The 54,335-nt window shown below is 66.6% G+C and carries 57 protein-coding genes (1 of these 57 running past the window's edge); 22 read left to right on the forward strand and 35 right to left on the reverse strand.

All coding sequences use genetic code 11. From position 1 onward, the window contains the following. Positions 1 to 126, reverse strand: a 126-nt coding sequence (locus LZA78_RS14345; RefSeq protein WP_233677706.1) for an FAD-dependent oxidoreductase, incomplete at its 3' end; no start/stop codon positions are given. A gap of 229 nt (positions 127 to 355) precedes the next feature. Between LZA78_RS14345 and greA the strand changes: the two genes are divergently transcribed. Both greA and LZA78_RS14355 read left to right on the forward strand, forming a co-directional pair. Beyond that, positions 356 to 826, forward strand: coding sequence for a transcription elongation factor GreA (gene greA / locus LZA78_RS14350; RefSeq protein WP_233677610.1), 471 nt, complete (start codon positions 356 to 358; stop codon positions 824 to 826). A gap of 27 nt (positions 827 to 853) precedes the next feature. Further along, positions 854 to 1,891 carry a hypothetical protein gene (locus LZA78_RS14355; RefSeq protein ID WP_233677611.1) on the forward strand — a complete coding sequence of 346 codons (1,038 nt, stop codon included), beginning with the start codon at positions 854 to 856 and terminating at the stop codon, positions 1,889 to 1,891. 3 nt (positions 1,892 to 1,894) lie between these two features. Here LZA78_RS14355 and LZA78_RS14360 read toward each other — a convergent pair whose 3' ends face one another. Continuing rightward, the gene (locus tag LZA78_RS14360; RefSeq protein ID WP_233677612.1) at positions 1,895 to 2,479 is read right to left on the reverse strand and encodes a GNAT family N-acetyltransferase; all 585 of its coding nucleotides are present in this window, start codon (positions 2,477 to 2,479) and stop codon (positions 1,895 to 1,897) included. After that, on the reverse strand, positions 2,476 to 3,051 hold the full coding sequence (mobA, locus tag LZA78_RS14365) for a molybdenum cofactor guanylyltransferase MobA (RefSeq protein WP_233677707.1): 576 nt from the start codon (positions 3,049 to 3,051) through the stop codon (positions 2,476 to 2,478). Before mobA ends, LZA78_RS14360 begins: the two co-directional genes overlap by 4 nt. Before the next feature lie 112 nt (positions 3,052 to 3,163). Here mobA and LZA78_RS14370 point away from each other — a divergent pair, with 112 nt between their 5' ends. Together LZA78_RS14370 and LZA78_RS14375 are read left to right on the forward strand one after the other, a co-directional pair. Then, a complete protein-coding gene (locus LZA78_RS14370) occupies positions 3,164 to 3,880 on the forward strand; it encodes an AzlC family ABC transporter permease (RefSeq protein ID WP_233677613.1) in 717 nt (238 codons plus the stop codon). After that, positions 3,880 to 4,209 (forward strand): AzlD domain-containing protein, encoded by a 330-nt coding sequence (locus tag LZA78_RS14375; RefSeq protein ID WP_233677614.1) that lies wholly within the window; start codon positions 3,880 to 3,882, stop codon positions 4,207 to 4,209. The genes LZA78_RS14370 and LZA78_RS14375 overlap by 1 nt, the downstream gene beginning before the upstream one ends. Positions 4,210 to 4,212: 3 nt before the next feature. Here the strand turns inward: LZA78_RS14375 and LZA78_RS14380 are convergent, their stop codons facing one another. From LZA78_RS14380 to LZA78_RS14400, 5 genes are read right to left on the reverse strand one after another with little or no spacing between them, the layout of a single operon-like run. Continuing rightward, entirely contained in the window at positions 4,213 to 4,845 is a 633-nt protein-coding gene (locus LZA78_RS14380) for a hypothetical protein (RefSeq protein ID WP_233677615.1), read from the reverse strand. Positions 4,846 to 4,882: 37 nt separating this feature from the next. Beyond that, positions 4,883 to 5,017 (reverse strand): aa3-type cytochrome c oxidase subunit IV, encoded by a 135-nt coding sequence (locus tag LZA78_RS14385; RefSeq protein WP_233677616.1) that lies wholly within the window; start codon positions 5,015 to 5,017, stop codon positions 4,883 to 4,885. 55 nt (positions 5,018 to 5,072) lie between these two features. Beyond that, the gene (locus tag LZA78_RS14390; RefSeq protein ID WP_233677617.1) at positions 5,073 to 5,561 is read right to left on the reverse strand and encodes a DUF6173 family protein; all 489 of its coding nucleotides are present in this window, start codon (positions 5,559 to 5,561) and stop codon (positions 5,073 to 5,075) included. Next, entirely contained in the window at positions 5,558 to 6,604 is a 1,047-nt protein-coding gene (locus LZA78_RS14395) for an MBL fold metallo-hydrolase (RefSeq protein WP_233677618.1), read from the reverse strand. The genes LZA78_RS14390 and LZA78_RS14395 overlap by 4 nt, the downstream gene beginning before the upstream one ends. Then, positions 6,601 to 8,292, reverse strand: a complete 1,692-nt coding sequence (locus LZA78_RS14400; protein ID WP_233677619.1) for an acyl-CoA dehydrogenase family protein — start codon at positions 8,290 to 8,292, stop codon at positions 6,601 to 6,603. The genes LZA78_RS14395 and LZA78_RS14400 overlap by 4 nt, the downstream gene beginning before the upstream one ends. 123 nt (positions 8,293 to 8,415) lie before the next feature. Here LZA78_RS14400 and LZA78_RS14405 point away from each other — a divergent pair, with 123 nt between their 5' ends. Then, entirely contained in the window at positions 8,416 to 9,378 is a 963-nt protein-coding gene (locus LZA78_RS14405) for an L-threonylcarbamoyladenylate synthase (protein WP_233677620.1), read from the forward strand. Here LZA78_RS14405 and LZA78_RS14410 read toward each other — a convergent pair whose 3' ends face one another. Further along, a complete protein-coding gene (locus LZA78_RS14410; protein ID WP_233677621.1) occupies positions 9,379 to 9,939 on the reverse strand; it encodes a YqgE/AlgH family protein in 561 nt (186 codons plus the stop codon). Positions 9,940 to 10,085: 146 nt separating this feature from the next. Here LZA78_RS14410 and LZA78_RS14415 point away from each other — a divergent pair, with 146 nt between their 5' ends. After that, positions 10,086 to 10,874, forward strand: a complete 789-nt coding sequence (locus tag LZA78_RS14415; protein ID WP_233677622.1) for a protein-disulfide reductase DsbD domain-containing protein — start codon at positions 10,086 to 10,088, stop codon at positions 10,872 to 10,874. A gap of 3 nt (positions 10,875 to 10,877) precedes the next feature. On the opposite strand, the gene LZA78_RS14420 is transcribed toward LZA78_RS14415, so the two are convergent. From LZA78_RS14420 to LZA78_RS14430, 3 genes are all read right to left on the reverse strand, one after another. Then, a complete protein-coding gene (locus tag LZA78_RS14420; protein ID WP_233677623.1) occupies positions 10,878 to 14,309 on the reverse strand; it encodes an efflux RND transporter permease subunit in 3,432 nt (1,143 codons plus the stop codon). 3 nt (positions 14,310 to 14,312) lie between these two features. Beyond that, positions 14,313 to 15,770 (reverse strand): efflux RND transporter periplasmic adaptor subunit, encoded by a 1,458-nt coding sequence (locus tag LZA78_RS14425; RefSeq protein WP_233677624.1) that lies wholly within the window; start codon positions 15,768 to 15,770, stop codon positions 14,313 to 14,315. Between the two features lie 127 nt (positions 15,771 to 15,897). Beyond that, positions 15,898 to 16,710: a uracil-DNA glycosylase family protein gene (locus LZA78_RS14430; protein WP_233677625.1), complete on the reverse strand. Its 813-nt coding sequence runs from the start codon at positions 16,708 to 16,710 to the stop codon at positions 15,898 to 15,900. A gap of 110 nt (positions 16,711 to 16,820) precedes the next feature. On the opposite strand from LZA78_RS14430, the gene LZA78_RS14435 reads away from it, so the two are divergent. From LZA78_RS14435 to plsY, 4 genes are read left to right on the forward strand one after another with little or no spacing between them, the layout of a single operon-like run. Next, positions 16,821 to 17,786: an aspartate carbamoyltransferase catalytic subunit gene (locus LZA78_RS14435; RefSeq protein WP_233677626.1), complete on the forward strand. Its 966-nt coding sequence runs from the start codon at positions 16,821 to 16,823 to the stop codon at positions 17,784 to 17,786. Then, positions 17,779 to 18,264 carry a hypothetical protein gene (locus LZA78_RS14440; protein WP_233677627.1) on the forward strand — a complete coding sequence of 162 codons (486 nt, stop codon included), beginning with the start codon at positions 17,779 to 17,781 and terminating at the stop codon, positions 18,262 to 18,264. Before LZA78_RS14435 ends, LZA78_RS14440 begins: the two co-directional genes overlap by 8 nt. 14 nt (positions 18,265 to 18,278) lie before the next feature. After that, the gene (gene pyrC / locus LZA78_RS14445; protein ID WP_233677628.1) at positions 18,279 to 19,556 is read left to right on the forward strand and encodes a dihydroorotase; all 1,278 of its coding nucleotides are present in this window, start codon (positions 18,279 to 18,281) and stop codon (positions 19,554 to 19,556) included. Between the two features lie 19 nt (positions 19,557 to 19,575). Continuing rightward, positions 19,576 to 20,184, forward strand: coding sequence for a glycerol-3-phosphate 1-O-acyltransferase PlsY (plsY, locus tag LZA78_RS14450; RefSeq protein ID WP_233677629.1), 609 nt, complete (start codon positions 19,576 to 19,578; stop codon positions 20,182 to 20,184). Here the strand turns inward: plsY and LZA78_RS14455 are convergent, their stop codons facing one another. The 9 genes from LZA78_RS14455 to LZA78_RS14495 form a co-directional block, all read right to left on the reverse strand. After that, entirely contained in the window at positions 20,185 to 20,628 is a 444-nt protein-coding gene (locus LZA78_RS14455; protein ID WP_233677630.1) for a molybdenum cofactor biosynthesis protein MoaE, read from the reverse strand. A 1-nt stretch (position 20,629) separates the two neighbouring features. Then, positions 20,630 to 20,878: a molybdopterin converting factor subunit 1 gene (moaD, locus tag LZA78_RS14460; protein ID WP_233677631.1), complete on the reverse strand. Its 249-nt coding sequence runs from the start codon at positions 20,876 to 20,878 to the stop codon at positions 20,630 to 20,632. Then, a complete protein-coding gene (gene pgsA / locus LZA78_RS14465; protein ID WP_233677632.1) occupies positions 20,871 to 21,500 on the reverse strand; it encodes a CDP-diacylglycerol--glycerol-3-phosphate 3-phosphatidyltransferase in 630 nt (209 codons plus the stop codon). Before pgsA ends, moaD begins: the two co-directional genes overlap by 8 nt. Positions 21,501 to 21,542: 42 nt before the next feature. Continuing rightward, the gene (locus tag LZA78_RS14470) at positions 21,543 to 22,601 is read right to left on the reverse strand and encodes a lysine-2,3-aminomutase-like protein (RefSeq protein ID WP_233677633.1); all 1,059 of its coding nucleotides are present in this window, start codon (positions 22,599 to 22,601) and stop codon (positions 21,543 to 21,545) included. A 33-nt stretch (positions 22,602 to 22,634) separates the two neighbouring features. After that, positions 22,635 to 24,530, reverse strand: coding sequence for an excinuclease ABC subunit UvrC (uvrC, locus tag LZA78_RS14475; RefSeq protein WP_233677634.1), 1,896 nt, complete (start codon positions 24,528 to 24,530; stop codon positions 22,635 to 22,637). A gap of 295 nt (positions 24,531 to 24,825) precedes the next feature. Then, a complete protein-coding gene (locus tag LZA78_RS14480) occupies positions 24,826 to 25,602 on the reverse strand; it encodes an SDR family oxidoreductase (protein ID WP_233677635.1) in 777 nt (258 codons plus the stop codon). A 7-nt stretch (positions 25,603 to 25,609) separates the two neighbouring features. Beyond that, positions 25,610 to 26,563, reverse strand: a complete 954-nt coding sequence (locus LZA78_RS14485) for a calcium/sodium antiporter (protein ID WP_233677636.1) — start codon at positions 26,561 to 26,563, stop codon at positions 25,610 to 25,612. Next, on the reverse strand, positions 26,564 to 26,725 hold the full coding sequence (locus LZA78_RS14490) for a hypothetical protein (RefSeq protein WP_233677710.1): 162 nt from the start codon (positions 26,723 to 26,725) through the stop codon (positions 26,564 to 26,566). 18 nt (positions 26,726 to 26,743) lie between these two features. Further along, a complete protein-coding gene (locus LZA78_RS14495) occupies positions 26,744 to 27,568 on the reverse strand; it encodes a S49 family peptidase (protein WP_233677637.1) in 825 nt (274 codons plus the stop codon). A gap of 110 nt (positions 27,569 to 27,678) precedes the next feature. Here LZA78_RS14495 and LZA78_RS14500 point away from each other — a divergent pair, with 110 nt between their 5' ends. The 6 genes from LZA78_RS14500 to LZA78_RS14525 all read left to right on the forward strand — a co-directional run bounded on the left by LZA78_RS14500 (position 27,679) and on the right by LZA78_RS14525 (position 34,499). Next, positions 27,679 to 28,548, forward strand: a complete 870-nt coding sequence (locus LZA78_RS14500; RefSeq protein ID WP_233677638.1) for a LysR family transcriptional regulator — start codon at positions 27,679 to 27,681, stop codon at positions 28,546 to 28,548. Positions 28,549 to 28,638: 90 nt separating this feature from the next. Continuing rightward, the gene (locus tag LZA78_RS14505; RefSeq protein WP_233677639.1) at positions 28,639 to 29,091 is read left to right on the forward strand and encodes a formate dehydrogenase subunit gamma; all 453 of its coding nucleotides are present in this window, start codon (positions 28,639 to 28,641) and stop codon (positions 29,089 to 29,091) included. Further along, complete coding sequence (locus tag LZA78_RS14510; RefSeq protein WP_233677640.1) at positions 29,088 to 30,614, forward strand: formate dehydrogenase beta subunit; 1,527 nt, start codon at positions 29,088 to 29,090, stop codon at positions 30,612 to 30,614. Before LZA78_RS14505 ends, LZA78_RS14510 begins: the two co-directional genes overlap by 4 nt. Further along, on the forward strand, positions 30,611 to 33,487 hold the full coding sequence (gene fdhF, locus LZA78_RS14515) for a formate dehydrogenase subunit alpha (protein ID WP_233677641.1): 2,877 nt from the start codon (positions 30,611 to 30,613) through the stop codon (positions 33,485 to 33,487). Before LZA78_RS14510 ends, fdhF begins: the two co-directional genes overlap by 4 nt. Continuing rightward, positions 33,484 to 34,284 (forward strand): formate dehydrogenase accessory sulfurtransferase FdhD, encoded by an 801-nt coding sequence (gene fdhD / locus LZA78_RS14520; protein WP_233677642.1) that lies wholly within the window; start codon positions 33,484 to 33,486, stop codon positions 34,282 to 34,284. The genes fdhF and fdhD overlap by 4 nt, the downstream gene beginning before the upstream one ends. Beyond that, the gene (locus tag LZA78_RS14525; RefSeq protein WP_233677643.1) at positions 34,281 to 34,499 is read left to right on the forward strand and encodes a formate dehydrogenase subunit delta; all 219 of its coding nucleotides are present in this window, start codon (positions 34,281 to 34,283) and stop codon (positions 34,497 to 34,499) included. The genes fdhD and LZA78_RS14525 overlap by 4 nt, the downstream gene beginning before the upstream one ends. Before the next feature lie 14 nt (positions 34,500 to 34,513). Here LZA78_RS14525 and LZA78_RS14530 read toward each other — a convergent pair whose 3' ends face one another. The 3 genes from LZA78_RS14530 to ubiA all read right to left on the reverse strand — a co-directional run bounded on the left by LZA78_RS14530 (position 34,514) and on the right by ubiA (position 37,935). Next, a complete protein-coding gene (locus LZA78_RS14530) occupies positions 34,514 to 34,837 on the reverse strand; it encodes a hypothetical protein (RefSeq protein ID WP_233677644.1) in 324 nt (107 codons plus the stop codon). Between the two features lie 13 nt (positions 34,838 to 34,850). After that, positions 34,851 to 36,899: an OmpA family protein gene (locus tag LZA78_RS14535; RefSeq protein WP_233677645.1), complete on the reverse strand. Its 2,049-nt coding sequence runs from the start codon at positions 36,897 to 36,899 to the stop codon at positions 34,851 to 34,853. Positions 36,900 to 36,966: 67 nt separating this feature from the next. Beyond that, the gene (ubiA, locus tag LZA78_RS14540; protein WP_233677646.1) at positions 36,967 to 37,935 is read right to left on the reverse strand and encodes a 4-hydroxybenzoate octaprenyltransferase; all 969 of its coding nucleotides are present in this window, start codon (positions 37,933 to 37,935) and stop codon (positions 36,967 to 36,969) included. Between the two features lie 11 nt (positions 37,936 to 37,946). Here ubiA and LZA78_RS14545 point away from each other — a divergent pair, with 11 nt between their 5' ends. The 3 genes from LZA78_RS14545 to LZA78_RS14555 all read left to right on the forward strand — a co-directional run bounded on the left by LZA78_RS14545 (position 37,947) and on the right by LZA78_RS14555 (position 40,608). After that, on the forward strand, positions 37,947 to 38,672 hold the full coding sequence (locus LZA78_RS14545; protein ID WP_233677647.1) for a 16S rRNA (uracil(1498)-N(3))-methyltransferase: 726 nt from the start codon (positions 37,947 to 37,949) through the stop codon (positions 38,670 to 38,672). Then, a complete protein-coding gene (locus tag LZA78_RS14550; RefSeq protein ID WP_233677648.1) occupies positions 38,669 to 39,172 on the forward strand; it encodes a hypothetical protein in 504 nt (167 codons plus the stop codon). The genes LZA78_RS14545 and LZA78_RS14550 overlap by 4 nt, the downstream gene beginning before the upstream one ends. A gap of 62 nt (positions 39,173 to 39,234) precedes the next feature. Continuing rightward, positions 39,235 to 40,608, forward strand: a complete 1,374-nt coding sequence (locus LZA78_RS14555; protein ID WP_233677649.1) for a glutamate--cysteine ligase — start codon at positions 39,235 to 39,237, stop codon at positions 40,606 to 40,608. Positions 40,609 to 40,611: 3 nt separating this feature from the next. On the opposite strand, the gene LZA78_RS14560 is transcribed toward LZA78_RS14555, so the two are convergent. Next, positions 40,612 to 41,073, reverse strand: a complete 462-nt coding sequence (locus LZA78_RS14560) for a DUF805 domain-containing protein (RefSeq protein ID WP_233677650.1) — start codon at positions 41,071 to 41,073, stop codon at positions 40,612 to 40,614. Between the two features lie 65 nt (positions 41,074 to 41,138). After that, positions 41,139 to 42,185: an NAD(P)/FAD-dependent oxidoreductase gene (locus tag LZA78_RS14565; RefSeq protein ID WP_233677651.1), complete on the reverse strand. Its 1,047-nt coding sequence runs from the start codon at positions 42,183 to 42,185 to the stop codon at positions 41,139 to 41,141. A gap of 55 nt (positions 42,186 to 42,240) precedes the next feature. On the opposite strand from LZA78_RS14565, the gene mnmC2 reads away from it, so the two are divergent. After that, positions 42,241 to 42,909, forward strand: a complete 669-nt coding sequence (gene mnmC2 / locus LZA78_RS14570; protein WP_233677652.1) for a tRNA (5-methylaminomethyl-2-thiouridine)(34)-methyltransferase MnmC2 — start codon at positions 42,241 to 42,243, stop codon at positions 42,907 to 42,909. Then, complete coding sequence (locus LZA78_RS14575; protein ID WP_233677653.1) at positions 42,906 to 43,784, forward strand: DMT family transporter; 879 nt, start codon at positions 42,906 to 42,908, stop codon at positions 43,782 to 43,784. The genes mnmC2 and LZA78_RS14575 overlap by 4 nt, the downstream gene beginning before the upstream one ends. Here LZA78_RS14575 and LZA78_RS14580 read toward each other — a convergent pair. Next, entirely contained in the window at positions 43,781 to 45,718 is a 1,938-nt protein-coding gene (locus tag LZA78_RS14580) for a lytic transglycosylase domain-containing protein (RefSeq protein ID WP_233677654.1), read from the reverse strand. The genes LZA78_RS14575 and LZA78_RS14580 overlap by 4 nt on opposite strands. A gap of 136 nt (positions 45,719 to 45,854) precedes the next feature. Between LZA78_RS14580 and dapA the strand changes: the two genes are divergently transcribed. Further along, complete coding sequence (gene dapA, locus LZA78_RS14585; RefSeq protein ID WP_233677655.1) at positions 45,855 to 46,727, forward strand: 4-hydroxy-tetrahydrodipicolinate synthase; 873 nt, start codon at positions 45,855 to 45,857, stop codon at positions 46,725 to 46,727. 160 nt (positions 46,728 to 46,887) lie between these two features. On the opposite strand, the gene LZA78_RS14590 is transcribed toward dapA, so the two are convergent. The 8 genes in view from LZA78_RS14590 to LZA78_RS14625 are tightly spaced (at most 52 nt apart) and all read right to left on the reverse strand, a layout consistent with a single transcriptional unit that may run on beyond the window. Continuing rightward, complete coding sequence (locus LZA78_RS14590) at positions 46,888 to 48,267, reverse strand: glutamine synthetase family protein (protein ID WP_233677656.1); 1,380 nt, start codon at positions 48,265 to 48,267, stop codon at positions 46,888 to 46,890. Positions 48,268 to 48,269: 2 nt separating this feature from the next. Further along, positions 48,270 to 49,640, reverse strand: a complete 1,371-nt coding sequence (locus LZA78_RS14595; RefSeq protein ID WP_233677657.1) for an aspartate aminotransferase family protein — start codon at positions 49,638 to 49,640, stop codon at positions 48,270 to 48,272. A 52-nt stretch (positions 49,641 to 49,692) separates the two neighbouring features. Beyond that, complete coding sequence (locus tag LZA78_RS14600) at positions 49,693 to 50,106, reverse strand: Na+/H+ antiporter subunit G (protein WP_233677658.1); 414 nt, start codon at positions 50,104 to 50,106, stop codon at positions 49,693 to 49,695. 7 nt (positions 50,107 to 50,113) lie between these two features. Continuing rightward, positions 50,114 to 50,383, reverse strand: a complete 270-nt coding sequence (locus tag LZA78_RS14605) for a K+/H+ antiporter subunit F (protein ID WP_233677659.1) — start codon at positions 50,381 to 50,383, stop codon at positions 50,114 to 50,116. After that, entirely contained in the window at positions 50,380 to 50,871 is a 492-nt protein-coding gene (locus tag LZA78_RS14610) for a Na+/H+ antiporter subunit E (RefSeq protein WP_233677660.1), read from the reverse strand. Before LZA78_RS14610 ends, LZA78_RS14605 begins: the two co-directional genes overlap by 4 nt. An 11-nt stretch (positions 50,872 to 50,882) precedes the next feature. After that, a complete protein-coding gene (locus LZA78_RS14615) occupies positions 50,883 to 52,496 on the reverse strand; it encodes a monovalent cation/H+ antiporter subunit D (RefSeq protein ID WP_233677708.1) in 1,614 nt (537 codons plus the stop codon). After that, entirely contained in the window at positions 52,496 to 52,843 is a 348-nt protein-coding gene (locus tag LZA78_RS14620; protein ID WP_233677661.1) for a Na+/H+ antiporter subunit C, read from the reverse strand. The genes LZA78_RS14615 and LZA78_RS14620 overlap by 1 nt, the downstream gene beginning before the upstream one ends. Beyond that, positions 52,843 to 54,335, reverse strand: the 3' portion of a protein-coding gene (locus LZA78_RS14625; RefSeq protein ID WP_233677662.1) for a monovalent cation/H+ antiporter subunit A. It continues 1,435 nt past the right edge of the window; the window shows 1,493 of its 2,928 coding nt (coding positions 1,436-2,928); the start codon falls outside the window, past its right edge; its stop codon occupies positions 52,843 to 52,845. Before LZA78_RS14625 ends, LZA78_RS14620 begins: the two co-directional genes overlap by 1 nt.

The following is a 54,335-nucleotide window of genomic DNA, read 5'->3' on the forward strand; positions in this document are numbered from 1 at the left end:
CTCCAGCACAACGACGTTCAGATCCGGGTCGATCTGCTTGAGACGGATCGCCGCAGACAGACCCGCAGGCCCGCCACCAACAATCACAACATCATATTCCATCGACTCGCGGACGATCTCAGTCATCAATGCGCTCCTTAAGGCTGGCCTTTCGCGTGCTCTCGGCCCCGTGAGTAGCTTACCTGAGGGAACGAAGCAATTGTGACGCAGCGACTTTGCGCAATATTCTTTCGCCTTTGCAGCATTCCAGAGCAGGGATTGGTGCGCCAAATTCGCAGCCGAACCCTTGACACCCGCCCCGCCGAGCGGATTTACACTCGGTGGGTGATAGAAAAAGGCCAGACCAAGGGCTTCCATGGAAAAGATACCGATGACGCGCGCCGGGTACGATGTGCTCGACGAAGAACTCAAGGGCCTGAAATCGGTGGAGCGACCCGCCGTGATCAAGGCGATTGCCGAAGCGCGCGCGCATGGCGACCTGTCGGAGAACGCCGAATATCATGCGGCGCGCGAAAAGCAGAGCTTCGTCGAGGGCCGCATCAAGGAGCTTGAGTCGATCCTCGGCCGCGCCGAGGTGATCGACACCGCGCGCCTGTCGGGCTCGGTCAAGTTCGGCGCCACGGTGACCCTGGTCGATGAGGACAGCGACGAAGAGCGCACCTACCAGATCGTCGGCGAGGCCGAGGCGGATCTTGAGCGCGGCCTGCTGAACATCAAATCTCCCCTTGCCCGCGCCCTGATCGGCAAGGACGAGGGCGACAGCGTCGAGGTCCGCACGCCGGGCGGCGACAAGTCCTACGAAATCCTCTCGGTCCGTTTCGTCTGACCGAGCCGAGCTGAAAGGTGCCCCGCAATGAGCGAGGCCAAACCCGATCCGAACCAGCCCGATGACGCCGCCCTGAGCGGCGTCCTCAGTCGTTTGCAGCCCGAGGCGCGCTTTGGCCGCTCGGAAGGGGTGGCGATTGCGCTCAGCCTGCTGTGGCTGACGCTGGTGGGCGGGTTCTGGGCGCTGATGCCCGCGCCCGAGGGCGGTATTACGGCCCTTTCCGCGATCATGTCGCTGGTCGCGGCGGTGCTACCCATCGTGATGATTTGGGTCGCGGCCGTCACCGCCCGCACAGCGCGCGAGATGCGCGCCGAGGCTCAGGCGCTGAAATCCTCGGTCGAGGCGATGCGCTCGGCCTGGATCAACCAGAGCCACGCGCGCTCGGGGCAGATCGTGGAGAAGAAACTCGACGAGATCGCTGCGGCGGCGCGTCAGGCGGAAACCGCGATCGTCACCTTCACCTCGCGCCGCGATTCTTTGTCGACACAACCCTCGGCAGACCGCAAGGCCGCGCTTTCGGCCCCGCGGCAGGCGGCACCCGGCGAGGATCAGCCCGCGCTGGCGCTTGGCACGCCCGCCGATGCCCTGGCCGAGCCGGTCTCGGTCGCCGATTTCATCCGGGCGCTGAATTTCCCCGACAATGCCGAGGACCGCGAGGGCTTTCGCGCGCTGCGCCGGGCGCTGGAAGACCGCACCATGGCCAAGCTGATCCGCGCGGCGCAGGACGTGCTGAACCTGCTGGCGCAGGACGGTATCTACATGGACGACCTGCGCCCCGACCGTGCCCGCCCCGAGCTGTGGCGCCGCTTCGCGCGGGGCGAGCGGGGGCGCGAGATGGCGGCGCTGGCGGGGGTGCGCGATCGCTCGTCGCTGGCGCTGACGGCGGGGCGGATGCGCAATGACACGATCTTTCGCGATGCCGCACACCATTTCCTGCGCCAGTTCGACCGCACCCTGACCGAGTTCGAGAAGAACGCCAGCGATCAGGAAGTCGCCGAGATGGCCGAGACCCGCACCACTCGCGCCTTCATGCTACTTGGCCGCGTCACCGGCACTTTCGACTGACGCCTAAAGCTTGCGCACCATCACGAAAGCGGTCTCGAAATCGAAGATTAGCGCCGTGAGGCGGCTGTGGCGGCGCGTGGCGACGGTGAAGCCCAGCCGCTCGTAAAGCGCGCGGGCGCGCAGGTTCTCACCCACGACATCAAGGCGCACCTCGCGGAAACCGCGCCGCTTGGCCTCGTCGCACAGCGCCTCGACCAGTGCCGCGCCGATCCCGCCGCCGCGCCATTTCGTGGTCACCGCCAGCCCATCGACGATCATCGCGCGGGCGTCCTCGTCCCGCGACAGGATCGCCAGGCACAGCCCGCGCCAGAGCGCGCCGAACCGGCCATAGACCGCACGCAGATCGCCCTTGTCGCCCCCCACGAAAGACCCCGAGCGCGTGCGGTAACCGATCACCCCGATCAGGTTGCCCTCGCCATCCAGCGCCGTCAGCACATGGTCATCCGAGATGACGCGCTCGATGAACTCCAGCGCCTTGGCGCGCGGCCCCATCACGCGGCCAAGCTTTGCCCCGAAGGCCTGCCAGTAAAGCACCGCGGCCTGCGGGCGCTGATCGGGGGCAAGGCCGAAATGGATCATCACGCTCATGCGCGCATCCTTGCCTCGGCCTCGGAGAGGTCGTCGGGGGTGTTGATATTGGCGAAGGGGTCGGGCAGCGCGTCAAAGGCGACCTCGGCCGCCCCGGCTAGCGCCACGCGCATCCGCCGCTCGCCCGAAGCGAACAGTTCTGCCAGTGCGGCGCGGTGCGACACGGGCCATAGCGCCGCTGTCGGATGCTGGCGCCCGTGCGACGCCGCCATGGCCGGTGCACCCGCCGCGACAAGCCGCGCGACAAGATCGGCAGGCAGAAACGGCGTGTCGCAGGAGGCGGTTGCCAACAGATCGGCGCCCTGAGCCTCGGCCCATTCCAGACCGGCCAGAATGCCCGCCAAAGGCCCCTCGCCCCTATGACCGGGGGCGTCGGGCAGCACCGGGCACGCAAGATCCGCGAAGCGCCCCGCATCGCCATTGGCCGAGATCGCAATGCCACCCACCTGCGGCGCCAGCCGCGCCGCGACATGGGCGATCAGAGGCCGCCCCGCCAGCGACAGCAGCGCCTTGTCAGCCCCCCCCATGCGGCGGCCCTGCCCACCGGCAAGGATCAGACCTGCGATCACCAGTGCCCCCCTGACGCAGCCCGCGCGATTGATCGGGTTACAATGCCGGACTTGGCTTTTCTCTTCCCTAGTGCCTATGACTGGCGCAAGGACGCCCCTCAGACAAGCCCCGAAGATGACTGATACACCCAGACTCGCCCCTGCCTACTGGCGCGGTTTCCGCCACGGATTGCCCTTCATTCTGGTGATCGTGCCCTTCGGCCTGCTCTTCGGCGTGGCCGGGACCGAGGCAGGCCTCGACCTGGCCGAGGTCATGGGCTTCTCGATCCTTGTCATCGCGGGCGCCTCGCAATTCACCGCCGTGCAACTGATGAGCGACCATGCTTCGGTGATCATGGTGCTGCTGACTTCGCTCGCGGTTAACCTGCGCATGGCGATGTATTCGGCTTCTCTCGCACCGCATCTGGGCGCGGCCCCGGGTTGGCAGAAGTCGCTGATTTCCTATTTCATGGTGGATCAGGTCTATGTCATGTCGATCCAGGATTACGAGGCACGGCCCAAGCAGTCACTTGGCCAAAAGATGGCCTATTACGCCGGCGTCTGCACGCCACTTTGCCCGCAATGGTATGTTTCGACCTGGGTCGGCGCGGTGATCGGCAAGGCCATTCCGCCCGAATTCGCGCTGGATTTCGCGGCGCCGATCACCTTCCTTGCCATGCTGTCCCCGGCGCTACGCAGCATCCCGCATGTGGCTGCGGCGGGCGTCTCGGTGGGCGTGGCGCTGGCGCTCGCCTGGATGCCCTCGGGGCTGGGGCTCTTGATCGCGGCGGGCGCCGCGATGGCCACCGGCGCGCAGGTCGAGCTGTGGCTGAACCGCAAGAGGGCCGCGTGATGGATTACTCGAAGGCCGAGATCTGGCTGATCATCGTGGTGCTGGGGATCGGCACCTTCTTCCTGCGCTATTCGTTCCTTGGCCTGATCGGCAACCGCGCGCTGCCGGAATGGGCGCTGCGCTACCTGCGTTACACGCCGGTCGCGGTTCTGCCGGGCCTTGTCGCGCCGCTTGTGCTCTGGCCAAGCGCGACGCAGGGCGAGATCGACCCGGCCCGCTTGATTGCGGCGGGTGCGACGGTTCTGATGGGGATCGTCACGCGCAACACCCTGGCCGCCATCCTCGGCGGGCTCGGGGCGCTTTACCTCTGCCTGTGGCTGATCGGCTGAACCTTAAAGGTTCGGGCGCCCCGGGATCGGCTGAAGCGCCTCTTTTTGCTGGATCATCAGCACACCCGAGTTGTTATCGGGATCGCCGTCGTGATGCAGCTTGTCGAGCGCCAGCGGGTATTTCGCGAAAGCGTTGGCCAGCTTGATCGGCGAGAAAGTGCGCGGCAGCCCTTCGAAGCCCTGCACACCCGTCAGCACGGCGCTGACCGAGTTCGAGCACATCATCTTGCCCACGGCGCCATAACCCTGCGCGCGCGCCGTCAGCGCCTCGGCCTGCTCCATGGTGATGAACAGCTTCTGCTCGCGCACGTCCCAAGTCTCGCGCGCGTGGTAGTCGATGTAAAATTTCCGCATCCGCTCGGTGATGCCATAGTGCACATCGTTCCGCTCGGGCACCCAAGGGTGATACCAGCTGCCTGCCGGGTCGAACATGATGCGTTGGTGGCCGTCGATCATCAGCGCGGAATGCCCGCCCGACCCCGAGGTCGCCCCGATAACCGTGTAAAGCGTGACGGAAGGCGGCTCTCCGGTCACGAAGGCCGCGCGGCGCACGTCCTCATCCGGGGCCCAGACGGAATCGCCGGCGCAAGCCGCAAGAAACAGCGGAAGCAACAGGCAGATGATCAGTCGGCGCATCTGCCTGACCTCCTCAACTCTTTCCGCGGCTGCTCAGTCAGCCGCCTGCAAGAGCGAGAAACACCAGAAATACAATGATCGCAACCGCACTATAGGTCGTGAACTTGATAAATCCGGTGAATGTCTTTTCTTGGGCACGGATATCCATCGTGCCCGGCTTGTGTTCAGCCATGGGTGTCTCCCTACGTTCTCCCTGTCGGGCACGCTAACCGAGCTTGCGGGCGCTGTCACGCCTGTTGATCGGCCTCGCCCGAGATGCTGCGTGCCAGGTGAAAACCGATGCGGCGCGGCTGCTCTTCTTCCTCGGCCTTAGGAATGGCCACGAGCATGACATTGAGCTGGCTGACATGCTGGATCAGTTGCGTGCGCGCGCCGCCTTCGTCACGGCCATAGAAGGTCAGGATATCGGGGGCGAAATAGCCGATCCCCTCGATCTGCAACACGCCCGCCTCACCGCCGGTCAGGCCAAGGGCGACCTCTTCGTCCGACTGCAACTGGCTTTCGAAGTTCTGGATATACAGGACCAACCGTTCGTAGGCCCATTGCGCGGGGCTTTTGTCCTCGAACGGCTCGGCCGCGATGCCGGGCGGCAGGGGTAGAGATTCGGGCGTGGGAGCGGCATCCGCGCTGGTATGCACGACCTTGGCGCAGGGCAGCGCACTTTCCTCATGCGCCTCGGCGGTGGTGCGGATTACGGGCGGATCGCGATGGGTCATGCAAGACTCCAGAGCCAGGTATCGTCCGGCCCAAGGGTGCGGCGGACCTGCCCGAGGTGCAAGAGGTGATTGAGATGCGCCATGGCCTCGACCAGCGCAAGGCCATATTCCGGTTCGCCAATGGGGCGCTTGAAGAGCGCCGGAAAACAGGCCGACGCCGGGCGCGGACCCTCGGCCAGAAGCGCGCGCAGACGGTTCAGCGCGCCCTCGTGGTTCTCGATCATCTGGCGCAGCCGCAGCGGCAGGCCGGTGAAGGGCAGCTTGTGGCCGGGCAGGACAAGGTGGCGCGCCTCGGCCAGCGGCTGGAAGCGGCGGCAGCTTTCCATCCAGTCGCCCACCGGATCGGCCATCGGCTCGGTCGCGTAAACGCCAAGATTGGCCGAGATTGAGGGCAAGAGTTGATCGCCGCCGATCACCAGATCGTCGTCAAGCGACCAGAGCGTGGCGTGATCGGGGGCATGCCCCTCGCCGATCCGCACGAGCCATTCGCGCCCGCCCGCGCGCAGCCGGTCGCCCTCTTTAATCCGATGGAAGCCAAGCGGCAGCGGATGGACGCAATCGGCGAAGTTGAAGGGGCGCTCGGCCGCGCGGCGCGCGTGCAGATCGGGGTCCATGCCCGCGCGCTTCCAGTAGGTCAGTGTCTCGGCCACCGGCACTGGTTGCGCATCAAGCGTCAGCATCCGCGCGAAAAGCCACGAGGTGCGGGTGGTCCATAGTTCCGCCTCGCGCGACTGCAGCCACCCCGCAAGGCCGATATGGTCGGGGTGGTAGTGCGTCACCAACACCCGCGTCACCGGCTTGCCCGCCATCGGGCCGTCGATCAGCTCCTGCAATGCCGCGCGGCATTTCGGCGTGTCGATCCCCGGATCGACCAGCGTCCAGCCATCGCCATCATCCAGCGCGAAACAGTTGACGTGATCGAGCGCCATCGGCAACGGCAAACGCGCCCAGAGAACTCCGGGCGCGACTTCGATGGCTTCGCCAAAGGCTGGCGGCTCGGCCCACGGATACCGCAGGCCGCCCCGCTCGGCTGCGCCGCTCATGCGCTCAGGTCTTCCACGCTCAGCGCGTAAAGCCCTTCGGCACCTTCCTTGGCCTCGGCCAGCGCGGCGGCGTATTGCGGCAGCAACCGGCGGATATAGACCGCCGCCAGCTTGGCGCGGCCCGAGCCCTCGCCCTCGGCCAGCGCCGCGCGCAGGTGGTAATGCGCGCCCAGAACACGGGCGAAGGCGCGCAGGTAGGGGACGGCACCGGCGAAACGATCCTGCGTGCCCTGACCCAGCATCCATTCGGTATGCTCGCGCAGCGATTCGGTTGCCTGCCACAGGTCCTCGGCCAGATCGGGCAGAGCCTCGCGCGCGGCGCGGGCCTCGTCCTCGATCTCTTGCAGCAGGCGGAAGGCGGCGCGGCCCTCGTCCATCATCTTGCGACCGACAAGGTCCATGGCCTGAATACCGTTGGTACCCTCGTAGATCGCGGTGACGCGGACATCGCGGTAGAATTGCGCGGCGCCGGTTTCCTCGATGAAGCCCATGCCGCCATGCACCTGCACGCCCTGCTCGGCCACCCACATGCCAACATCGGTGCCATAGGCCTTGGCGATCGGGGTCAAGAGGGCGGCTCGCGCCTCCCAATCGGCCTCGCCGGTGGCGCGGGACATGTCGAGCGCGACCGCACAGGCCATAGCGATGGTGCGGGCGGCGAAGACCTCGGCCTTCATCTCGGCCAGCATCCGGCGCACGTCGGCGTGCTGGATGATCGGGGCGAACTGCACCCGATCCTGCGCATATTCCAGCGCCTTCTGATAGGCGGCCTCGGCCACGCCGATGCCCTGCACGCCCACGTTCAGACGCGCGTTGTTCATCATGGTGAACATGGCGGCCATGCCCTTGCCGGGTTCGCCGACGATCCAGCCGGTCGCGCCCTCGAAGCTCATGACGCAGGTGGGCGAGCCGTGCAGGCCCATCTTGTGCTCAAGCGACACGACCTTGAGGCTGTTCGCGACGCCCGGGTTGCCGTTGGAATCGGGGATGTATTTCGGCACCATGAAAAGGCTGATGCCCTTGGTGCCGGGCGCCGCGTCGGGCAGACGCGCCAGAACCAGGTGGCACACGTTCGCCGTCACATCCGAATCGCCCCAGGAGATGAAGATCTTCTGCCCGGTCACCGCATAGGTGCCATCGCCCATCGGCTCGGCCTTCGAGCGCAGCGCCCCCACGTCCGAGCCGGCCTGCGGTTCGGTCAGGTTCATGGTGCCCGACCACTCGCCCGAGATCAGCTTGGGCAGGTAAAGTTCCTTGATCTCGTCCGAGGCGTGATGTTCGAGCGCCTCGATCTGGCCCTGCGTCAGCAGCGGGTTGAGTTGCAGCGCAAGGTTCGCGCCCGACATCATGTCGTTGACGGCGACCGTCATGGTCATCGGCAGTCCCATGCCGCCAAATTCCTGCGGCCCCGAGATCGCGACCCAGCCGCCCTCGGCAATCTGGCCATAAGCCTCCTTGAAACCGGGCGAAGACCGCACAACGCCGTTTTCCAGCCGGGCCGGGTGCAGATCGCCGTTGCGCAGCAGGGGGGCCATCACCTCGTCGCACAGGCGCCCGGCCTCGGTCAGGATCGCCTCGACCGTCTCGCCCGTCGCCTCGGCAAACATCTCGGTCTCGGCCACGGGGGCAAGCGGCACCACCTTGTCGAGGATGAACCGCAGTTCGGAAACGGGCGAACGGTAAGGCATTTGCTTCTCCCTTGCGCGCAGCTTGGCAAAGCGGACGGGCGCGCGTATGTCCTGAAATCACGAGGGCCAAGTTACCGCAAGGTCAGCCCCCTTCAACCACGAACGCAGCGTCACGAAGTCACGATGAACAAGATAACCCAACGTCTCGCACCCGATGCCGAGGGCCTCGCCCGCGCGGCGGCGCTTCTGGCGGCGGGCGAGCTGGTCGCCTTCCCGACCGAGACGGTCTACGGGCTTGGCGGCGATGCACGCTCAGGCGCGGCGGTGGCGGGGATTTATGCGGCCAAGGGGCGACCCCGGTTCAACCCGCTGATCGTGCATCTGCCCACGCTGGACGCCGCCGAGAAGATCGCCGTGTTCGATGATCGCGCGCGTGCGTTGGCGGCGCGGTTCTGGCCCGGTCCACTGACCATGGTTCTGCCGCTGCGCCCCGAGGCCGGGATTTCCGATCTGGTGACGGCGGGGCTTGAGACCGTGGCGATCCGCCTGCCTGCCCATCCGGTGGCCCGCGCCCTGCTTGAGGCTTTCGGCGGGCCGTTGGCCGCACCCTCGGCCAACCCCTCGGGCAAGGTCAGCCCGACGACCGCCGATCACGTGATCGAGGGGCTGAGCGGCCGCATCGCGGGCGTGGTCGATGGCGGGGCCTGTGCGGTGGGGCTGGAATCGACGATCCTGTCGCTTGATCCGCCGATGCTTCTGCGCCCCGGCGGCGTGCCGGTCGAGGCGCTGGAGGCAGCCCTTGGTCAACCGCTGCCGACGGGCGGCGACGCGGCCAAGCCCAATGCGCCGGGGCAACTCACATCTCATTACGCCCCGGGCGCGCCCGTGCGGCTGATGGCCGAGGCCCCGGACGCGGGCGAGGTCTGGATCGGCTTTGGCCCGGACTGCGCCAAGGCGGATATCAACCTTTCGCCCAAGGGCGATCTGGTCGAGGCGGCGGCGGGCCTGTTCGCGGCGCTGCGAGCGGCCGATGCGCTGGCGCAGGCGCGCAATGCGCGCTCTATCGCCGTCGCGCCGATCCCCGAGCGTGATCTTGGCCGCGCCATCAATGACAGGTTGCGCCGTGCGGCGGCACCGCGTCCCTGATCAGGCGTGCCCTGCGGCCGCCGAAAGCGTGCGCGGGTCGATCCCCATATTGGCCAGCGCGCGGGTCCATTTCGTCGCGTGATCGGGGCCAAGCGCGATATCGACGTCGCCCTCGGTGATCAACCAGCCATTATCGAGGATCTCGCTTTCAAGCTGCCCCGGCCCCCAGCCCGCATAGCCAAGCGCCAGCAGCGCCCGGTCCGGGCCGACGCCCGCGGCGATATCCTCAAGGATGTCGCGCGTGGCGCTCATCGACAAATCATCGCTGACCTTCATCGCCTCGCTTCGGCCCTGCCATTCGGGCGAATGCAGAACGAAGCCGCGCCCGGTCTCGACCGGGCCTCCGAACAGGATCGGCGCGCGCTCAGGCCGGTCCGAGGCGGTGACCGGAATACCCAGCTGTTCGAACAGGTCGCTCAGCGCGGGCTTGGGCAGCGGCTTGTTGACGATCAGCCCCATCGCGCCTTCGGGCGTATGGGCGCAGACCGTCACCACGGAGTGCTCAAACCGCGGATCGCCCATGCCGGGCATCGCGATCAGAAGTTTGCCGGTCAGATCCATCGCAACCTCCCGTGGTCGTGCTCTCTCTAAACCTGTGCCCGCGCGGCCCGCAGATCAAGCCCCCGCCCTGTTGCAGCCCTGCACCTCGCGAAAAGCTGTCGCGTTTGTGACTTTGCCTGCGGCGTAGGCGGAAGTATGCCCAATTCATGACCAGACTCGCTGCCCTGCCCCTGTGCCTGATGATCGCTGCGCCCGCCTTGGCGCAGGAAGCCCCCCTTCCGCCCGGAATGGAGGTGATCGAGGTGATCGACGGCTGGCAGACCCCCTCGGGCGAGCGGATCGCCGCACTACGCATCGCGCTCGATCAGGGGTGGAAGACCTACTGGCGCAGCCCCGGCGATGCCGGCATCCCGCCCAGCTTCAACTTCACCGATTCACGCAATGTCGCCGCAGTTGAGATGCACTGGCCCGCGCCCGAGGTGTTCGACCAGAACGGCCTGCGCTCGGTTGGGTATCACGATGAGCTGATCCTGCCGCTTGAGATCACCCCCGCCGACCCGTCGCAGCCCGTGGCGCTGTCGGCGGATCTTGAGCTTGGAATCTGCCACGACGTCTGCGTGCCGGTCTCGCTTGAGGTGTCGAAGGATCTGCAAGGCCCCGGCGCCCCCAATGAGACGATCCGCGCCGCGATGACCGCACAGCCCCGCCCGATCGAGGGCGGCGCACGCTGCACGGTCGAGCCGATCGCCGACGGCATGCGCGTGACCGCACGGATCGACCTGCCCGCCGATCAGGCGCGCGACGCCTTCCTTGAACTGCGCTCGACCCCGATGTGGGTGTCGGATGCGGTGGCGCAGCGCGACGGCGATACGCTGATCGCCATGGCCGAGTTCGTGCCCGAGAACGCCAAGCCCTTCGCGCTGGATCAAAACGATCTGCGCATCACGGTTCTGTCCGAACGCGGCGCGCTGGAAATCAACGGCTGCCCGAACTGAGCCCTAGCCCGCCCCGCGAATGCGTCCGCGCAGCAGGCGCGGCGCGATCAGCCCGGTTGCGATGACCACCGCCGCGCTCAGCCCAACAAAGGCCGCGAACGCCGCGGCCACGCCATCGCCCGAATAAAGCGCGCGCCCAAGCGTCAGCGCGAAACCCAATGCGACGGCGCCGCTCGCCCCCCACAGCACCCCGCGCAGCCGCGGCACGCGCGCGCCATGCCGCATGGCGCGGATCTGGCGCGAGACATCCAGCTGCACCGCGAGCGTTGCGGGCACGACGATCAGCACGATGACCATGCCAAAACCAAGCCCGTAAACCAGCGTGATCACGGTGGATTTCAGGAACAGTGCCTGGCTCGACTGCTCGTAAAGCAGCGGCGCGAGGCCAAGGACTGTCGTCAGCGTGGTCAGCATCACCGGGCGCAGCCGGTCAGCGACCGCATCGACGATGGCGGGCACAAGACCGCGCTTGACCGCGTATTCATCCACCGTCGAGATCAGCACGATCGCATCGTTGATGATGATCCCCGACATGCCGATCGCGCCCACCACGGCGAACATCGACATCGGCAGATCCCAGATGTAATGGCCCCAGATCGCACCTACGAGGCCGAAGGGGATGACCGACATCACCACCACGGGCCGCGTCCAGCTGGCAAAGATCCAGGCCAGCACGATGTAAATACCGATCAGGCACATCACGAGGCCGAGCACCGCATCGGCCATGAAATCGCGCTCTTCCTCGGCCGCGCCCGAGAGCTGCCAGACCACGCCACGCTCTTCGGCGATGCGGGGCAGGATTTCCTCTTCGAGCTGGCGGGTGATTTCATTGGCGCGCTCGGGGTTGTCTTCCGAGATATCGCCGGTCACGGCGACCAGTCGCAAGCCGTTCTCGCGCCGGATGGTCGAGAACCCGGTTTCCGAGCGGACCCGGACGATATCCGACAGCGGCACCCACCCGCCCGAGGGGGTGCGCATCTGCATCCGCTCGACGAAATCGGCGGCCAGTTCCTCGTCGGGCATCTCGACCCGGATCGTGGCCGAACGCACGCCATCGGGATAGCTTGCCGCCTCGGTACCGTTCAACCGCGCGCGCAATTCGCGCGAGAGCGCGTCGATATCGAAGCCAAGCGCCACACCCTGCGGCGTCAGGTCAAGGATCAGCTCTTCCTTGTCATAGGCCAGGTTGTCCTCAAGCGCGGACACCTCGGGAAAGGGCGTAAGCGCGGCTTTCAGATCCTCGGCGGCGGCCTTCAATTCGCGGCTTTCGGCCCCGGTGAATTGCACCGACAACCCGTCAGACGACGGCCCCATGCGGTAGCCGCGGAAGCTAAGCTCCTCAAGCAGCGTATGCCGCGCGGTCTCTTCCTGAAGCCGCGCGATGAAATCCGAACTGGAATAGGGCCGGTAGTCGCTGTCGATCAGCTCGACGGAAATCGAGCCCAGCAGATCCTCGTCCTTGCTGTCTGCCGAGGCCAGCGCCCGCCCCGAGGCGCCCCCGATTTGCGCCAGTGCATGCTCGACCGGGTTGGTGCCGAACTCGGCCTCGTATTCGCGACCAACCTTCTCGACCCCCGCCTGAAGGTTGCGCATCATCGCCAGCGTATCGTCGCGCGAGGCGCCCGAGAGCATCGCGAAAGACCCCGTCACCGTCGATTGCTCGGGCGGGTTGAAGAAGCGCCACTGCACCTTGCCCGAGATCAGGAACGATACCTGCCACGCCAGAAGCGCAACTGCCGCCGCGATCACCGGGTAGCGCGCCCCCAAGACGAACCGCGTCATCGGCCGCATCAGGCGCACCCGCACCCATTCCAGCCCCTTGTTCACCTGACGCGAGGGCCAGTCATACCACTTGCCCTCGGCCGTGTGGCTAAGCGCTTGGGCCATGTGATTGGGCAGGATCAGAAAGCATTCGATCAACGAGGCCGATAGCACCGCGATGACCGTGTAGGGGATATCAAGGATCATCGTCCCCATCTGCCCGCCGATGATGATCAGCCCGGCGAAGGCGATGATCGTGGTCAGCGTCGAGGCAAAGACCGGCGCGGCCATCCTTCGCGCGCCCTGCTCGGCGGCCAGAACCGGATGCTCGCCCAGTTCGCGGGCGCGGAAATCGGCGTGTTCGCCCACGACGATGGCGTCATCGACGACGATGCCCAAGGTCAGGATCAGCGCGAACAGCGAGATCATGTTGATCGTCATGCCCGAGACATACATGACCGCCAGCGCCGCCGCCATCGAGGTGGGAATGCCCATCGCCACCCAAAAGGCTGTGCGCGCGTTGAGGAACAAGAAGAGCAAGAGCAGCACGAGGCCAAGCCCCATCACGCCATTGCCCACCAGCAGTTCAAGCCGCTGCGTGATCGCCTCGGAGCGGGTGCGCATCAGATCAATCGAGGTGCCGGCGGGCAGCGTCGGCTCCATCGTCGCGATGACCTTTTCCACCTTGTGCTGCAAGGCGATGGCATCGCCCTGCGCCGAACGCGAGACATTGATCGTCATGGCGGGCTGGTCGCCCACGTAATAGGCCCGCGCACGGTTGGCGCCCTCGACCCGCACCAGCGCCACATCGCCCACGGTCAGCTGCGAGCCATCGGCGTTCGAGCGCAGCACGAGGCCCGCGATCTCGCGCGCGTCGCGGCGCTCTTCGCCGGTGCGCACGCGGGCCGCGCCCCCCGCCACGTCACCCGCCGGGCTGGTGGCGGCCTCGGCCGCGATCACCGCCACGATCTGCGACAGCGTGACATCGTATTTCATCATCGCCGTGGTCGGCACCTCGACGACAGTCTGCGGCGCGGCGATGCCCTGCACGGTGGTGCGCGTCACCCCCTCGGCATAGAGCCGCACGACCAGCTCATCGGCCAGCCGCCCGAGTTGCTCGGGCGAGAGCGGGCCGGTGATGGCGATATCGGTCACCGTGTCGCGCCAGACGCCGCGGGTGACCTCGGGTTCCTCGGCGGCCTCGGGCAGGTCGCTCGCGGCGGTGATCGCCTGCTCGACATCGTTGACGGCGCGCCCCATGTCCCAGCCGGGTTCGAATTCCAGCGTGATCCGGGCCGAGCCCTCGGTCGCGCGGCTTTCCGAGGCCTCGACCCCCTCGACCGCGATCAGCGAGGGTTCGAGCACCTGCACGATGGCGCGGTCCACATCCTCGGCGCCGGCGCCCTCCCATGTGACGCGCACGTCGATTTCCTCGACAACGGAGTCCGGGAAGAACTGCGCGCGCATCTTCGGCATGACCGCGACGCCAAGGCACAACAGCACCACAAGCACGATATTGGCCAGCGTCCGGTGCCGGGTAAACAGGCCGATGATCCCGCGCGGGGGCGGCAGCTCATCGCCCGGGCGCACGAAATTGCCCGAGGCTTCGGCGGCCGCAAGGGCGGCGGCATTCGCCTCGGCGCCCAGATCGGTTTGGGTCTCGGGCGCGCTCATGCCTTAGCCCCCGATCCGGGATTCGAGCCGCTCGACCACCTCAAGCGGCACGGCGTCCTGCTGCAACTGGGCAAGGATGCGGGTCTTGGCATCGGCGGGCATTCGGGTGTTGCCCTCGACAAAGGCGATCAGGCGGGCGCGCCGCTCGGGGTCGAGCGTGATGGTTTGCGGCAGTTGCACCTGCCCCTGATCGGGGCGCAGGGGCCGCAGCTTGAGGCCCAGACCCAGAAGCGGCGTACGCTCGGCCACGATCTCCTGCCCGCTCGAGAGCGTCGCGGCGCGGATGATGACGGCATCGCCCTGACGGCGCAGCACGGTAACTTCGGCCTCCGCCAGACGCTCATCCGGGCCCAGAACCAGTACGCGGCTGTTGGCATCGACCGCCGATGCGGGCACGAGGGCAACGTTCTCCAGAACCGGCTCGGAGAGGCTGACGGTCACGAAATCGCCCGCGCGCAGGCCCGCACCATCGGCGATCCGGGCAAAAAGCAGACGGCCCGCAAGCCCGGCCTCGACCTCGGCGCCGACGCGCACAAGGGTCGCCTGCGCTTCCAGCGGCACGCCTTGCAGGTCAAGCCGCACGCGCACCGGCGCGGGGATCAGCGCGCCGCTCGCATCGGTCAGCCGGGCGTATTGCGCGTTCGAGACGCGGAAGGCGACCTCAAGCGCCGCAGGGTCGATCAGCTCGGCCAGCTTTTCATTGTTCGACACAAGACCACCCTGCACGGCGGTCACGCTGGCCAGCTGGCCCGCGAATTCGGCGCGGATCTCGGTTTCGGCCAGCTTACGCTCGGCCTCGGCCAGCGCGATCTCGGCCCGGCGGAGGGTATTGCGGGCCTGATCAAGGCCCGCCTCGGCCCCCGACAGCGCCGAGCGCTTGTTCAGCACCGCCTGTTCCGCCGCGCTTACGGCCAGTTCGGCAACCTCGGTATCGACCGCCCGGCCAATGCCGCGCGCGTCGATGCTGCGCTGACGATCAAGCGCCGAGTGGCGCAGATCGGCCTGCCGCACGGCGGCCGCCAGATCGTCGCCCGCAATAACCAGCGTGCGCTCGGCCAGCGCCAGCGCGGCCTGCGCCTCGGCCAGCGAGGCGGCGGCGGAGTCGCGTGCGGCCAGCGTCTCGGCCGGATCAAGGCGAACCAGAAGCTCTCCGGCCGCGACCTGCGCGCCTTCCTCGAAATTCGGCGTAAGCTCGGCCACCGTGCCTGCGGCACTGGCGCGCAACTCCAGCCGGCGGGTCGAGCGGACCTCGCCATATGCGGTCAGTTCCGGGGTGAGGGTGGTGAAGTCGAGCGCGATGACATTGGCGGCGAAGACCCGTTCGCGCGCGGCACCGGGAAAGGCGCCTTTCTGGCCGCGGGCGTCGATGGCGGATTTCACCGTGAACCCCGCCGTGGCCAATAGCCCCAGCGTCAGCGCCAGAAGAAATAGCCCCATCAGGCTGCGCGTCAGAAACCGCATCGTCCCGTCCTTGCCGAGGCGGGGCCGTCCCCGCGCTGCGAATTATATATCTCTGTCCTGCTTTAGGGCGAGAATACCCACATTCCTACGCGGCGGAAGGCCGCGTCCGTCGCCAATCACGCGATTTTCAGAGCGCGTTGAGCCGCGCCCGCAGGCTGAGCAGGTCGGCCCAAGCCTCGCGCTTGGCGCTTGGCTGGCGCAGCAGGTAGGCCGGATGGGTCATCGGCAGGGCCGGGCGCCCGAAAGCCTCGGCCCAGGTGCCGCGCAGGCGCAAGATGCCGCGCTTGTCCAACGCGGCGGCGCAGGCCGCGTTGCCCATCAGCACGATCAGATCGGGATCGGCCAGTTCGACATGCCGCGCCAGAAACGGCAGCATCTGCGCGATCTCGGCAGGCTCGGGGTCGCGGTTGCCCGGCGGGCGCCAGGGCAGGACGTTGGCGATATAGACCCCGGCGAGCGCGTCGGGTGCGCTGCGCGAGAGGCCAATGGCGGCAAACATCCGGTCGAGCAACTGCCCCGCGCGACCCACGAAGGGCTTGCCCTGAATGTCCTCGTCGCGGCCCGGGGCCTCACCGATGATCATAACCCGTGCCGCCGGGTTGCCATCGGAAAAGACGGTGTTCTTCGCGCCCTTCTTCAACTCGCACAGATCGTAACCCGCAATCGCCTCGCGCAGATCGTCGAGCGCCTTGGCCCTTCCGGCGGCCTCGCGTGCGACCGCAACAGGGTCGGGGCCCTCATCCACCACGCGCAAAACGGGCTGCGACTGGGTGGGTTCGGGGGCTACGGGCGCGGGCTTGGGGCGCTCGATCGTGTCGGGCAGGGCATAGCAATCGACGGGCAGATCCAGAATCGCCTCATCCGCCCCTAGCTCGATCTGCCATTCAAGGGCAGCAAGCGCGGCATAGTAATCCAGTTCGGGGCGGCCCTGAGTCTCCATCCGCCCAAGCTATGCGCCGCACGCCAATAGGTAAAGCCGCGCCCTTCGCGCTGGACGCGCGCGCGCCCTTTTGCCATAAGCGACCCCGGACAACATCGGAGGCACGCGCCATGGCATTTCGCGCAAGGCACCTTCTTGGCATCGAGCATCTCAGCCAGGAGGACATCCGCACCGTCCTCGATCTGGCCGACCGCTATGTGGATCTGAACCGGCGCACGGTGAAACGCACCGACGTGCTCGAAGGCATGACGCAGATCAACATGTTCTTCGAGAACTCGACCCGCACGCAGTCGAGCTTTGAGCTGGCGGGCAAGCGCCTCGGCGCGGACGTGATGAACATGTCGATGCAGACCTCTTCGGTGAAGAAGGGCGAGACGCTGATCGACACGGCACTGACGCTGAACGCCATGCATCCTGACCTGCTGGTCGTGCGCCACCAGAACTCGGGCGCGGTGGATCTGCTGGCGCAGAAGGTGAACTGCGCGGTGATCAACGCGGGCGACGGCAAGCACGAGCACCCGACGCAGGCGCTGCTTGACGCGCTGACGATCAAGCGCGCCAAGGGCCGTATCCAGCGCCTGACGGTTGCGATCTGTGGCGACGTGGCGCATAGCCGCGTCGCGCGCTCTAACCTGATCCTCTTGGGCAAGATGGAGAACCGCGTGCGCCTTGTCGGCCCGCCCACCCTGATGCCCGCCGGGATTGGCGAGTTCGGCTGCGAGGTCTATGAAGACATGCGCGAGGGCCTGAAGGACGCCGATGTGGTGATGATGCTGCGCCTCCAGAAAGAGCGGATGGACGGCGGCTTCATCCCGTCCGAGCGCGAATATTTCCACCGCTACGGGCTCGATGCGGAAAAGCTGGCCTGTGCCAAGCCCGATGCCATCGTCATGCACCCCGGCCCGATGAACCGAGGCGTCGAGATCGACGGCACCATCGCCGACGACATCAACCGCTCGGTCATTCAGGAGCAGGTCGAGATGGGCGTGGCGGTGCGCATGGCGGTCATGGACCTGCTGGCGCAGAACCTGCGCGCCGATCGGGGCCGTGCGCTGACCGAGGAAACCTATGTCTGAGATCAAGCGCGACGAGGTTCTGAACTACCGCCCCGGCCCGGACAGCGAATTGCCGCTGGACGAGGGCGAGAAGGTCACCGCCATCTTCCTAGCCGACAACCGGCGCTATTGGGTTGACCATGTGCTGCTTGGCGTCATCGGCATCGTGCTGGTTTCGGCGATCCTGCTTTACATGGGCAAGGCCGACCAGATCGCCATTGCCGCCGTCGCCATCGCCATCGGCATGGCGGCCCGCGCGGCCTGGTTCCGCTCGGAAGCCTTCGCGCGGCGCTGGCAGCTGACCGACCGGCGGCTGATCGGCCCGCAGGGGCGGCAGGTGATGCTGCTGGAAATCAAGACCGTGCGCCGCCTGATGGGCGATGTGCAGATCGTGACCAACGCAGGCGCCAAGCACCTGATCCGCCATCTGGCAGACAGCGAACCCGTGCTGGCCGCCATCGAGGCCGCCCGCGCCAAACGCGCGAAAAAGGTGCGCTGAAGGAGATCGACTCAATGACCCTGTTTCTTGCAAACGCCCGCCTGATCGACCCCGAGGCTCTGACCGAGACCGAGGCGAACCTTGTCATCGACAACGGGATCATCGCCGCGATCGGCGCGATGTCGGCCCCGCAGGGCGCGACGGTGATCGACTGTGGCGGCAATTACCTTGCGCCGGGGATCGTCGATCTGGGCGTCAAGATCGGCGAGCCGGGCGAGCGCCACAAGGAAAGCTTCCGCACCGCGGGCCAGGCCGCCGCCGCCGGGGGCGTCACCACGATCATCGCGCGCCCCGACACCTCGCCCGCCATCGACACGCCCGAGACGCTGGAGTTTGTCACCCGCCGCGCAGCGCAAGCGCCGGTGCGCATTCACCACATGGCCGCGCTGACCAAGGGCCGCGAGGGCCGCGAGATGACCGAGATCGGCTTTCTCATGGATGCGGGCGCCGTGGCCTTCACCGATACCGACCATGTCACCACCGACACCAAGGTGCTCAGCCGCGCGCTGACCTATGCGCGCAGCCTTGGCGCGCTGGTCATCGGCCATCCGCAAGAGCCGGGCCTGACCAAGGGCGCCGCGGTCACCTCGGGCAAGTTCGCCAGCCTGCGCGGCCTGCCCGGCGTCACCCCGATGGCCGAGCGCATGGGGCTTGAGCGCGACATCGCCCTGATCGAGATGACGGGCGTGCGCTACCACGCCGACCAGATCACCACCGCCCGCGCCCTGCCCGCGCTGGCCCGCGCCAAGGCGGCGGGGCTGGATGTGACGGCGGGCGTGTCGATCCATCACCTGACGCTGAACGAATATGACGTCGGCGAGTATCGCACCTTCTTCAAGATGACGCCGCCGCTGCGCTCGGAAGAGGATCGGCTGGCGGTGGTGCAGGCCGTGGCCGACGGGCTGATCGACGTGATCTGCTCGATGCACACGCCTGCCGACGAGGAAAGCAAACGCCTGCCCTTCGAAGAGGCCGATTCCGGCGCGGTGGGGCTGGAGACTTTCCTGCCCGCGGCGATGCGGCTTTTCCATGCCGGGCATCTGAGCCTGCCGCAGCTCTTCCGCGCCATGTCGCTGAACCCCGCCAAGCGCCTTGGCCTGCCGCAGGGCCGCATGGCAGAGGGGGCGCCTGCCGACCTCGTGCTGTTCGATGCGGATACGCCTTTCGTGCTGGACCGCTTTACTCTGCACTCGAAATCGAAGAATACCCCCTTCGACGGCACCCGGATGGAAGGCAAAGTTCTTGCCACATTCGTCGGCGGGGTGCAGGTTTATAACAACGATAACGAATAAATCGAGGCGAGGGGCAGCAATGCCGGGAATTGAGAACGGGCCCGTGATGATCGGGCTGGTAGCCGTTTTGGGCTATCTGCTGGGGTCGGTGCCCTTCGGGCTGGTGATCACCCGGCTGTTCGGTCTGGGCGATCTACGCCAGATCGGCTCGGGCAATATCGGCGCGACCAACGTGCTGCGCACCGGCAACAAGCCGGCGGCGCTGGCGACACTGCTTCTTGATAGTGGCAAGGGCGCCATCGCCGTGCTGATCGCGCGCCACTTCCTGGGCGAGACCGCCGCGCAGGTTGCAGGCGGCGCGGCCTTTCTGGGGCACCTTTACCCGGTGTGGCTGGGGTTCAAGGGCGGCAAGGGCGTCGCGACCTTCTTTGGCACCATGCTGGCACTGGCCTGGCCCGTGGGCATTGCGGCCTGCCTTGTGTGGTTGGCAACCGCCTTCGTCAGCCGGATCTCGTCGCTCTCCGCGCTGGTCGCTGCGGCGGCGACGGTGCCGCTGGCCTATTTCCTTAACCATCGCGATCTGATGCTGCTGGCGGCGGGGCTTGCGGTGCTGATCTTCTGGCGTCACCGCGCGAATATCCAGCGCCTCGCCACCGGGTCCGAGCCGAAGATCGGCAAGAAGGGCTGATCACCAGCGTTTGAGGGCGTCCTCGTCGCTGTCCTTGGCGGCGACCCAATCGGTTTCGCCGTCCAGCCCGTGTTCCTTCTTCCAGAAGGGCGCGCGGGACTTGAGGTAATCCATCAGGAACTCGGCCGCGGCAAAGGCATCGCCCCGGTGCCGGGCGGCGGTGGCGACCATCATGATCTGCTCGCCGATGTCAAGCCGCCCGTGACGGTGAATGACCAGCGCATCGGCAAGATTCCAGCGCGCCATCGCCTCTTCGGTGATCTTGGTGACCGCGCGTTCGGTCATGCCGGGGTAATGCTCCAACTCCAGCGCCTGCATGCGGCCCGTGTCGTCGCGCACCACGCCGGTAAAGCTGACAATCGCGCCCACATCCGCGCGCCCGACCCCGAAGCCCGCCATCTCGGCGGCGAAATCGAACGGGGCCTCTTGCACCGAGACCTTCATCTCAGCCGCCCGTCATCGGCGGGAAGAAGGCTACCTCGCGCACACCCGAGAGCGCCGCATCGAATTCAGACAATTCCTGATCAAGCGCCACGCGCAGCGCCGAGGTATCGGCAAAGGCCGCCTCATAGCGCGGCTCGCGCGCGCGCAGTTCCGCGACCAGATCGGCCACCGTGGCGGCGTTGGTCTCGACGCTTTCGCGGGCCTTGCCGATGCGCTCGCGCACCCAGGCGAAATAGAGAACCTCAACCATGGTTATGCTCGCGCAGGTAAGGCAGAGATTTGCGGAAGTAATCCCAGCCGGTGATCGCGGTCAGAACCGCCGCAACCCAGATCAGGCCAAGGCCGACATGGGTCGCCAGATCGGCCATCGAGGCGCCGGTGGGCAGATCGCCCTCTCCCGCGCGGGGGGCGCGGCCTTCCTCGATGAACTTCAGCCCGGTGCCGAGGAACAGGACCGCAATCGCCACCATCTGCGTCGTGGTCTTCCACTTGGCCAGTTTGGTGACCTTCAGCTTGCCGGCATCCGCGCCCAGAAACTCACGCAGGCCCGACACGAAGACCTCGCGGAAGAGGATCACGGTCGCGGGCAGGATCAGCCAGGGGTTCATGCCCGAATAGCCCGTCAGCACCACCAGCGCGATCACCACCATCGCCTTGTCGGCAATCGGGTCTAGCATGGCGCCAAACTTGCTTTCCTGCTTCCACAAGCGGGCGAGGTAGCCGTCGAACCAGTCGGTCACCGCCGCGCTGATGAACAGCGCCAGTGCGAACCAATCCGCCCAGGGACGCGAGAAATAGAGAAACATCACCGCGACGCCGGGCGCGGCAACAAGGCGAAGAACCGTCAGGATATTGGGCAGCGTCCATTTCATCCGCGCACCCTAGCCGCGCCGGTGCGGAAGGAAAAGGGGGTGTTAACGCGGCGGGTCGGCGTAGTCATGCTGCTGCCCGCGCCAATCGGTCACGCGCCAGGTTCCGGGCGCGCTGCCCGGGGCGAAGTGATCGGCGCTCACCGGCACCTTGCCAAAGCCGCCGGGAATATCGAGCACATAGGTCGGCAGCGCCGTGCCGCTGATATGCCCGCGCAGGGCGCGCATCAGCGCGCGCCCCTCTTCAATCGTCGTGCGGAAATGCGAAGTTCCGGGCGCGAGATCGCAATGATGCAGGTAGTAGGGCTTGATCCGCAGGGCCAAGAGCGCGCGGAACAGATCGCTGAGCGCGCCGACCGAGTCGTTGACGCCGCGCAGCAGGACGGACTGCGAAAGCATCGGCACCCGGGCCTCGGCCAGACGTGCAATGGCCGCGCGGGCCTCGGGCGCAAGCTCCTGCGCGTGGTTGGTGTGGACGACCAGCCAGACGGTCGGACGCGCGCTGCGCAGCACCTCGCACAGGGCGGGCGTGATGCGTTCGGGGGCCACCACCGGCACACGGCTGTGAAAGCGGATAAGATCGACATGCGCTATGGCCGACAGCCGCGCCAGAACCTCGCCAAGGCGCCGCACGGAAAGCGTCAGCGGATCGCCCCCGGTCAGGATCACCTCGCGGATCGCGGGGGTCGCGGCGATGTAATCCAGCGCCTCGGCCAGCGCGTCCTCGGCCAGCGGACCGGTCTCGCCCACCGTCTCGCGGCGGAAGCAGAAACGGCAATAGACATCGCAGGTCTTGGTGATGTGCAAGATTACCCGGTCGGGGTAGCGATGCGTCAGCCCGCGCACCGGGGCATGGGCGTCATCGCCAATCGGGTCAACAAGTTCTTCTGGGCGAATGGTCAGCTCGGCGCGCGCGGGCACGAATTGCGCGGCGACGGGATCGGAGGGGGTATCGATGGCCGCCTGCATCGCGGGGGTCAGCCGGATGCGGAACGCCTCGGCCACGCGCGCGACATCTGGCAGGTCGGCCACGGGCACCAGCCCGGCCGCAGCCAGTTCCTCGGGGCGCGTCAGGGCGCGATGGGGGGGCGTCGCATCGTTCATGGGCTGGCGCGCTACGCCGCGGCGGGGCGTCCGTCAACCCCGATCGTTGAAGTAGTTCCAGATCGTCTCGGCCATGGCCTGCGAAATGCCCGGCGCCTCCATCAGGTCGGTCAGCCCCGCGCGGCTGACCGCCTTGGCCGAGCCGAAATGCGTCAAGAGCGCGCGCTTGCGCGTCGCGCCCACGCCGGGGATCTCGTCAAGCGGGTTGGCCATGGTGGCCTTGGCGCGCTTGGCACGATGCGCGCCAATGGCCCAACGGTGCGCCTCGTCGCGCAGGCGCTGGATGTAATAGAGAACCGGATCCTGCCGGGGCAGCGCGAAGGGGCGCTTGCCGGTGCGGTGGAACTCTTCCTTGCCGTGGTCGCGGTCGATGCCCTTTGCGACGCCGACCATCGCGATATCGGCCACGCCCATCGCGGTCATGACCTCCTGCACCGCCGAGACCTGCCCCGCCCCGCCGTCGATCAGCAGAAGGTCCGGCCAGGCGTCGCCCTTGCGCTCGGGGTCTTCCTTGAGCAACCGGGCGAAGCGGCGCGTCAGCACTTCTTTCATCATGGCAAAGTCGTCGCCGGGGGTCAGTTCATCGCCCTTGATGTTCCACTTGCGATACTGGCTTTTTAGGAACCCGTCCGGCCCCGCTACGATCATGCCGCCCACCGCATGGGCACCCTGGATATGCGAGTTGTCGTAGACCTCGATCCGCTCCGGCGCCTTGGGCAGGCCGAAGGCCCGCGCCACACCGGAAAGCAGGCGCGCCTGCGCCGCCGATTCCGACATCCGCCGCCCGAGGCTTTCGCGGGCGTTGCGCAGGGCATTCTCGACCAGTTCTGCTTTCTCGCCGCGCTTGGGCAGGGCGATCTCGACCCGGCGGCCCGCGCGGTCCGAAAGCAGATCGACCATCAGATCCTCATCCTCGATCGGATGCGACAGCAGGATCAGGCGTGGCGGTTCCTTCTGGTCGTAAAACTGGGCAAGGAAAGCCTCGAGCACCTCTGCCTCTTCCGCGCCCGAGCCGGTGCGGGGATAGAAGTCATGGTTGCCCCAGCTTTGATGCGCGCGGATGAAGAAGACCTGCACGCAGGCCTGCCCGCCCTCCATATGCAGCGCAACCACATCGGCCTCTGCCACGCCGCGCGGGTTGATGCCCTGGCTTTGCTGCACATTGGTCAGCGCCTGAATCCGGTCGCGCAGGGCGGCGGCGCGCTCGAACTCCAGCGCCTCGGAGGCGGCCATCATCTCGCCCGCCAGCTCCTGCTGAATGGTGGTGGACTTGCCCTCAAGGAACCGCTCGGCATCGGCCACGGTGCGGGCGTAATCGCCTTCCGAGATCTTGTCCACGCAGGGCCCCGAACAGCGCTTGATCTGGAATTGCAGGCAGGGCCGGGTGCGGCTGGAAAACACCGCGTCCGAGCAGTTGCGCAGCTGGAAGACGCGCTCAAGGTGGTTCAGCGTCCGGTTCACCGCGCTCGCGGAGGCGAAAGGCCCGAAATAGGCGCCCTTGACCGTGCGCGCGCCGCGATGCTTGCGGATCATCGGAAAGGCGTGGCTCTTGTCGATGACGATATAGGGAAAACTCTTGTCGTCGCGCAGCAGCACGTTGTAGCGCGGCTTGAGCTGCTTGATCAGGTTTTGCTCAAGCAGCAGCGCCTCGGTCTCGGTCCGCGTGGTCAGGAACATCATATAGGCGGTTTCCGAGATCATCCGCGCGATCCGCGCCGAATGTCCCGAGGGCCGCGCATAGTTCGACACCCGCGCCTTGAGATTGCGCGCCTTGCCGACGTAGAGCACCTCCTGCGCCGCGTTCAGCATCCGGTAGACGCCGGGCGAGCCATCGAGCCGGGTGACGTAATCGGCAATCAGCGCATGGCCCTTCAGCCGCGCGGGCGGCCGATCCGTGCTGTCTTCGGGGGGCGTCTGGGATTGCGTCATTGCCGGGGTCGATTCTCCGCTGTGGCTGCAATCTTACGCAGCATCTTTCAAGAGGGAAGCTTTCCACGGTTTCTGTGGATAACTCTGTTGGGAAGTTTTGGAGATCACGGAATCTTCCTTATTTCACGAGCGACTCCACGAACTGCCTAAAAATTGGGCAAATATATAACTTATTGATATATCGATGAAAAATTTTCAACTTCAAGCAAGTGACTGAAACCATTGGCAGATTCGTAACAGCTTTGTTACATCGCGCCCGGAGGTGGACAAGTTGCCGCAGCGTTCGCTGATCAGGTCACTCAACGCCCAGAACATCGGGGGTTTTCCAGCCCAGATGTTGCCCGCCGTCGACGCACAAAAGCTGCCCCGTCACGCCATGCGCATCGAGGAAATATCCCAGCGCCGCACAGATATCGCCGGGGTCGGCGCCGCGTTCCAGAATGGTGGCCGCGCGCTGGCGGGTGAAGTGGCTCTCGGACTGGCGCGCGCCCTGCATCGTGGGCCCCGGCCCTATCGCGTTCACGCGTATATCGGGCGCCAGCGCCTGCGCGGCGGTCTGGGTCAACGCCCAAAGCCCGGCTTTCGAGAGGCTGTAAGTCATAAACTCGGGCGTGGGCTTGCGCACCCGCTGGTCGATCATGTTGACTACCAATGCCTCGGCGCGCGGCTCGGCCCCGCCACGGTTGGCCTTGGGGGCCTGCGCGGCGAAAGCCTGGATCAGCACGAAAGGCGCGCGCAGGTTGGATTCGAAATGCCGGTCCCAGCCCTGACGCGTGGCGGTGCGGATATTGTCATACTCGAAGATCGAGGCGTTGTTGATCAGCAGATCGAGCGGCCCGCCAAGAGCCTCCGCGGCCGCGCCCACCAATCCGGCGGTCGGTGCCTCATCCAGAAGGTCGGCCTGCACGGCAACCGCGTTCACACCAAGCGCACGCGCCTCGGCGACGACGGCCTCAGCCTCGGCTGCCGAGGCGTTGTAATGGATTGCCAAATCATAGCCGCGCCCGGCCAGATAGAGCGCCATCGCACGCCCCAGCCGCTTTGCTCCGCCCGTGATCAAAGCCCGCGCCATCTTTCCCTCACACCATGCCCGACGTCATCAGCACAACCACATAGGCCGCGTAGACAACAGTAAAACCGATACCGATCATCCGAGTGAAGGGCCAACGGTAGAAAATGAACGGCGCGATCAGCACGGCGGCGCCAAGCATCACCCACAGGTCGAAGCGCAGCATCTGCGCGGGCACCGGCAGCTGGCCGACCAGCCCCGACACCCCGATGATGCACAGCAGGTTGAAGATGTTCGAGCCGATCACGTTGCCAAGTGCCACATCCGCCCGCCCACGGATTGCGGCATTGACCGAGGTCGCCAGTTCCGGCAGCGAGGTTCCCACCGCAACAAGCGTGAGACCGATCACTGCTTCGGAAATCCCGAAGGCGCGCGCGATCGAGCTTGCGCCGTCCACCAGGAAATCCGCACCGAACGGCAGGCCGATCAGGCCGAGCACGATAAAGAGCCCGATCTTCGCCCAGGGCATGTGAATATCAGCGCCCTCGATCTCTTCCTCGGCGCGGTTTGCGCGATGGGCCAGCGCCTCGCGGATCTGGCGAAACAGGATCAGCGCAAGGGCACCCAGAAGCACCAGCGCATGTGGCCATCCCAGCGGCCCCGTGAAGCACAGCAGGATGAACAGCAGGCTCGCACCCAGCATGATCACATAGCTTTCGCGGGTGTCATGCTCATCAGTGCGGATGGCCGAGATGATCGCGGGCAGGCCTAGCACCAGCAAGATATTGGCGGTGTTCGAGCCGATCACGTTCCCAAGTGCAATCGCTGGCGCGCCCTCAAGAACTGCCGCGACCGAGACCATCATCTCGGGCGCCGAGGTGCCAAAGGCCACGACGGTCAAGCCCACGATCAGCGCCGGGATTCCCAGCCGCAACGCCAGCGCGACCGAGCCTTTCACCAGCACATCGCCCGCCACGACAAGCAGGCCAAGGCCTGCGGCTATCTTCACCAGATCGACGAGCAATCATGCCCCCTTGTCATTTCCGCAGGGACAGGGCCCCGCTCCGATTTTGGGTCGCCCGCAGCGCGGACAGCGCGCCGTGATGCGCGGACGGCCCTTGCCGCCCGGCAGTCGCAGCTTGCCGAACATTGCCAGCACGGCCATGGCGACCAGAAACAGTGTCATTCCCTTGATCAGCATGGCCTAAAGCCCAAAGCGCGCCCAAAGCGCGCGCTCCTCTGCCGCATCGATCATGGCTCCGGCGGCATCGGCCCCGATCCCGGCGCCGAAACGGCGCAGGAAGGACTGGCGCGGACCATAGGGGATGAAGCGCACCTTATCGCCGTAAAGCTGCTTGAGCTTGGGCACCGCATGGGCGAGGCCATCGACCAGCCCCACTTCGATTGCCTGCCGCCCGGTCCAGATCTCGCCGGTGAAAAGCTCCGCACCCTCTTTCAAGCGCCCGACCCGGCGCTCGCTGACATGATCCTTGAAGCTGACATGCATGTCCTCAAGCAGTCGGTTGAGGCGTTCCACATCCTCGGGTTTTTCTGGGCGGAACGGATCGAGGAAGCTTTTCGAGCCGCCAGCCGTATGCACCCGCCGCTCGATCCCGTGGCGAGCGATCAGCCCGTCCAGCCCGAAGCCCGCCGAGATCACGCCAATCGACCCCACGACCGAGGTCGCATCGGCCCAGATGTCATCGGCCGCGCAGGCCAGCCAATAGCCGCCCGAAGCCGCGATATCCTCGACGAAGGCGTGGACGGGCAGCTTTGTTTCCTCGGCCAGCCGCCGGATGCGCCCCGCGATTAGCGAGGATTGCACGGGCGAGCCGCCGGGCGAGTTGACCAGCAGCGCGACGGCGGCGGGTTTGCCCCTGCGAAAGGCGCGCTCCAAGAGCGGCGCAAGCGCGGCATCAGACAGACCCTGCGCACCGGGCCGCGTGGCACCGATGGCGCCGTGCAGTCGCACAAGGGCCACGCGCGGGGGCCGGTTCGGTCCAAAGGGGAAGAAGCGTTTGAAATCCATGCGACCGATGTAGGGGCCGGGCACAGGGGGAACAAGCGCCCCGGTCGCGGGTTTTCAGGAAAAATACGCCCCCTCTGGCGCGGCGCCGCGCGCTTGGGTAGCGTGCAGGCATGATCGACAAGCTCGAGATGTTCATGATCCTCGCGCGCGAGGGCCATTTCGGCCGCGCGGCCGAGGCCTATGGCGTGACGCAGCCCACGCTCAGCTCGGCCATCCGCGCGCTGGAGGAAAGCCTGGGCGTGCAACTGGTCTGGCGCGGCGCGCGCTATCAGGGCCTGACGCCCGAGGGCCAGCGCGTGCTGGAACACGCCCGCCGCATCGTGGGCGAGGCTCGCGCCATGCAAGACGAGATGCGCGAGGCGCGCCACGGCGTCGCGGGGCACTTGCGCCTTGGCGTGATCCCAACCGCCCTGCCCCGCATCGCCCGGTTGACCGCGCCGTTCCTCGCCCGCAACCGCTCGGCCCGCGTGACGATCCTGTCGCGCTCCTCCGCCGAGATCCGCGATGGCATCGCCGCGCAGGAATTGGACGCGGGCATCACCTATCTTGACGGTGCGGGGCTGGGGCGGATGGAAGAGGTCGCGCTCTGGCTCGAAACCTACCGGCTGGTCGAGCGTGCGCCCGATGACGCCGCCCTGCCTTGGGCCGAAGCCGCCGCTCGGCCCCTGTGCCTTCTGACCCCCGACATGCAGAACCGCCGCCTGATCGACGGCCATCTGGCCGCGGCGGGCGCACAGGCAGCACCTCGGGTCGAGTCGAACTCGACCATCGCGTTGCTCAGCCATGCTGCCACCGGCGAGTGGTCCGCGATCCTAGCCGAGGCGCTGTGCGAGGGCTTCGCTCTGCCACCGGGGTGCTTGGCCCGCCCTCTGATCGCACCCGAGGCCGCGCATCGCGTGGGCCTCGTGGTCGAACATCGGCCCACCTATACCCCCAGCCTGCGCGCCCTGATCGCCGAAGCCCGCCGCATCGCGGATTGATAGATCATATCTATCAATCAACGGGGGATACGAATTGCCGATCCTATCAGGCCGCGCTACCTAAGGCTCAGCCAACCCCGGAGGAGAGCCATGTTCGACAGCGCGCGCCTAGCGCAGATCCTGCACGCCCATGAAGGGGTAGAAGGTCCGCTCCTGCCGATCCTGCACGATGTTCAGGAAAGCTTTGGCCATATCCCCGAGGCCGCGCTGGACCCGATCGCCGAGGCCCTGCGCCTGAGCCGCGCCGAGGTGGTGGGCGTCGTTGGCTTCTACCACGATTTCCGTAAGACCCCGGCGGGCGCGCATGTCGTCAAGCTCTGCCGGGCCGAGGCCTGCCAGTCGATGGGCGGCACCGCGCTGCAAGCCCGCCTTGAGGCCGCGCTTGGCCAGAAGATGGGCGAGACGAAGAACGGCGTCACGCTCGAGGCCGTCTATTGTCTGGGCCTGTGCGCCTGTGCGCCTGCGGCCCTGGTCGATGACCGGCTCATCGGGCGGCTCGATGCCGCGCGGGTGGATGCCATCGCCAAGGAGGTGCGCGCATGAAGATCTGGGTTCCCGCCGATGCCGCCGCCCGCGCCTGTGGTGCCGACGAAGTCGCCGCCGCCATCTCCGCCGCAGCCGAACAGCGCGGCGTCACGGTCGAGCTGATCCGCAACGGCACGCGCGGCATGGTCTGGCTTGAGCCTCTGGTCGAGGTCGAGACGCCGGAAGGCCGCCGCGCCTTCGGCCCGATGACCCCCGAGGATGTGCCCGCCCTTTTCGACAGCCCCGACAGCCACCCCAAGGCGCAGGGCCTGACCGAAGAGATCCCCTTCTTCAAACGCCAGACCCGCCTGACCTTCGCGCGCTGCGGCAAGATCGACCCGCTCTCGCTGATGGATTACGAGGCCGAGGGCGGCCTTGCCGGTCTGCGCGCGGCCATCGCCCGAACGCCCGCCGAGGTCGTCGAGGAAATCGTGGCCTCGGGCCTGCGCGGTCGTGGCGGCGCGGGCTTTCCCACCGGCATCAAGTGGCGCACCGTTCTGGGCGCCAAGGCTGCGCAGAAATACATCGTCTGCAACGCTGACGAGGGCGATAGCGGCTCGTTCGCCGACCGCATGCTGATGGAGGGCGACCCCTTTTGCCTGATCGAGGGCATGGCCATTGCAGGCCTCGCCACCGGGGCCACGCAGGGCTACGTCTATATCCGCTCGGAATACCCCGACGCGATCCGCGTGATGCGCGCGGCAGTCGAGGCGGCGACCCACGCGGGCGTTCTTGGCGCCGATGTGCTGGGGTCCGGTCGCGCCTTCCGCGTGGAGATCCGCGTGGGCGCCGGAGCCTATGTCTGCGGCGAGGAGACCTCGCTTCTGAACTCGCTCGAAGGCAAACGCGGCGTGGTGCGGGCGAAACCGCCTCTGCCCGCGCTTGAGGGCTTCATGGGCCGCCCGACGGTGGTCAACAACGTGCTCAGCCTGGCCGCCGTGCCGTGGATCATGGCACATGGCGGCGCGGCCTATAACGCCATCGGTATCAACCGCTCGCGCGGGACGATCCCCTTGCAGATCGCGGGCAACGTCAAGCATGGCGGGCTGTTCGAAACGGGCTTTGGCATCACCCTTGGTGAGATCGTGACCGAGATCGCGGGTGGCACCGCCTCGGGGCGTCCGGTCAAGGCGGTGCAGGTGGGAGGCCCCTTGGGCGCCTATCACCCGGTGTCGGATTTCGACCTGCCCTTCTGCTATGAGGAATTCGCGGGCCAGGGTGGGCTTGTCGGCCACGCCGGCATGATCATCCATGACGAGGGCGCCGACATGCTGGCGCTGGCGCGCTTCGCCATGGAGTTCTGCGCCATCGAGAGTTGCGGCAAATGCACCCCCTGCCGGATCGGCGCGGTGCGCGGGGTCGAAACGCTCGACCGCGTCGCGGCGGGCGACCCGACCGCGCTGCCGCTGATCGAAGATCTTTGCAACACGATGAAGCTCGGCTCGCTCTGCGCGCTTGGCGGCTTTACCCCCTACCCGGTTCTGTCGGCGATCCGGCATTTCCCCGAAGAATTCACCCCCATGCGGGAGGCTGCGGAATGAAGGACTTCATCATCCCCGACGCGAACTGGTCGAAGGACATGGGCACGCCCGCACGCAAGGGCGCACCGGTGCATCTGACCATCGACGGCATGGCGATCACGGTGCCCGCAGGCACCTCGGTCATGCGCGCGGCTGCCGAGGCCGGAATCACCATCCCCAAGCTGTGCGCCAGCGACAGCCTTGAGCCCATCGGCTCGTGCCGGTTGTGCATGGTCGAGATCGAGGGGATGCGCGGCACGCCTGCCTCCTGCACCACGCCCGTCACCGAAGGCATGCAGGTCCGTACCCAGACCGAGCAACTGGCCACCCTGCGCCGCGGCGTGATGGAGCTTTACATCTCGGACCACCCGCTCGATTGCCTGACCTGCGCGGCCAATGGCGATTGCGAGTTGCAGGACATGGCCGGTGCCGTCGGCCTGCGCGAGGTGCGCTATACCCCCGGCGAGAACCATTTCGAGGCGCGCCAGAATGGCGAGGCCAACCCCTGCTACATCCCCAAGGATGTCTCGAACCCCTATTTCAGCTATGACCCGGCCAAATGCATCGTCTGCATGCGCTGCGTGCGGGCCTGTGAAGAGGTGCAGGGCACCTTCGCGCTGACCATCGAGGGGCGCGGGTTTGACGCCCGCATCGCCACCGGGGCAAGCGACTTCCTCAGCTCGGATTGCGTCAGCTGCGGCGCCTGCGTGCAGGCCTGCCCGACCGCGACCCTGGTCGAGAAATCGGTCGAGGAGATCGGCACTCCCGAACGCTCGATCGTGACCACCTGCGCCTATTGCGGCGTGGGGTGCAGCTTCGAGGCGCAGATGCGCGGCGATACGCTGGTGCGCATGGTGCCCTGGAAGGGCGGTGAGGCGAACCGTGGCCATTCCTGCGTCAAGGGCCGCTTCGCCTGGGGCTACGCCACCCATCAGGACCGCATCCTGAACCCGATGATCCGCGATAGCATCGACCAGCCCTGGCGCGAGGTCGGCTGGCAAGAGGCACTCGACTTCGCCTCCGGGCGGCTTAAGGGCATTCAGGCCAAGCATGGCAAGGATTCGGTCGGCGTCATCACCTCGTCGCGCTGCACCAACGAAGAGACATACCTTGTGCAAAAGCTCGCGCGCGCAGTCTTTGGCACGAACAACACCGATACCTGCGCGCGGGTCTGCCACTCCCCCACCGGCTACGGGCTGAAGCAGACCTTCGGCACCTCGGCGGGCACGCAGAATTTCGACTCGGTCGAGCAGACCGATCTGGCGCTGGTCATCGGCGCGAACCCGACTGATGGCCACCCGGTCTTTGCCTCGCGGCTGCGCAAGCGGCTAAGGGCTGGCGCGAAGCTGATCGTCGTCGACCCGCGCCGGATCGACCTGCTGGAAACCCCGCATATGGGTGACAGCTGGCATCTGCCACTGCGCCCCGGCACCAACGTCGCCGTGCTGACCGCGATGGCCCATGTCATCGTGACCGAAGGGCTGACCGATGACACCTTCATCGCCGAGCGCTGCGATCTGGACGAATGGGCCGACTATGCCGAGTTCGTTCGCAGCCCCGACTATGCCCCCGAGGCCGTCGAGGCCCTGACGGGCGTGCCCGCAGCCACGATCCGCGAGGCTGCCCGCGCCTATGCCGCCGCCCCCAATGCCGCGATCTACTACGGGCTTGGCGTGACGGAACATTCGCAAGGCTCGACCACCGTAATCGCCATCGCGAACCTTGCCATGATGACCGGCAATATCGGGCGCGAGGGCGTGGGCGTGAACCCGCTGCGCGGCCAGAACAACGTGCAGGGCTCGTGCGATATGGGCTCGTTCCCGCATGAGTTGCCGGGCTATCGCCATGTCTCGGACGATACCGCCCGCGCGATCTTCGAGAAAGCCTGGGGCGTCACGCTGGACCCTGAGCCGGGCCTGCGCATCCCCAACATGCTGGACGCTGCGGTGTCGGGCGCGTTCAAGGGCATCTACATTCAGGGCGAGGATATTCTGCAATCCGACCCCGATACGCGCCATGTCTCGGCCGGTCTTGCGGCAATGGATTGCGTGATCGTCCATGACCTCTTCCTGAACGAGACGGCGAATTACGCGCATGTCTTCCTGCCCGGCTCGACCTTCCTCGAGAAGGACGGCACCTTCACCAATGCCGAGCGCCGCATCAACATGGTGCGCCGCGTGATGGCGCCCAAGAATGGCTATGCGGATTGGGAAGTGACGCAGATGTTGGCCAATGCCATGGGCGCGGGCTGGGCCTACACCCACCCGCGCGAGGTGATGGCCGAGATCGCCGCGACCACGCCGGGCTTTGCCAATGTGACCTACGAGATGCTGGACGCGCGCGGCTCGGTCCAGTGGCCCTGCAACGATGACGCGCCCGATGGCTCGCCCATCATGCATATCGACGGCTTCGTGCGCGGCAAGGGGCGGTTCATCCGCACCGCTTACGTGCCGACCGACGAGCGCACCGGCCCGCGCTTCCCGCTCTTGCTGACCACCGGGCGGATCCTGTCGCAGTATAACGTCGGCGCGCAGACCCGGCGCACCGCGAACAGCGTCTGGCACGAGGAAGACCGGCTAGAGATCCACCCGCATGACGCCGAGGTGCGCGGCATCAAGGATGACGACTGGGTGCGGCTGGCCTCTCGCGCGGGCGAGACCACGCTGCGCGCGACGATCACCGATCGCGTCTCGCCGGGTGTCGTTTACACCACATTCCACCATCCGAACACGCAGGCCAACGTGGTCACAACCGACAATTCGGACTGGGCGACGAACTGCCCCGAATACAAGGTGACCGCCGTGCAGGTGGGGCTGTCGAACGGCCCCTCGGACTGGCAGGAGGATTACGCGGCCCTGTCAGAAGCCTCGCGCCGGATCGAGGCCGCCGAATGACCCTGCCGCGCGGAGCCACACAGATACCGCTGTCGGGCGGCGCCTCGGAGGTGCTGGCCGAAGAGGTGCCGGTGGCGCTCGTCTATGACGGCGTGACGCAGGCGGTGATGATGGCGACGCCCTCGGATCTGGAGGATTTCGTCCTTGGCTTTGCGCTGAGCGAAGGGCTGATCGAAGCACGGTCCGAAATTGTCCGCACAGAGATCGTGCCGCAACTGCGCGGGATCGAGGCGCGGGCCTGGCTGGCGGCCCCTGCGGGTGCGCGGTTCAAGGAGCGCCGCCGCGCGACGACCGGGCCGGTCGGCTGTGGGCTGTGCGGCATCGACAGTCTTGAACAGGCATTGCGCCCGCTGCCGCGGGCGCCCCGGGGCGGGGGCGCCAGGCTGGCGCCCGGCGCCCCCGCCCGTGCCCTCGCCGCCCTGCGCGCCGCACAGCCGTTGCAGGATGCGACCCACGCGATCCACGCGGCCGGGTTCTGGAGCGAAACTGGTGGCCTTATGCTGCTGCGTGAGGATGTCGGGCGCCACAATGCGCTGGACAAGTTGGCCGGGGCGTTAACACACGCCGGGATCGCGCCTGCTGACGGGGCGCTCGTGATGACCTCGCGTATCTCGGTCGATCTGGTGCAGAAGGCGGTCACGCTCGGCGCACGGGCGCTGATCGCGCCCTCGGCCCCAACTGCACTGGCGGTGGCCGAAGCGCGCGCAGCCGGGCTGCACCTTATTGCCCGCGCACCCAGCACCGAAACCCTGATCGATTACACCGCGCCCGAGCGCACCGAGGAAGACGCCGCATGAGCACCGACAAGCTGATCCGTATGGCCAATCAGATCGCCACCTTCTTCGAGGTGCAGCCGGGCGACGGCGCGGCATCCGTGGCCGCGCATATCAACGACAATTGGTCGCCGCCGATGCGCGCGGAGCTTCTGGCGATGGTCGCAAGCGGCGCGTCGAATCTGCACCCGCTGATCGTGGCAGGCGCAAGCCAGATCCGTCCCGCACCGGGCCGCTAGAGGTCAGGCCCCCGTCAGGATTGCAGGCGCTCGATCTGGGCGCGCAGTTCTTCGGCCTCGTGCCGCGCAGCGCGCAATCCGTCCATTGCGGCGCGCAGTTCGGCCTCGGTCTGGGCTAGTTGGTTGCTCAGCTCGGCCTCGCGGGCCTCGATATAGGTGACCGCCTGATCGCGGGTTTCCTCGGCCTCGTGCAGGGCCTGGGCCATTTGCTCCAGCTCACCCATGTCGGCCTGCGTCACGCGGGTCAGCCGGTGGATCAGCCAGGAGGCAAACCAGCCCAGGCAGAAAGCGACGAAGAGGATGATCGCTGTGGCGATGACGAATTCGGTGCGGTTCATGGCGCGGTCATCCTCAGTTCTGCTTGGGGATCAGGTTGTCCGGACGCGGCTTGGGCCGGAGCCTGGCTTCGGCCGCGGGGTAAACGGGGATCACGGCCGCGTCTTCCGCGGCGGCCTCGCCCTCGGGGGCCGCGTCTTCCATCGGCGCGGCGTCCTCCATGGGCGGCGCCTCTGCTTCGGGCAGGGCCTCTGCCGGGTCTGCCGCGGGCGCGGCAGGTTCCGGAGCGGTCGCCTCGGGCAGATCGCCCTCGATCGGCTCGCCATCAAGCAGCACGAACTCGATGCGCCGGTTCGCCTCGCGGCCTTCCTCGGTGCCGTTATCTGCCAGCGGCTGCGTCTCGCCATAGCCCTTGGCGGTGATGTTGCCCACCAGCACCCGCCGGTCGCGCAGCGCGCTCAGCACGGCGGCGGCGCGTTCCTGCGACAGGTTCAGGTTCATCTCATCGCGGCCCTGGCTGTCGGTATGGCCCGCCAGTTCCATGCGGAACTCCTGGCAATCCTTCATGGCCCCGGCCAGCGCATCAAGCGTCTCGGCCCCATCGGCAGCGATGGTCGAGGAGCCGGGCTCGAAGCTGATCTTGTGCTGCGCCAGAACCCCGTTCAGCCGCGCCACGCATTCGGGCCCGTCGGGCAGCGCCAGCACCGGGTCAAGCCGCTTGTCATAACGCACATCAAGCTCCATCGCGGTCGACTCGCCCAGGTGCCCCGAAAGGATCCGCGCGACTGCATCAGAGGCCTGCGGATTGCCGCTAATACCGGTGACGCGCACGATATCGGGGCGCACGACAACGCGCCCCTGCTCGACCTCGCCCAATGCCTCCAGCGCCGCCAGAACCCGCGTAGGCCAGCCGGCGGGCAGTGCGGCATCGACCCGGGTCGCGCCATAAACCGCTTCCGAGCCGAACTGTGCGCGGGCGAAATTCTCGACCAGCCCGCGTTCGCGGTCGTCCGAGATACGACCGCGCAGGGTGACCTTGCCGTTCTCGCTCAGGATCGCCGAGAACTCGGGCACGCCTTCCGAGGCGTCGGGTTTCTTCTGCAACTCGGCCTTCAGCGAGAAGACGTCGGGCAGGTTCGACTCCAGCTCGCCCACGACCTTGTCGAAGGTTTCCGGCGCGACGCTGTCGGCGGCGATCAGCGCGATATCGGCGTCCGAGTAAGTAATCGTCCCCGCGCCCATTTCCTTGAGCGCATCGATTCCCATACCGACCGCAACCGCCCAATCGGGTGAGGGAGTGCCCATGCCGATGGTGCACCCGAGCGCACCGTTTGCCCCGGCGCCACGGGCCGCGGCCAGAATGCGGTCGCGCGCGCGCTCGGTATCGGCAGAGCAGGCGTCGAAGCGCGCACCCTCGGCGTCGATCAGGAAGCGCAGGGTGAAGGGCGTGATCACCGGGCGCGGCGCCGAGATATCAAAGCTCAGCTTCAACTCGGACGGGCGGCGGCGCGCCAGCGAGGTCTCGATCCGCGCCTTTTCTTCGGGGCTGTCAGTGATCGCCGTGACAAAGACCTTGCCCGGCTCGACCGAGATTTTCGAACGCGGCACGGTGCGCAGCGTCGCGGTGGCGAATTCGACCGCCATGTTCCAGCCCGGCGGCGCGGGGTAATCGGCGGTTGCCAGCATGTCGGTGACGGTGCCCGCACCCGCGATCTCTGCCAGCGCGGCGACCATCGCCTTTCGGTCGAGCGCGGCCGGAACGAGACCGATCAGCGAGATGCCATCATCGTTGCGCAGCACCTCAAGTGAAAACTCGGGCGCCACCAGGGCCTGCGCGCTTTCGACATCGGTATTGTCCACGACCCGCGCGCCATCAACGACGGTGCTGACCAGCGTCAGCGCGCGGAAGCGATCGGCCTCGGAGGGCGCGGTGCCCAGAAGGATAACCTGCAGGCCATCGGTCTGCACCCGCACCCAGCTATGGCCCGCCGTCTCCATCGCCAGGCGCACGGCATTGCGCGAGCGGATTTCGATCACCGTGGCCGAAACACCCGCGATCAGCCCCGACAGCACGAAGGCCGAGGCAAAAGCCGCGGTTGTCAGGATGGTATTGCGCAGGCGCATGTCGTCTGTGCCTCCCAAGCCGGCTTGCGTTGCGCACTGTCTTAAGGGCGCAACCCCTTGGGATCAATTACACGATTGCGCCAACGGCAAGAAACAGCGCAACGATCAGCCCGGTGTCGCGGTTCGCCCGGAACAGGCGCAGGCAATTGTCGGGGTCATCGATGTTCAGCTGCCGCATCTGCCCGTAGAGATGCCAGCCAAAGGCCCAGGGCGCCGCCACGCAGATCGCCAGCGTCAGCCCCGACACCCGCGCGGGCAGCAACGCCCACAGGATCGCCGCCGTCATCAACGCGACCGCCCCGATCAGGAAGGCGTTAAGCCACCTCGCGCTATCCTCACCAAAGAGCCGCGCGGTGGATTTCACACCGATCAGCGCGTCATCCTCCTTGTCCTGATGGGCGTAAATCGTGTCGTAGAACAGCGTCCAGACAAGGCCCGACAGGTAAAGCAGCACCGCCGCTGGGTGCAGGCTGCCCGAATGCGCGACCCAGCCCACCAGCGCGCCCCAATTGAAGGCGATGCCCAGAAACAGCTGCGGCCACCATGTGAACCGCTTGGCAAAGGGATAGATCGCGACCGGCACCAGCGCGGCGATGCCCAACAGAATCGTGGCCCAGTTGAAGGTGAACAGGATCATGGCCGATATCGCCACCTGCACCCCAAGCCAAATCAGCGCCTGCCGCACCGTGACCTGCCCCGAGGGAATCGGGCGCGAGCGCGTGCGCGCCACCTGCCCGTCAAAATTCCGGTCGGTGATATCGTTCCAAGTGCAGCCCGCGCCGCGCATCAGCACCGAGCCGATCGTGCAGCCCGCCGCCAGCCACAGATCGGACAGGCGCGGCGCATCTACCGCCGCCGCCAGCGCGATGCCCCACCAGCAGGGCAGCAGCAACAGCCACGTCCCGATCGGACGGTCGGCGCGGCTCAGCCGCAGGTAGGGGCGCCAGGCAGCCGGGGCGTAATGATCGACCCAGTTACCCTTGACGGCATCCGCAACCTGCCCCTGAGGCTCTGGCTTTTCGATTGTGCCGGTCATAAGTTCGCCCCATGGAACGTGCCAAGATCAGATTGTGTGTAGATCACCCTTTGGGTGAGGGGCAAGCCGTGCCGCTGAATGAGGCGCAGGCGCATTACCTTTTCGGGGTGATGCGGCAGGGCCTCGGCGCGCGCGTGGCGCTGTTCAACGGGCGCGACGGCGAATGGACGGCCGAGGTTGCCGAGGCCGCCAAGAAGCGCGGCACGCTGGTCTGCCTTGGTCAGGCCGCGCCACAACTGAACCCGCCCGACCTGTGGCTCATCTTCGCGCCGATCAAGAAAGAGCGCACCGACTTCATCGTCGAGAAAGCAGCCGAGCTTGGCTGCGCGCGCATCCTGCCGGTGCAGACCGAGTTCACCAACGCCGGCCGCGTCAAGCAAGACCGCCTTCAGGCCCATGCTATGGAGGCCGCCGAGCAATGCCTGGGCACCTTCGTCCCAACGGTTGATGACATGGCGCCCCTGCGCAAGCTGCTCGACGGCTGGGACCCCGCGCGACGCATCCTGTGGGCCGACGAAAGCCTTGCGGGCGCCGCCGAAACTCTGGCGGGCCTGACGCCCGGCCCCTGGGCCATCCTAATCGGCCCCGAGGGCGGCTTTTCCGAACCTGAGCGGGCGAAACTCCGCGCCCTGCCCTTCGTCACGCCGGTCAGCCTTGGCCCGCGCATCCTGCGTGCCGACACTGCCGCCTGTGCGGCGATCACCCTTTGGCAGGCGGCCCTTGGGGATTGGCGATGATCCGCCCCGAGCTGCGCGAGGCACTGGAGCGCCATGCCGAGACCGCCGCGGCCTTGGCCTCGACCGCGCTTGGCCTCTGGATCGCCTCGCTTGGCGGCTACATCCTTGTGCCTTTCGGGCTGGCGATGGCGGCGGTCTGCCTTGGCTGGACGGCGCTTGCCTTTCGTCGCGCGCGTTTCGCCCGGCCGGTGTCGGAGCCCGGCCTTGTCGATCTCGACGAGGGACGCATCGGCTATTACGGCGCGGGTCAGGGGCTTGGCGGCTATGTCGCGCTCGAAGATCTGACCGAGATCCGGCTTCTGAACCTCTCGGGCTCGCAATACTGGCGGCTCAAGTCCTCGGATGGGCAGGCGATCATGATCCCCACGGCGGCGGCGGGCGGGGAAAAGCTGTATGACGCCTTCGCCACCCTGCCCGGCATCGACATGGGGGCGCTGACGGTCGCACTTGATCGTCGCATTGCCGCACAAAGTCTGTGGACCCGCCCCGCGACGCGCTAACTTGACACGGGGCGCCGATAGCGCCACCTGTTCCTTCCCGGTTCCGTAAGAAAGGCAAGCCCATGTCCATTCCTCAGCAAGGCGGCGGCCCTATCGAGCGGTTCGAGCAACTGGCCGAGTTCCTCGCCTCTGGCGAGAAACCGCGCGACGCTTGGCGGATCGGGACCGAGCATGAGAAATTCGGCTACTGCAAGGATGTGCTCAAGCCGCTGCCCTATGACGGCCCGCGCTCGATCAAGGCGATGCTCGAAGGGCTGCGCGACGAGTTCGGCTGGACTCCGGTCTATGAGCAGGACAACATCATCGGGCTGAGCTTCCCCGACGGCTCGAACGTCAGCCTCGAACCCGGCGGGCAGCTGGAGCTGTCGGGCGCGCCGCTCGAAACGATCCACCAGACCTGCGACGAGGTGAACGAGCACCTGCGCGAGGTGCAGACCATCGCCGACCGTATCGGCGCGCGCTTCATCGGGCTTGGCGCCGCGCCGGAATGGCACGCGGATGAGATGCCGATGATGCCCAAGGGCCGCTACCGGCTGATGACCGACTACATGGACAAGGTCGGCACCATGGGCAAGACGATGATGTATCGCACCTGCACCGTGCAGGTGAACCTCGACTTCGGGTCCGAGGCCGACATGGTGCAGAAGATGCGCGTGGCGCTGTCGCTGCAACCGGTGGCGACGGCGCTCTTCGCCAATTCGCCCTTCCTCGATGGCAAGCCCAACGGCATGAAATCGTGGCGCGCCAATATCTGGCAAAACCTCGATCCGGCGCGCACGGGCATGCTGCCCTTCATGTTTGACGAGGGCGCAGGCTATGACGCCTATGTCGATTACGTCCTCGATGTTCCGATGTATTTCGTCTACCGCGACGGCAAGTATATCAACGCGCTCGGACAGTCGTTCCGCGACTTCCTGAAAGGCGAGCTGCCTGCGCTGCCGGGTGAAAAGCCCACGCTCTCGGACTGGGCCGATCACCTGACCACCGTGTTCCCCGAAGCGCGTTCGAAGAAATACATCGAGATGCGCGGCGCCGATGGCGGCCCGTGGCGTCGGCTCTGCGCGCTGCCCGCACTCTGGGTCGGGCTGATGTATGACCAGTCCGCGCTCGATGCCGCCTGGGATCTGGTGAAGGGCTGGGACCACGAGACCCGTGAGGCCCTGCGCCGTGCTGCGGCCAAGGACGCGCTGCAAGGTGAGGTCAACGGCATCAAGCTGCATGACCTCGCGCGCGAGACGGTAGCGATTGCGAAATCGGGCCTCAAGGCGCGCGCCAAGCCCGGCGCGGGCGGGCTGATCCCGGACGAGACGCATTTCCTCAACGCGCTTGAGGAATCGGTCGAGACCGGACGGGTTCCGGCCGATGAGCTGCTCGAGAAATACCACGGCGAATGGAACGGCGATCTGAGCCGGATCTACGCCGAATACAGCTACTGATCGCTAGCCGCGCGGCACCCTGGGGACCGAGCTTTCGCCCCAGGGATTGCCTCCCGCGCCGCCCGCACCACCGGAGCCGCCACCAAAGCGGTTCGCACCGGGCTGCGAGGGCTGGACGTAGAAATAGAGCAGTACAAGCCAGCCGATCAGCGGGATGAAGGCCACCAGAAGCCACCAGCCCGACTTGTCGATGTCATGCAGACGCCGCACCGCTGCGGCCAGCATCGGCAGGAACATCGCCAGCGAGAATATCCCGCCGAGCGGCCCACCCCGGTCCTCGTAGGCCCACATGCCGGGGCCGCGCGCCATGTGGCCAGTGCCGAAGATGATGTTGTCGAGTATCCCGAGCGCGATCTGACACAGGATGATGAAGAGCACGAAATACCAGTATTCCGAGCGCGCGGCGCGCCCCGAGAATGTCGCGTATTTCGACAGGCAAGTGCGAACGGCGCTTTTGAAATCCATCTTGGCCTCCAATCGTCTGGGGCCATTTCACCACCGTTGCGGTGATTTTCCAATGGCCCTCGCGCCTAAAGGTTATCCTCGACGCGAAACCCCTCGGGGATGGCGTCGCGCCCCTCCAGCACCAGATCGGACATGACCTGCGCGACCTTGGGCGCCATGCCGAAGCCGATCTTGAACCCGCCATTGGCGATGAAATGCCCGGCGCGGCCCGGCCAGGCGCCCAGCATCGGCGCGCGGGACCGCGCCCGGGGCCGCACGCCTGCCCAACGATCCACCACCTCGGCGCCCTCCAGCACCGGGCAGAGGCGCCGTGCCTTGGCGACCAGATCGTCAAGCTGCGCATCGGTCGTGTCGGGGGCGTCAAACTCGCGCTCGGAGGTCGAGCCGATGGCGACCGTGCCATCGGCATGGGGCACGATATGCACGCTCTCGGCATAGACCTGCGGGACCGCGCCCGCGTCAAAGCGCAACAGCGCCGACTGGCCCTTGATCCCGCCGCCCACGGTCTTGCCGAAGGCCGCGTTCAATTCCAGCAACCCCTGCCAGCCGGTGGCGTGGATCACCGGGCCGATCTCGTCACCTTCGCCGATCACGATCTCACCGCCCAACGCGGTGATCGCGGCGGCGAGCGCCGCGCCCGCCGCGCGGGGGGCCGCCCGCGCGCTTAGCGTGTCATGGATCACAAGGCCCGTGGGCGAGAGCGGCGCGAGGGCGCCAAACTCGGACAGCGGCGCGACGCGCCAGACGGCGGCCTCGCCCCAATGCGCGAACGCACCCGCCGCGCGTTCTTCGGCCCGTGCCACGGCGACGTCATCGGCCAGCGGCTGGATCCGTCCAAGCCGTGCATAGCCCGCATCCTTGCCGCCCGCCGCGCGCACACCTGCCCAGAAGGCTTCAGCCATCAGCAGGCTTTCCAGCTGGAACTGCTTCTTGGGGTTCCAGTTCTCGGGCACATGCGGCGCGAGCGCGCCAACCGTTCCGCCAGACGACCCCGCCCCAAGCCGCACCGTCTCAATCAGGCGCACCTTGATGCCTCGACGCGCAAGTTCGTATCCGCAGGCCAGACCGAAGGCGCCGCCGCCGCGCACCGTCACCCATTCGCCTCTTGCCATTGCCTGCCCCTTTCGCCAGTGTCGCGCGGACCTTCCGTCCAAGGCACTACCCCCGATGACCCTCCCTGACCAGAGCCAAGCCGCGCTCGACTGGCGCGACGGATCGACCCCCGTTTCGACGCGCTTCGACGATCCGTATTTCAGCCTCGCCAATGGCCTGGCCGAGACGCGCCACGTCTTTCTGGCGGGCAACGGCCTGCCCGAGCGGCTGCGACCGGGCTTTCAGATCGCGGAACTTGGCTTTGGAACCGGGCTGAACCTTTTGGCCACGGTAATCGCGGCGGGCGATGTGCCGATCAGCTTCACCTCGTTCGAGGCCTTCCCGATGTCCGCCCCCGAGATCGCCCGCGCCCTGACCGCCTTCCCCGAGGCGCTGGCCGTCGCCGCGCCCTTCCTTGAGGCATGGGAGCAAGGCCGCACCCGCTTTACCATCGGCGCGATCGAGGTCGAGGTGATCCTGGGCGACGCGCGTCAGTCCCTGCCCGCGTGGCAGGGCCGTGCCGATGCCTGGTTCCTTGACGGCTTTTCCCCCGCCAAAAACCCCGAGCTGTGGGGCGAAGATTTGATGGCCGAGGTCGCGCATCACACCGCGCCGGGCGGCACCTTCGCTACCTATACCGCCGCGGGCTTCGTGCGCCGCAGCCTTGCCGCCGCGGGCTTCGCGGTCGAACGCGCGCCGGGTCACGCCGGCAAGCGCCACATGAGCCGGGGCGTCAGGCAATGACCGAGCAGAACACCAGCCGGGGCATCCTGCTCATGGCGATCGTCACCTTCATCTTCGCGATGCAGGACGGCATCTCGCGCCACCTCGCCGAGACCTACAACGTCTATATGGCGCTGATGGTGCGCTTCTGGTTCTTCGCCGGTTTCGTGCTGGTCGTGGCCGCGCGCGCTCCGGGCGGACTGCGCCGCGCCACGCGTTCGGCCCATCCTTGGCTGCAGGTCTTCCGCTCAGTCGTGCTGATCGTCGAGGTGATCGTAATGGTGCAAAGCTTCGTCTACCTCGGCCTGGTCGAGAGCCATGCGGTCTTTGCCTGCTATCCGCTGCTGGTCGCGGCGCTTTCGGGGCCTGTACTGGGCGAGCGCGTGGGCTGGCGGCGTCTTGTGGCCATCGGGATCGGCTTCGTCGGCGTTCTGATCATCCTCGAGCCGGGCTTCGGCGTATTCTCGCCCTACGCCCTGATCCCGCTCGCCGCGGCACTCTTGTTCGCGCTCTACTCTCTGCTGACGCGCTATGTGGGCCGGAAAGACCCGACCTCGGTTTCGTTCTTCTATACCGGAGTCGTCGGGGCGGCCGTGGTGACCGCCGTGGGCCTGCCCTATTGGATGCCGATGACGCCGGGCGACTGGGGCTGGATGGCCGTTCTGTGCTGCACGGCCTCGGTCGGGCATTACCTTTTGATCAAGGCCTATGAGATTGCCGAAGCCTCGGCGATCCAGCCTTTCGCCTATCTGCAACTGGTCTGGGCCTCTGCACTTGGCCTTGCAGTCTTCGACGAGACGCTGGAGGCCAACGTGGTGATCGGCGGCGCCATCGTCGTGTCGGCGGGTCTGTTCACCCTTTGGCGCGCAAGGCTGCGCAGCATCGGCAAGGCTTAGGGCGCAAGCCCGCGCAATTCGTCCGAGAACTTCACCGCCGGTTTGCCAAGGCGCGCGCGATAGACCGGCAGGCTTTCGGCCACGCGCATGACGTAATTGCGGGTCTCGGTGAAGGGGATCATCTCGATCCAGTCCACCACATCGGCGGTGGGCAGGCGCGGGTCGCCGCGTTCCTCGATCCAGCGGCGCGGACGGCCGGGGCCTGCGTTGTAGCCCGCCGCCACCAGCACCGGCGAGGCGCCGAACTCACTGCGCAGCTTGGCCAGATACGCCCCCCCGAGTCGCGCGTTATAGGTCGGGTCCGAGGTCAGGCGGCCGAGGTCATAGGGCTGGCCGATCTGCGCGGCCATCATCTTGGCTGTGCCCGGCATGAGCTGCATCAAGCCGCGCGCGCCCGCATGGCTGACCACAGCCGGGTCGAACTCGCTCTCGCGCCGGGCGATGGACAGCGCCAGTTCCTCGGGCACGCCCAGATCATGCGTCGTCAGTTCGGGGATCGGGTAATAGGCCGAGACCAGCACCACCCCTTCATTCGCGGCGCGCTTGGCAAGGCTCAGCGCCAGATGTGCGTTCTTCCACTCAAGCGCGAGACCGGCCAGTGGCGCGATTTGGTCCGAGGGCAAGCTTTCCTCAAGATGCAGCAGGAACCGCTCGGCCAGTGCCTCCTGCCCTGCCTCATGCAAAAGAACACCAGCCTGGAAGACCGAATGCCCGGTGTAGCTGCCCTGCCGCCAGTCGGGCAGCGCGGGCGGCGCGGCAAAGGCCGGATCAAGCGGCACCCCCGCGCGCTCGGCCGACAGAAGGCCGTAAAACGCGGTCTGCCAGCGCGCGCCCTCGGCATAGGCGGCCTGCGCCTCGGCGGGCTTACCCAGACGTTCCAGCGCACGGCCACGCCAATAGGCCCCGCGCGAGGCACTGATCGGACTTTGCACGGCGGCGCTGAAGGCCTCGAAATGTTGCAACGCGACCGGCGCATCGCCTAGCTTCAGCGCGGCATAGCCCGCGAGCCACTCCAATTCAGCATAGTCACTGCCCTGTGCCCCCAGCCGATGGCGGGCCGCAACCTTGTAAGCCGTGCGCGCATCGCCGGCCCGTAGGAACCAGCGCGCAAGATTGCCGCGCAGCGCCGTCCAATGCTTCGGATCACCCAGACTTTCGGCATCGACCGAGCGTTCCAGCACCAGATCCGCCGCCGCGCCCTCAAGATCATTGCGCCAGCGCCACATCGCGCGGTCAAGCGCCAAACCCGGCGAGCCGAGCATCCGCTCGGGCACCGCTGCCACCAGCGTGTCCACGCCCTTTTCCCGCGCCTGCAAGGCGATCCGCGCCGCAGCCACGGCCCGCGTGCCCGATGTCACCAAGTCAAGCATCCGCCGCGCTTGGTCAAGTTCACCCGCGTCCAGCATCGCCTGCATCCGCCCGCCGTGATGCTCGGCCAACAGATCGCCGTGACGCGCGACGAATGCGGACTGCTCATCGGCGCTCATTTCAAGCCTGCGCCAGGCGACGGCGGCCACCGTCCCGGCCTGCGCCGCCTGCCCGGTGGTCTGCAACGCATCGACCAAAGCGATCGCGCCGTCACCCGTCTGCGGGGCGCTGTGCGAGAAATAGGCGATCACCCGATCCGCGGGCACCCCGGCCAACGTCGCCTCGCCCTTGCGGCGCAACAGCTCCATCCCCGGCCAATCGGCACGGCGGCGACTGAAATCGGCGTAATCCGCAAAAGCCCCCTCACCCGCGCGCAGCCGATGCCACTCGACGATGTCAAAGGCGAGCGGCCCCGCGCTCCGCGCACTGGCCTGCGCCTTGTCCCAGTCGCTTGCACCGACCGCCCGCATGGCCACCGCAAGGGCCTGCGGATCGTCCGCGCGCGCGGGCGCGGCAATAGCAAGGGAGGCGGCCAGCAGGGCCGCTAGGGTAAGCTGTCGGATCATGGCCTGCTCGGGTGTTTTCCCCTTCCTGCCCGTTCGAGGGGGTCGATGCAATTCACAAGTTGGCAAGGGCGCGGCGCTCGCCTATGTTCCGCGCGATTTCAACGGGCGAATCCGCCCATCTCTCAAGGAGCGTGTCATGTTCAAAGGGTCCTTCCCCGCACTCATCACGCCGTTCAAGAACGGCGAGCTGGATCTGGACACGCTCAAGAAACTTGTCGAATGGCATATCGAGCAGGGCAGCCACGGCCTCGTGCCGGTGGGCACCACGGGCGAGAGCCCGACGCTGAGCCATGACGAGCATAATCGCGTGATCGAAGAGGTCGTGAAGGCCGCTGCCGGTCGTATCCCGGTCATCGCCGGCGCTGGCTCGAACGCGACCGCCGAAGGGGTGGAGCTGATCCGCCATGCCGAGGCCGCTGGCGCCGACGCGGCGCTGGTCGTTACGCCCTATTACAACAAGCCGACGCAGGGCGGCATGATCGCGCATTTCACCGCGATGCACGATGCCAGCACCCTGCCGATCGTGATCTACAACATCCCAGGCCGCTCGGTCGTGGACATGTCGCCCGAAACCATGGGCGAGCTGGCAAAACTGCCGCGCATCGTCGGCGTCAAGGACGCCACCGGCGATCTGGCGCGTGTGGCCAAGCAGCGCCTGACCTGCGGGGCGGATTTCGTCCAGCTCTCGGGCGAGGATGCGACCGCCGTCGGCTTCAACGCGATGGGCGGCGTAGGCTGCATCTCGGTCACCGCGAACGTCGCGCCCAAGCTCTGCGCCGAAATGCAGGAAGCGACGCTGTCCGGCGACTACACCAAGGCGATGGAGTATCAGGACAAGCTGATGCCGCTCCATATCGCGATCTTCCTTGAGCCGGGTGTGGCGGGGGCGAAGTATGCGCTATCGAAACTCGGGCTGTGCTCGGCCGAAGTGCGTCTACCCCTCACCGAGCTTTCGGACGCGACCAAAACCAAGATCGACGCGGCCATGCAGCACGCGGGCCTGATCTGATACAGCGCAATATCGGAACGAAGAGAGGGGGGCGTTGCCCCCCTCTTTGCTTTCGCAAATTCACCCCCCAAGGTATTTGAACCAAGAAGAAAGACAGCCCACTTCTTCTTGGCGGAAATACCTCGGGGGTCCGGGGGCAGCGCCCCCGGCCTCGGCCCGTTCAGACCGTGTGCAGGTAAAGCTCGTAATCCACGTCCGAAATCCAGCGGGCAACCCGCGCATATTCGGCCGCTTTGATCGCGGTGAAGGTGCGGTGCATGTCCTCGCCGAGCGCATCCTTCAGGAAGGCCGAGTTCTGGGCCGCGCGGATCGCCTCGCGCCAGTCGCCGGGGATTGGCAGGTCGTCCGATCCCTCATAGCCGTTACCCGTCGTCTCGGGACCCGGGTCGATGCGGTGTTTCAGCCCGTGCCGGATACCGGCCAAGACGGTCGCCGCGACGAGGTAGGGGTTCGCATCGACGCCCGAGGGGCGATGCTCGACCCGGCGCGCGGCCACGGCGCCCGCCGGGATACGCAGCGCGACCGAGCGGTTGTTCACCCCCCAACTCGGAGAGACCGGCGCGTAGGACTGGTTGGCAAACCGCCGCCAGCTATTGCCATGCGGGGCGAAGACCAGCATCGACTCGCCCATAGTCTGGCGCAGGCCGCCGATCGCGTGGCGGATCGTGTCGGTCCATTCGCCCTCGACCGCCTCGGCAAAGACATTGCGGCCCTGATCGTCTTGCAGCGAGACGTGGAAATGCATCCCAGAGCCCGCGTATTTCTCGATCGGCTTGGCCATGAAACAGGCCACCACGCCACGGCGGCGCGCCTGCATTCGCACGATCCGCTTGAGGCGCACCAGATCGTCGGCGGCCTCCATCACATCGGTGCGGTAATGCAGCGTCAGCTCATACTGCCCCGGCGCATATTCCGAGATCACCGTCTCGGCCTTGATCCCCATGGCCTCGGCGGCGCGGTAGATGTCGGAGAAGAGCGGCTCCATCCCGTGCAGGTGATCGACCGAATAGACCTCGGTCCATTCGGAACGGCGGCCATCGAGCACCGCCGCCGCCGGACGCACGCCCTGCGAGCGGTCGGGGTCGAGCAGAAAGAACTCCAGCTCGAACGCACCCGCTGGCTTCAGCCCCTCGGCCGCCATCGCGTCGATCTGGCGTTTGAGGGCGTGGCGCGGGTCCGAGGTCATCTCGGCGCCGTCGAGGTGATACATGCTCATCAGCACCTCACCGCGCGCGGGGTTCGTGCCGTAGAGCGGCTTCAGCGTCCCCGGGATCGGCCAGGCGCGCAGGTCGCCATCGCCTTGGTCCCAGATCAGGCCGGTCTCGTGCACGTCCTCGCCCACGATATCGAGACCGAGGATCGAGATCGGCAGGTGGCGACCCGATTTGTAGAGGCCCAGGAGTTCATGGCGGCGGATGATTTTACCGCGCCCGATGCCATTGGCATCGTGCAGCACGATGTCGAAGGCCTCGATCTCGGGGTGGAGGGCAAGAAAGTCTTCGGCTTCCTGAACGGTGGAGCCGGTCGGAGAGTTGGTCATTTTCAGGTCTCGAACAAATGGCCCAGAACATCGGCGAAGGCGGCGACCAGGCGGTCGATCTGCGCTTTCGTGGTGACGGGGCTGATCAGCATCATGTTGTGGAAAGGCGCGATCAGGCAACCGCGGTTCAGAAGCCCGCGGTGGATCGCAGCCTCAAGCGCGGGTTGATGCGCGCCCTCGGCCTCGGCGCCGTTTTGCAGCGGGCCGGGCGCGCAGATGAACTCTACCCGCGCGCCGACGCGCACCACATGCCAAGGAGCGCCGAAGCGTTCGACCTGCTTTGTGAGCCCCGCGCAAAGTCGCGCGGCGCCCGCCTCCATTCGGGCGTAATTCTCGGGCGTCATCACCTCGGAAAGGTTCGCCACGAGGCAGGCAAACTGCATCGGGTTGGCCGACAGCGTCGTGCCCATGCCGGAATGGCCCGATGGGCGGCTCGTATCATACTCGGCAAAACGCGCGGCGACGGTATCGCTGACGCCCCAGACCGCAGTGGGCATCCCGCCCGCCACGCATTTGCCGACGACGAAGATGTCGGGGTTCAGCCCATGCACGCGGGTGTAACCGCCAAGGCCTGAGCTGATCGTATGCGTCTCGTCGATGATCAGGAGCGCGTCGTAGCGGTTGGCCAGCTCGCGCAGCCCGGCGTGGAAGCCCGGCGCGGGCAGCACCATGCAGGAGTTGGTCATCACCGGCTCGGTCAGGATCGCGGCGACGTCGCCCTTAGCCAGCTCCGCCTCGACCGAGGCGAGATCGTTGAACTCTGCCGCGACGGCGAGCTGCGTCAGATCGGCGACCTGGCCGACAAGGCCCGGACGGGCCTCGGTCACGCCATCATGCAGGCGCACCATCGCATCGTCCACGGTGCCGTGATAGCAGCCGTTGAACACCAGAACCTTGGTCTTTCCCGTCACCGCACGCGCCACGCGCAGCGCGAAGCGGTTTGCGTCGGTGGCGGTGGTGGCGATCTGCCAGCGCATCGGGCCGAAACGATCCGAGAGCAGTTGCCCGGCGGCCAGCGCAGCCTCGGTCGGCAGCATATAGGTCAGACCCTGCCCTGATTGCGCACGGATCGCGCGGGCGACGGGCGGCGGCGAATGGCCGAACATCGAGCCGGTGTCGCCCAAGCAGAAATCGTCGATGCGGTGGCCGTCGATATCCTCGATCACCGAGCCCTTGGCCCGCGCCACCAGCATCGGAAAGGGTTGCGGCCAGTCTCGCATCCAGTGCATCGGCACGCCGCCCAGATAGCCCTTGGCGCCCGCATCCAGTGCCGCGCGGGTGCGCGGACGGGCCGCGCGATACCGCTCGCCCTCGAATGCCGCAAACTCCGCGATCCGCGCCGCGGAAACGCCGCCGATCATATCCTGTCCCATGATACCTCCCCCGGGATTATCCGGCAGAGCCAATCATGCGGCAAATGCGCCGTCAACGGGCCTCGTCATCTTCCGCTTCGGCAACCTCGTCCAGCTCTTCGGCCGAGGTGTCCGACAGCGGCGTGAACACCGCCCAGTCGCCGTCACCCTCGGGTTTGGTCAGGGTCGAGCGATCGACATTGCGCAGCATGTTCGCCTTGGCGAGGAAATGCGCGCTGATCGGGGCGGTCAGGAAGATGAACAGCGTGATCATCAGCTCGTGCAGCGTCAGATCATCATGGAAAGCCGCGAAATAGATCATCGAGGCGATCAGCACGGCGCCCACGCCAAGAGTCGCGGCCTTGGTGGGGGCGTGCAGCCGCGTCATTGGATCGGGCAGCTTGACCAACCCGAAACTTCCGACAAGGCCGAAGAATCCGCCGATCACCAGCAGCGCCGAAATCAGGATTTCCCAGAACAGATCCATAGCGCCCTCACTCGATGATATCGCCGCGCAGCAGGAACTTGCCATATGCCACGGTCGCCACGAACCCGGTCATCGCGTACAGGATCGATGCCTCGAAAAAGATCGCCGTCCCCTCCCAGATGCCGAACAGCACCAGAAGCGCGATCGCATCTACCGCCATCGTGTCGAGCGCCAGCACCCGGTCGGTCACGCCGGGCGCGCGCACCACGCGATAGAGGTTGAACAGAAGCGCCAACGCGAAGCAGCCAATGGCGAAATAGAGCGCGTAGGTGATCATTCGAAAATCTCCTTCAGCCGGCGCTCGTAGCGCTCCTTGATCTCGTCGCGCACGCCGTCGGGGTCGGGGGCGTGCAGGCAGTGCACCAGCAGGCTGTGGCCGTCGGCAGCCAGCTCAGCCGTCAGCGTGCCCGGCGTCATGGTGATGGTGCCCGCCAGAACCGTGATCGCCTCGGGTTCATGCAAATCGAGCGGCACGGTCACCCAGGCCGGTCGTAGCTTGTCGTTGGGCACGAAAAGCACGATCTTCGCCACAGCGATATTCGACTTGATGATGTCCCAGATGACGATGGCGATGTATTCGATGATGCCCGGTACGTTGCGGATCACCGGGCGGTCGGGCCAGTAGGGCGCGGTGATCCAGGGGATCACAAGACCCATCAGCAAGCCGAAGACCAGCGAGTTGATCGTGTAGGCATTGGCCAGCAGCAGCCAGACCACGGTCAGGAGCAGTGTCAGATGCGGGTGCGGCAGGAATCTCTTCAGCATCGCGTCCTCCCTCAATGTCCGCTGACCGGCTCAGCCGGTGCGTCGGCGCCGTGACCCTCGGCAGGTACTTCGGCGTGGCTGTCCCCATGCCCCGAGGTCGCGGCCCAGGCCCGCTCATAGGCGCCCGCCATCACCGCGTCGATATAGGCCGAGGGCGTGTAAAGCTGCTGCGCCGTGGTGCGCAGCCAGGCACTTGCAGGCCCGGCGAAAACCGTCAGTGCGACAAGCCCGGCAATCAGCCCGCCAGCGGCGGTAAAGGCCAAACCGGGCGCGGTGGCGTCCCTGGTCGGTTCGGGCTGGTCGCCCTCGGCCGCATGGGCCTTCCAGAACACGGTCGAGCCCGCGCGGCCAAAGCCCAGGATCGCGATCAGCGACGTCACCAGCACCACGCCCCAGAGCCACCACTGCCCGCGCGTCGCATCCAGGATCATCAGCTTGCCGATGAAGCCCGAGAGCGGCGGCATCCCGGCCATGGCGATGGCGCCCGCAAAGAACATCCCCGCGATCAGCCCGGCATTCCGAATGGGCGGCACCGGCGTGATCGCTAGACCCGCCGCGCCGCGCCGCTCGCGCACCAGATCGACGATCAGGAACAGCGCGGCCGCGGCCAGCGTCGAATGCACCATGTAGTAAAGACCCGCGCCGGTCGCAGCCTCGGTAAACTGCGCGAAGGCCAGCATCATCGTGCCGACCGAGCCGATCACCGAATAGGCCACTGTCCGCCCCATGTCGCGCGCGCCAAGAACGCCGATCATGCCGATGATCAGGCTGATCGCGGCGGCGGGCAGCAGCACCTCTTGCGCGAGCCAGCCGATGGTGCCGCCCGCCGGGAAGACCAGCGTATAGATCCGCACGATGGCATAGACGCCAACCTTGGTCATGATCGCAAACAGCGCCGCCACGGGGCCGGGTGCGTTGGTATAGGTCGCGGGCAGCCAGAATTGGAACGGCACCAGCGCCGCCTTGACCGCGAAGACCAGCATCAAAAGCCCCGCGCCGACGCGCAGAAGGCCTGTCTCGCTTGCTGGCATCACCGCCACCTTCTGCGCCAGATCGGCCATGCTGAGCGTGCCGGTCACCGAATAGATCGTGCCAAGCGCGAACAGGAACAGCGTCGAGCCCGCGAGGTTATAGACCACGTATTGCACGCCCGCCTTCAGTCGCGCCTCGCCGCCCGCATGGATCATCAGGCCGTAGGAGGCAATCAGCAGCACCTCGAAGAACACGAACAGGTTGAACGCGTCCCCCGTCAGGAAGGCGCCGTTGATCCCCATCATCTGGAACTGCATGAGCGAGTGGAAATGCCAGCCCCGCTTGTCCCAGCCAGAGCCGATCGCATAAAGCACGACCGCAAGCCCCAGAACGGATGTCAGCAGCAGCATCAGCGCCGAGAGGCGATCAAGCACCAGAACGATACCGAAGGGCGCCTCCCAGTTGCCAAGGCGGTAAACCTCGGGGGCGTTGGTGCTGGCCGAGACCGCCAGCGTGATCGCCAGCGCGACCAGCGCGGTCATCCCCGCGACAGAAAACACCCGCTGCGAGCGCAAATCGAAGCGCATCCACAGCACGATAAGCGGTGCCAGAAAAGCCGGCAGAACGACCGGCGCGACGATCCAGTGACCCATCACTTCTTGTTCTCCTCTGGTCCCAGATCGATCCGGTCATTGCCCGCCTCGATGAAGGCGCCCAGCGACAGCATCACCACCACCGCCGTCATCCCGAACGAGATCACGATCGCCGTCAGCACCAGCGCCTGCGGGATCGGGTCGGTGTAGCCGGCGGTTTCGGCGCCCGCATGGCCCAGGATCGGCGGCAGGTTGACCGCAAGCCGCCCGGTGGCGAACAGGAATATGTTCACCGCGTAGGACAGCATCGCCATGCCCAGCACGACCGGGAAGGTGCGCAGCCGCAGGATCAGGTAGATACCGGCGGCGGTCATGATGCCGACGGCGCTTGCAACCAGAGCTTCCATTATTGTCCCTCCCCACGCGCTTTCAGCCAGCGGCGCGGCAGCGGTGTGCCCTCCGGATAGGCCACCGAGGAAACCGCCGCGACCTCGCGCGCCTCGGGTTTCTCGGCCACGATATGGGCGCCCTTTTCCTCATCCAGCACAGCCGCGCGCCGTGCCAGGCGGCTCAGCCCGCCCAGTGCCAGCAGAACCGAGCCGACAACGCCCAGGAACACGCCCAGATCGAAGCCTGCCGCCGTGGCCAGCTCGAACTTCTCAAGCCCGGGCAGTTTGAAATAACCAAAGTCCGAGGTCAGGAACGGCATCCCGTTGAACCATGCCCCGGCGCCGGTGATTCCGGCGGCCAGCACGCCGCAGGCGATCAGCACGTGGTAGTAAACCTTCTGCCGCGCCTGGGTCCAGGCAAAGCCCGAGGCCATGTATTGCATCACCAGCGCGATCGCGACCACAAGACCGGCGATGAAGCCCCCGCCCGGCAGGTTGTGCCCGCGCAGGAAGATGAACACGCCGACCAGCAGCGCGATGGGCAACAGCACGCGCGTTGCCACCAGCAGCATCAGCGGGTGCTTGTCACCGCCGCGCTCCATATCCGGGCGCCAGGCGATCAGCTTCTTCGAGGCGGTGCCGTTGAGCAGCGCCTCGGTCAGCGCAAAGATCACGAGCGCGGCAATACCGAGCACCGTGACCTCGCCGTAGGTATCGTAGCCACGGAAATCCACGAGGATCACGTTCACCACGTTGTCGCCGCCGCCAAGATTGTAGGAATTGGCGAGGTGGTAGACGGACATCGTCTCAAAGGCGAAATCACGCAGCATCAGCGCATAGATCAGCGCGCCGATCCCCAGACCGCCCGCAATCGCCAGCACCGCATCGAAGCTCAGCTTGAGGCGGCTCGACTCGATCTTGGTCGTCTTGGGCAGGAAATTCAGCGCCAACAACATCAGCACCGCCGTCACGATCTCGACCGAGATCTGCGTCAGCGCAAGGTCCGGGGCCGAGAGGTAGATGAAGCAGATCGACACGATCAGGCCGACAATCGAGATCAGCACCAGCGCGAGGAAGCGGTTGTGGTGAAAGGCCACGACGCAGCCCGTGGCGGTGACCAGCATCACCCAGCCCACCAGCGCAACCGGGGTGATCGGCAGCATCTCACGCGTGGCGGGGCCCTGCGTGCCGCCGCTCCAGGCCCAGACGCCCACTGCGATCGAGGCCAGCGTGAACATCATCAGGTAGCGCGCCATCGAGCCGTTATGCAGCCCCGAGGTGATCCAGGTGGCAACACAGGCGCAGCGCGCCACGATCCAGTCGAAGATCGCCTTGGCCTCGGGGCGCGGGGCGGCCTCCCACATGCGCTTGAGGGGGGCAAAGCCCAGAAGCAGCACGATACCGCCCGCCACCGCGATACCCGACATGATCAGCGCCGGGGTCACCCCGTGCCAATGCTTGATCGGATGCATATGCAACCCGCCGCCGACAACGGCATCGGCCGCCATCT

The sequence above is a fragment of the Rhodobacter flavimaris genome (assembly GCF_021378075.1).
Lineage (GTDB): Bacteria > Pseudomonadota > Alphaproteobacteria > Rhodobacterales > Rhodobacteraceae > Rhodobacter > Rhodobacter flavimaris.

What these genes read in the sequence shown, in the direction of transcription:
- greA (WP_233677610.1), top strand. Translation starts at nt 356, where the DNA reads ATGGAAAAGATACCGATGACGCGCGCCGGGTACGATGTGCTCGACGAA.
- LZA78_RS14355 (WP_233677611.1), top strand. Translation starts at nt 854, where the DNA reads ATGAGCGAGGCCAAACCCGATCCGAACCAGCCCGATGACGCCGCCCTG.
- LZA78_RS14360 (WP_233677612.1), bottom strand. Translation starts at nt 2,479, where the DNA reads ATGAGCGTGATGATCCATTTCGGCCTTGCCCCCGATCAGCGCCCGCAG.
- LZA78_RS14370 (WP_233677613.1), top strand. Translation starts at nt 3,164, where the DNA reads ATGACTGATACACCCAGACTCGCCCCTGCCTACTGGCGCGGTTTCCGC.
- LZA78_RS14375 (WP_233677614.1), top strand. Translation starts at nt 3,880, where the DNA reads ATGGATTACTCGAAGGCCGAGATCTGGCTGATCATCGTGGTGCTGGGG.
- LZA78_RS14380 (WP_233677615.1), bottom strand. Translation starts at nt 4,845, where the DNA reads ATGCGCCGACTGATCATCTGCCTGTTGCTTCCGCTGTTTCTTGCGGCT.
- LZA78_RS14385 (WP_233677616.1), bottom strand. Translation starts at nt 5,017, where the DNA reads ATGGCTGAACACAAGCCGGGCACGATGGATATCCGTGCCCAAGAAAAG.
- LZA78_RS14390 (WP_233677617.1), bottom strand. Translation starts at nt 5,561, where the DNA reads ATGACCCATCGCGATCCGCCCGTAATCCGCACCACCGCCGAGGCGCAT.
- LZA78_RS14395 (WP_233677618.1), bottom strand. Translation starts at nt 6,604, where the DNA reads ATGAGCGGCGCAGCCGAGCGGGGCGGCCTGCGGTATCCGTGGGCCGAG.
- LZA78_RS14400 (WP_233677619.1), bottom strand. Translation starts at nt 8,292, where the DNA reads ATGCCTTACCGTTCGCCCGTTTCCGAACTGCGGTTCATCCTCGACAAG.
- LZA78_RS14405 (WP_233677620.1), top strand. Translation starts at nt 8,416, where the DNA reads ATGAACAAGATAACCCAACGTCTCGCACCCGATGCCGAGGGCCTCGCC.
- LZA78_RS14410 (WP_233677621.1), bottom strand. Translation starts at nt 9,939, where the DNA reads ATGGATCTGACCGGCAAACTTCTGATCGCGATGCCCGGCATGGGCGAT.
- LZA78_RS14415 (WP_233677622.1), top strand. Translation starts at nt 10,086, where the DNA reads ATGACCAGACTCGCTGCCCTGCCCCTGTGCCTGATGATCGCTGCGCCC.
- LZA78_RS14420 (WP_233677623.1), bottom strand. Translation starts at nt 14,309, where the DNA reads ATGAGCGCGCCCGAGACCCAAACCGATCTGGGCGCCGAGGCGAATGCC.
- LZA78_RS14425 (WP_233677624.1), bottom strand. Translation starts at nt 15,770, where the DNA reads ATGCGGTTTCTGACGCGCAGCCTGATGGGGCTATTTCTTCTGGCGCTG.
- LZA78_RS14430 (WP_233677625.1), bottom strand. Translation starts at nt 16,710, where the DNA reads ATGGAGACTCAGGGCCGCCCCGAACTGGATTACTATGCCGCGCTTGCT.
- LZA78_RS14435 (WP_233677626.1), top strand. Translation starts at nt 16,821, where the DNA reads ATGGCATTTCGCGCAAGGCACCTTCTTGGCATCGAGCATCTCAGCCAG.
- LZA78_RS14440 (WP_233677627.1), top strand. Translation starts at nt 17,779, where the DNA reads ATGTCTGAGATCAAGCGCGACGAGGTTCTGAACTACCGCCCCGGCCCG.
- pyrC (WP_233677628.1), top strand. Translation starts at nt 18,279, where the DNA reads ATGACCCTGTTTCTTGCAAACGCCCGCCTGATCGACCCCGAGGCTCTG.
- plsY (WP_233677629.1), top strand. Translation starts at nt 19,576, where the DNA reads ATGCCGGGAATTGAGAACGGGCCCGTGATGATCGGGCTGGTAGCCGTT.
- LZA78_RS14455 (WP_233677630.1), bottom strand. Translation starts at nt 20,628, where the DNA reads ATGAAGGTCTCGGTGCAAGAGGCCCCGTTCGATTTCGCCGCCGAGATG.
- moaD (WP_233677631.1), bottom strand. Translation starts at nt 20,878, where the DNA reads ATGGTTGAGGTTCTCTATTTCGCCTGGGTGCGCGAGCGCATCGGCAAG.
- pgsA (WP_233677632.1), bottom strand. Translation starts at nt 21,500, where the DNA reads ATGAAATGGACGCTGCCCAATATCCTGACGGTTCTTCGCCTTGTTGCC.
- LZA78_RS14470 (WP_233677633.1), bottom strand. Translation starts at nt 22,601, where the DNA reads ATGAACGATGCGACGCCCCCCCATCGCGCCCTGACGCGCCCCGAGGAA.
- uvrC (WP_233677634.1), bottom strand. Translation starts at nt 24,530, where the DNA reads ATGACGCAATCCCAGACGCCCCCCGAAGACAGCACGGATCGGCCGCCC.
- LZA78_RS14480 (WP_233677635.1), bottom strand. Translation starts at nt 25,602, where the DNA reads ATGGCGCGGGCTTTGATCACGGGCGGAGCAAAGCGGCTGGGGCGTGCG.
- LZA78_RS14490 (WP_233677710.1), bottom strand. Translation starts at nt 26,725, where the DNA reads ATGACACTGTTTCTGGTCGCCATGGCCGTGCTGGCAATGTTCGGCAAG.
- LZA78_RS14495 (WP_233677637.1), bottom strand. Translation starts at nt 27,568, where the DNA reads ATGGATTTCAAACGCTTCTTCCCCTTTGGACCGAACCGGCCCCCGCGC.
- LZA78_RS14500 (WP_233677638.1), top strand. Translation starts at nt 27,679, where the DNA reads ATGATCGACAAGCTCGAGATGTTCATGATCCTCGCGCGCGAGGGCCAT.
- LZA78_RS14505 (WP_233677639.1), top strand. Translation starts at nt 28,639, where the DNA reads ATGTTCGACAGCGCGCGCCTAGCGCAGATCCTGCACGCCCATGAAGGG.
- LZA78_RS14510 (WP_233677640.1), top strand. Translation starts at nt 29,088, where the DNA reads ATGAAGATCTGGGTTCCCGCCGATGCCGCCGCCCGCGCCTGTGGTGCC.
- fdhF (WP_233677641.1), top strand. Translation starts at nt 30,611, where the DNA reads ATGAAGGACTTCATCATCCCCGACGCGAACTGGTCGAAGGACATGGGC.
- fdhD (WP_233677642.1), top strand. Translation starts at nt 33,484, where the DNA reads ATGACCCTGCCGCGCGGAGCCACACAGATACCGCTGTCGGGCGGCGCC.
- LZA78_RS14525 (WP_233677643.1), top strand. Translation starts at nt 34,281, where the DNA reads ATGAGCACCGACAAGCTGATCCGTATGGCCAATCAGATCGCCACCTTC.
- LZA78_RS14530 (WP_233677644.1), bottom strand. Translation starts at nt 34,837, where the DNA reads ATGAACCGCACCGAATTCGTCATCGCCACAGCGATCATCCTCTTCGTC.
- LZA78_RS14535 (WP_233677645.1), bottom strand. Translation starts at nt 36,899, where the DNA reads ATGCGCCTGCGCAATACCATCCTGACAACCGCGGCTTTTGCCTCGGCC.
- ubiA (WP_233677646.1), bottom strand. Translation starts at nt 37,935, where the DNA reads ATGACCGGCACAATCGAAAAGCCAGAGCCTCAGGGGCAGGTTGCGGAT.
- LZA78_RS14545 (WP_233677647.1), top strand. Translation starts at nt 37,947, where the DNA reads ATGGAACGTGCCAAGATCAGATTGTGTGTAGATCACCCTTTGGGTGAG.
- LZA78_RS14550 (WP_233677648.1), top strand. Translation starts at nt 38,669, where the DNA reads ATGATCCGCCCCGAGCTGCGCGAGGCACTGGAGCGCCATGCCGAGACC.
- LZA78_RS14555 (WP_233677649.1), top strand. Translation starts at nt 39,235, where the DNA reads ATGTCCATTCCTCAGCAAGGCGGCGGCCCTATCGAGCGGTTCGAGCAA.
- LZA78_RS14560 (WP_233677650.1), bottom strand. Translation starts at nt 41,073, where the DNA reads ATGGATTTCAAAAGCGCCGTTCGCACTTGCCTGTCGAAATACGCGACA.
- LZA78_RS14565 (WP_233677651.1), bottom strand. Translation starts at nt 42,185, where the DNA reads ATGGCAAGAGGCGAATGGGTGACGGTGCGCGGCGGCGGCGCCTTCGGT.
- mnmC2 (WP_233677652.1), top strand. Translation starts at nt 42,241, where the DNA reads ATGACCCTCCCTGACCAGAGCCAAGCCGCGCTCGACTGGCGCGACGGA.
- LZA78_RS14575 (WP_233677653.1), top strand. Translation starts at nt 42,906, where the DNA reads ATGACCGAGCAGAACACCAGCCGGGGCATCCTGCTCATGGCGATCGTC.
- LZA78_RS14580 (WP_233677654.1), bottom strand. Translation starts at nt 45,718, where the DNA reads ATGATCCGACAGCTTACCCTAGCGGCCCTGCTGGCCGCCTCCCTTGCT.
- dapA (WP_233677655.1), top strand. Translation starts at nt 45,855, where the DNA reads ATGTTCAAAGGGTCCTTCCCCGCACTCATCACGCCGTTCAAGAACGGC.
- LZA78_RS14590 (WP_233677656.1), bottom strand. Translation starts at nt 48,267, where the DNA reads ATGACCAACTCTCCGACCGGCTCCACCGTTCAGGAAGCCGAAGACTTT.
- LZA78_RS14595 (WP_233677657.1), bottom strand. Translation starts at nt 49,640, where the DNA reads ATGGGACAGGATATGATCGGCGGCGTTTCCGCGGCGCGGATCGCGGAG.
- LZA78_RS14600 (WP_233677658.1), bottom strand. Translation starts at nt 50,106, where the DNA reads ATGGATCTGTTCTGGGAAATCCTGATTTCGGCGCTGCTGGTGATCGGC.
- LZA78_RS14605 (WP_233677659.1), bottom strand. Translation starts at nt 50,383, where the DNA reads ATGATCACCTACGCGCTCTATTTCGCCATTGGCTGCTTCGCGTTGGCG.
- LZA78_RS14610 (WP_233677660.1), bottom strand. Translation starts at nt 50,871, where the DNA reads ATGCTGAAGAGATTCCTGCCGCACCCGCATCTGACACTGCTCCTGACC.
- LZA78_RS14615 (WP_233677708.1), bottom strand. Translation starts at nt 52,496, where the DNA reads ATGGGTCACTGGATCGTCGCGCCGGTCGTTCTGCCGGCTTTTCTGGCA.
- LZA78_RS14620 (WP_233677661.1), bottom strand. Translation starts at nt 52,843, where the DNA reads ATGGAAGCTCTGGTTGCAAGCGCCGTCGGCATCATGACCGCCGCCGGT.